This window comes from Pelagibius litoralis (assembly GCF_011683915.1).
GTDB lineage: Bacteria > Pseudomonadota > Alphaproteobacteria > Kiloniellales > Kiloniellaceae > Pelagibius > Pelagibius litoralis.
Genome location: NZ_JAAQPH010000016.1, coordinates 1 through 54600 on the forward strand (window position 1 = coordinate 1; position 54600 = coordinate 54600).

Annotated in this window: 64 protein-coding genes (1 of these 64 only partly in view); 39 read left to right on the top strand and 25 right to left on the bottom strand. The window is 62.9% G+C overall.

The genetic code is table 11. From position 1 onward, the window contains the following. The first annotated feature begins 114 nt into the window (after positions 1–114). The 18 genes from HBA54_RS19215 (at position 115) to HBA54_RS19295 (ending at position 10805) form a co-directional block, all read left to right on the top strand. Entirely contained in the window at positions 115–450 is a 336-nt protein-coding gene (locus tag HBA54_RS19215) for a hypothetical protein (protein WP_167227658.1), read from the top strand. A gap of 436 nt (positions 451–886) precedes the next feature. Continuing rightward, positions 887–1201 (top strand): hypothetical protein, encoded by a 315-nt coding sequence (locus HBA54_RS19220; RefSeq protein WP_167227659.1) that lies wholly within the window; start codon positions 887–889, stop codon positions 1199–1201. Continuing rightward, a complete protein-coding gene (locus HBA54_RS19225; RefSeq protein WP_167227660.1) occupies positions 1202–1426 on the top strand; it encodes a hypothetical protein in 225 nt (74 codons plus the stop codon). It begins immediately after the preceding gene. Then, complete coding sequence (locus HBA54_RS19230) at positions 1427–1681, top strand: hypothetical protein (protein WP_167227662.1); 255 nt, start codon at positions 1427–1429, stop codon at positions 1679–1681. A gap of 283 nt (positions 1682–1964) precedes the next feature. Beyond that, positions 1965–2102: a hypothetical protein gene (locus HBA54_RS19235; RefSeq protein ID WP_167227664.1), complete on the top strand. Its 138-nt coding sequence runs from the start codon at positions 1965–1967 to the stop codon at positions 2100–2102. Beyond that, positions 2095–2322 (top strand): hypothetical protein, encoded by a 228-nt coding sequence (locus HBA54_RS19240; RefSeq protein ID WP_167227666.1) that lies wholly within the window; start codon positions 2095–2097, stop codon positions 2320–2322. The genes HBA54_RS19235 and HBA54_RS19240 overlap by 8 nt, the downstream gene beginning before the upstream one ends. Position 2323: 1 nt before the next feature. Continuing rightward, entirely contained in the window at positions 2324–2488 is a 165-nt protein-coding gene (locus HBA54_RS29905; RefSeq protein ID WP_367575717.1) for a zinc finger domain-containing protein, read from the top strand. Beyond that, on the top strand, positions 2485–3270 hold the full coding sequence (locus HBA54_RS19245; protein WP_167227668.1) for a hypothetical protein: 786 nt from the start codon (positions 2485–2487) through the stop codon (positions 3268–3270). The genes HBA54_RS29905 and HBA54_RS19245 overlap by 4 nt, the downstream gene beginning before the upstream one ends. Beyond that, positions 3267–3905 carry a hypothetical protein gene (locus tag HBA54_RS19250; protein ID WP_167227670.1) on the top strand — a complete coding sequence of 213 codons (639 nt, stop codon included), beginning with the start codon at positions 3267–3269 and terminating at the stop codon, positions 3903–3905. Before HBA54_RS19245 ends, HBA54_RS19250 begins: the two co-directional genes overlap by 4 nt. After that, entirely contained in the window at positions 3902–4075 is a 174-nt protein-coding gene (locus tag HBA54_RS19255) for a hypothetical protein (RefSeq protein ID WP_167227672.1), read from the top strand. The genes HBA54_RS19250 and HBA54_RS19255 overlap by 4 nt, the downstream gene beginning before the upstream one ends. Then, the gene (locus tag HBA54_RS19260; RefSeq protein ID WP_167227674.1) at positions 4072–5019 is read left to right on the top strand and encodes a PD-(D/E)XK nuclease-like domain-containing protein; all 948 of its coding nucleotides are present in this window, start codon (positions 4072–4074) and stop codon (positions 5017–5019) included. Before HBA54_RS19255 ends, HBA54_RS19260 begins: the two co-directional genes overlap by 4 nt. Then, entirely contained in the window at positions 5016–6236 is a 1221-nt protein-coding gene (locus HBA54_RS19265; protein WP_205944774.1) for an AAA family ATPase, read from the top strand. Before HBA54_RS19260 ends, HBA54_RS19265 begins: the two co-directional genes overlap by 4 nt. A gap of 2 nt (positions 6237–6238) precedes the next feature. Further along, entirely contained in the window at positions 6239–6766 is a 528-nt protein-coding gene (locus tag HBA54_RS19270; protein ID WP_167227676.1) for an HNH endonuclease, read from the top strand. Position 6767: 1 nt separating this feature from the next. Further along, a complete protein-coding gene (locus HBA54_RS19275) occupies positions 6768–7658 on the top strand; it encodes a DUF5131 family protein (protein ID WP_167227677.1) in 891 nt (296 codons plus the stop codon). Next, the gene (locus HBA54_RS19280; RefSeq protein ID WP_167227679.1) at positions 7655–8884 is read left to right on the top strand and encodes a BCS1 and AAA domain-containing protein; all 1230 of its coding nucleotides are present in this window, start codon (positions 7655–7657) and stop codon (positions 8882–8884) included. Before HBA54_RS19275 ends, HBA54_RS19280 begins: the two co-directional genes overlap by 4 nt. Next, positions 8881–9054, top strand: coding sequence for a hypothetical protein (locus HBA54_RS19285; protein WP_167227681.1), 174 nt, complete (start codon positions 8881–8883; stop codon positions 9052–9054). The genes HBA54_RS19280 and HBA54_RS19285 overlap by 4 nt, the downstream gene beginning before the upstream one ends. A 4-nt stretch (positions 9055–9058) precedes the next feature. Continuing rightward, the gene (locus HBA54_RS19290; RefSeq protein ID WP_167227683.1) at positions 9059–9487 is read left to right on the top strand and encodes a hypothetical protein; all 429 of its coding nucleotides are present in this window, start codon (positions 9059–9061) and stop codon (positions 9485–9487) included. Between the two features lie 142 nt (positions 9488–9629). After that, positions 9630–10805: a tyrosine-type recombinase/integrase gene (locus HBA54_RS19295; RefSeq protein WP_167227685.1), complete on the top strand. Its 1176-nt coding sequence runs from the start codon at positions 9630–9632 to the stop codon at positions 10803–10805. Positions 10806–10990: 185 nt separating this feature from the next. Here HBA54_RS19295 and HBA54_RS19300 read toward each other — a convergent pair whose 3' ends face one another. From HBA54_RS19300 to HBA54_RS19310, 3 genes are read right to left on the bottom strand one after another with little or no spacing between them, the layout of a single operon-like run. Next, positions 10991–12151 carry a glycosyltransferase family 4 protein gene (locus tag HBA54_RS19300; protein ID WP_167227687.1) on the bottom strand — a complete coding sequence of 387 codons (1161 nt, stop codon included), beginning with the start codon at positions 12149–12151 and terminating at the stop codon, positions 10991–10993. After that, positions 12129–13463 carry an O-antigen ligase family protein gene (locus HBA54_RS29720; protein WP_167227689.1) on the bottom strand — a complete coding sequence of 445 codons (1335 nt, stop codon included), beginning with the start codon at positions 13461–13463 and terminating at the stop codon, positions 12129–12131. The genes HBA54_RS19300 and HBA54_RS29720 overlap by 23 nt, the downstream gene beginning before the upstream one ends. A gap of 14 nt (positions 13464–13477) precedes the next feature. Next, complete coding sequence (locus tag HBA54_RS19310) at positions 13478–14119, bottom strand: LysE family translocator (protein WP_322096074.1); 642 nt, start codon at positions 14117–14119, stop codon at positions 13478–13480. A gap of 145 nt (positions 14120–14264) precedes the next feature. Between HBA54_RS19310 and HBA54_RS19315 the strand changes: the two genes are divergently transcribed. The 3 genes from HBA54_RS19315 (at position 14265) to HBA54_RS19325 (ending at position 17486) form a co-directional block, all read left to right on the top strand. Continuing rightward, positions 14265–14975: a hypothetical protein gene (locus tag HBA54_RS19315; protein ID WP_167227691.1), complete on the top strand. Its 711-nt coding sequence runs from the start codon at positions 14265–14267 to the stop codon at positions 14973–14975. A 209-nt stretch (positions 14976–15184) separates the two neighbouring features. Then, positions 15185–16963, top strand: a complete 1779-nt coding sequence (locus tag HBA54_RS19320; RefSeq protein WP_167227693.1) for a monovalent cation:proton antiporter-2 (CPA2) family protein — start codon at positions 15185–15187, stop codon at positions 16961–16963. Positions 16964–17000: 37 nt separating this feature from the next. Next, the gene (locus HBA54_RS19325) at positions 17001–17486 is read left to right on the top strand and encodes a PaaI family thioesterase (RefSeq protein WP_167227696.1); all 486 of its coding nucleotides are present in this window, start codon (positions 17001–17003) and stop codon (positions 17484–17486) included. A 28-nt stretch (positions 17487–17514) separates the two neighbouring features. Here the strand turns inward: HBA54_RS19325 and HBA54_RS19330 are convergent, their stop codons facing one another. The 4 genes from HBA54_RS19330 to HBA54_RS19345 all read right to left on the bottom strand — a co-directional run bounded on the left by HBA54_RS19330 (position 17515) and on the right by HBA54_RS19345 (position 20470). Further along, complete coding sequence (locus tag HBA54_RS19330) at positions 17515–17703, bottom strand: hypothetical protein (RefSeq protein WP_167227698.1); 189 nt, start codon at positions 17701–17703, stop codon at positions 17515–17517. 42 nt (positions 17704–17745) lie between these two features. Continuing rightward, positions 17746–17886, bottom strand: coding sequence for a hypothetical protein (locus HBA54_RS19335; protein ID WP_167227701.1), 141 nt, complete (start codon positions 17884–17886; stop codon positions 17746–17748). A 196-nt stretch (positions 17887–18082) separates the two neighbouring features. Then, complete coding sequence (locus HBA54_RS19340) at positions 18083–19312, bottom strand: YeeE/YedE family protein (RefSeq protein ID WP_167227704.1); 1230 nt, start codon at positions 19310–19312, stop codon at positions 18083–18085. Positions 19313–19468: 156 nt separating this feature from the next. Beyond that, complete coding sequence (locus tag HBA54_RS19345) at positions 19469–20470, bottom strand: sulfurtransferase (RefSeq protein ID WP_167227706.1); 1002 nt, start codon at positions 20468–20470, stop codon at positions 19469–19471. Positions 20471–20864: 394 nt separating this feature from the next. Here HBA54_RS19345 and HBA54_RS19350 point away from each other — a divergent pair, with 394 nt between their 5' ends. Both HBA54_RS19350 and HBA54_RS19355 read left to right on the top strand, forming a co-directional pair. After that, the gene (locus tag HBA54_RS19350) at positions 20865–21899 is read left to right on the top strand and encodes a tetratricopeptide repeat protein (protein ID WP_167227708.1); all 1035 of its coding nucleotides are present in this window, start codon (positions 20865–20867) and stop codon (positions 21897–21899) included. A 224-nt stretch (positions 21900–22123) separates the two neighbouring features. Continuing rightward, a complete protein-coding gene (locus HBA54_RS19355) occupies positions 22124–22597 on the top strand; it encodes a BLUF domain-containing protein (RefSeq protein ID WP_167227710.1) in 474 nt (157 codons plus the stop codon). A 46-nt stretch (positions 22598–22643) separates the two neighbouring features. On the opposite strand, the gene HBA54_RS19360 is transcribed toward HBA54_RS19355, so the two are convergent. Next, positions 22644–23372, bottom strand: a complete 729-nt coding sequence (locus HBA54_RS19360) for an SOS response-associated peptidase (protein WP_167227711.1) — start codon at positions 23370–23372, stop codon at positions 22644–22646. Positions 23373–23846: 474 nt separating this feature from the next. On the opposite strand from HBA54_RS19360, the gene HBA54_RS19365 reads away from it, so the two are divergent. Continuing rightward, positions 23847–25643 (top strand): ribonucleoside-diphosphate reductase subunit alpha, encoded by a 1797-nt coding sequence (locus HBA54_RS19365; protein ID WP_437126231.1) that lies wholly within the window; start codon positions 23847–23849, stop codon positions 25641–25643. Between the two features lie 233 nt (positions 25644–25876). Beyond that, a complete protein-coding gene (locus tag HBA54_RS19370) occupies positions 25877–26836 on the top strand; it encodes a ribonucleotide-diphosphate reductase subunit beta (protein ID WP_167227715.1) in 960 nt (319 codons plus the stop codon). A 114-nt stretch (positions 26837–26950) separates the two neighbouring features. Here the strand turns inward: HBA54_RS19370 and HBA54_RS19375 are convergent, their stop codons facing one another. Genes HBA54_RS19375 through HBA54_RS19385 form a run of 3 tightly spaced genes read right to left on the bottom strand, consistent with a single transcriptional unit; the run spans position 26951 to position 28479 of the window. Further along, on the bottom strand, positions 26951–27490 hold the full coding sequence (locus tag HBA54_RS19375; protein ID WP_167227717.1) for a hypothetical protein: 540 nt from the start codon (positions 27488–27490) through the stop codon (positions 26951–26953). A 42-nt stretch (positions 27491–27532) separates the two neighbouring features. Next, complete coding sequence (locus tag HBA54_RS19380) at positions 27533–28018, bottom strand: gamma-glutamylcyclotransferase family protein (protein ID WP_167227719.1); 486 nt, start codon at positions 28016–28018, stop codon at positions 27533–27535. 11 nt (positions 28019–28029) lie between these two features. Beyond that, the gene (locus HBA54_RS19385) at positions 28030–28479 is read right to left on the bottom strand and encodes a VOC family protein (RefSeq protein WP_167227721.1); all 450 of its coding nucleotides are present in this window, start codon (positions 28477–28479) and stop codon (positions 28030–28032) included. A 206-nt stretch (positions 28480–28685) separates the two neighbouring features. On the opposite strand from HBA54_RS19385, the gene HBA54_RS19390 reads away from it, so the two are divergent. Together HBA54_RS19390 and cysQ are read left to right on the top strand one after the other, a co-directional pair. After that, the gene (locus HBA54_RS19390; RefSeq protein ID WP_167227722.1) at positions 28686–31022 is read left to right on the top strand and encodes a xanthine dehydrogenase family protein molybdopterin-binding subunit; all 2337 of its coding nucleotides are present in this window, start codon (positions 28686–28688) and stop codon (positions 31020–31022) included. 2 nt (positions 31023–31024) lie between these two features. Then, positions 31025–31876 (top strand): 3'(2'),5'-bisphosphate nucleotidase CysQ, encoded by an 852-nt coding sequence (cysQ, locus tag HBA54_RS19395; RefSeq protein ID WP_322096075.1) that lies wholly within the window; start codon positions 31025–31027, stop codon positions 31874–31876. Here the strand turns inward: cysQ and gcvA are convergent. Beyond that, the gene (gene gcvA, locus HBA54_RS19400; RefSeq protein WP_167227723.1) at positions 31846–32796 is read right to left on the bottom strand and encodes a transcriptional regulator GcvA; all 951 of its coding nucleotides are present in this window, start codon (positions 32794–32796) and stop codon (positions 31846–31848) included. The two genes, cysQ and gcvA, sit on opposite strands and share 31 nt — an antisense overlap. Positions 32797–32905: 109 nt before the next feature. Here gcvA and HBA54_RS19405 point away from each other — a divergent pair, with 109 nt between their 5' ends. Genes HBA54_RS19405 through HBA54_RS19420 form a run of 4 tightly spaced genes read left to right on the top strand, consistent with a single transcriptional unit; the run spans position 32906 to position 35444 of the window. Further along, the gene (locus tag HBA54_RS19405; RefSeq protein ID WP_167227724.1) at positions 32906–33460 is read left to right on the top strand and encodes a carboxymuconolactone decarboxylase family protein; all 555 of its coding nucleotides are present in this window, start codon (positions 32906–32908) and stop codon (positions 33458–33460) included. A 27-nt stretch (positions 33461–33487) separates the two neighbouring features. Further along, positions 33488–33904, top strand: coding sequence for a hypothetical protein (locus tag HBA54_RS19410; protein WP_167227725.1), 417 nt, complete (start codon positions 33488–33490; stop codon positions 33902–33904). Continuing rightward, positions 33901–34668 carry an SDR family NAD(P)-dependent oxidoreductase gene (locus HBA54_RS19415; RefSeq protein WP_167227726.1) on the top strand — a complete coding sequence of 256 codons (768 nt, stop codon included), beginning with the start codon at positions 33901–33903 and terminating at the stop codon, positions 34666–34668. The genes HBA54_RS19410 and HBA54_RS19415 overlap by 4 nt, the downstream gene beginning before the upstream one ends. 38 nt (positions 34669–34706) lie before the next feature. Then, positions 34707–35444, top strand: a complete 738-nt coding sequence (locus HBA54_RS19420; protein ID WP_167227727.1) for a DUF8737 domain-containing protein — start codon at positions 34707–34709, stop codon at positions 35442–35444. Here the strand turns inward: HBA54_RS19420 and parA are convergent. After that, a complete protein-coding gene (gene parA / locus HBA54_RS19425; RefSeq protein WP_167227728.1) occupies positions 35434–36069 on the bottom strand; it encodes a ParA family partition ATPase in 636 nt (211 codons plus the stop codon). The two genes, HBA54_RS19420 and parA, sit on opposite strands and share 11 nt — an antisense overlap. Before the next feature lie 390 nt (positions 36070–36459). Between parA and HBA54_RS19430 the strand changes: the two genes are divergently transcribed. Together HBA54_RS19430 and HBA54_RS19435 are read left to right on the top strand one after the other, a co-directional pair. Next, positions 36460–37428, top strand: coding sequence for an L-threonylcarbamoyladenylate synthase (locus HBA54_RS19430; protein WP_167227730.1), 969 nt, complete (start codon positions 36460–36462; stop codon positions 37426–37428). 77 nt (positions 37429–37505) lie between these two features. Beyond that, positions 37506–38948: an FAD-binding oxidoreductase gene (locus HBA54_RS19435; RefSeq protein WP_167227732.1), complete on the top strand. Its 1443-nt coding sequence runs from the start codon at positions 37506–37508 to the stop codon at positions 38946–38948. Here HBA54_RS19435 and HBA54_RS29910 read toward each other — a convergent pair. The 4 genes from HBA54_RS29910 to HBA54_RS19455 form a co-directional block, all read right to left on the bottom strand. Beyond that, on the bottom strand, positions 38917–39183 hold the full coding sequence (locus tag HBA54_RS29910; protein WP_205944781.1) for a GNAT family N-acetyltransferase: 267 nt from the start codon (positions 39181–39183) through the stop codon (positions 38917–38919). The two genes, HBA54_RS19435 and HBA54_RS29910, sit on opposite strands and share 32 nt — an antisense overlap. A gap of 176 nt (positions 39184–39359) precedes the next feature. Beyond that, entirely contained in the window at positions 39360–40307 is a 948-nt protein-coding gene (locus HBA54_RS19445) for a transporter (protein WP_167227734.1), read from the bottom strand. A 262-nt stretch (positions 40308–40569) separates the two neighbouring features. Next, complete coding sequence (locus HBA54_RS19450) at positions 40570–40743, bottom strand: DUF4169 family protein (protein WP_167227736.1); 174 nt, start codon at positions 40741–40743, stop codon at positions 40570–40572. Between the two features lie 59 nt (positions 40744–40802). Continuing rightward, complete coding sequence (locus tag HBA54_RS19455; RefSeq protein WP_167227738.1) at positions 40803–41246, bottom strand: hypothetical protein; 444 nt, start codon at positions 41244–41246, stop codon at positions 40803–40805. Between the two features lie 187 nt (positions 41247–41433). Here HBA54_RS19455 and HBA54_RS19460 point away from each other — a divergent pair, with 187 nt between their 5' ends. From HBA54_RS19460 to HBA54_RS19475, 4 genes are all read left to right on the top strand, one after another. Continuing rightward, entirely contained in the window at positions 41434–43215 is a 1782-nt protein-coding gene (locus HBA54_RS19460) for an acyl-CoA dehydrogenase (protein WP_167227740.1), read from the top strand. 398 nt (positions 43216–43613) lie between these two features. Beyond that, positions 43614–45107: a glycerol kinase GlpK gene (gene glpK, locus HBA54_RS19465; RefSeq protein WP_167227743.1), complete on the top strand. Its 1494-nt coding sequence runs from the start codon at positions 43614–43616 to the stop codon at positions 45105–45107. 93 nt (positions 45108–45200) lie between these two features. After that, positions 45201–45461 (top strand): ParB N-terminal domain-containing protein, encoded by a 261-nt coding sequence (locus tag HBA54_RS19470; RefSeq protein ID WP_205944775.1) that lies wholly within the window; start codon positions 45201–45203, stop codon positions 45459–45461. Between the two features lie 231 nt (positions 45462–45692). Then, positions 45693–47000, top strand: a complete 1308-nt coding sequence (locus tag HBA54_RS19475; protein WP_167227745.1) for a polyhydroxyalkanoate depolymerase — start codon at positions 45693–45695, stop codon at positions 46998–47000. Positions 47001–47024: 24 nt separating this feature from the next. Here HBA54_RS19475 and HBA54_RS19480 read toward each other — a convergent pair whose 3' ends face one another. The 5 genes from HBA54_RS19480 to HBA54_RS19500 form a co-directional block, all read right to left on the bottom strand. Next, positions 47025–47741, bottom strand: a complete 717-nt coding sequence (locus HBA54_RS19480) for a HoxN/HupN/NixA family nickel/cobalt transporter (RefSeq protein WP_167227748.1) — start codon at positions 47739–47741, stop codon at positions 47025–47027. A 157-nt stretch (positions 47742–47898) separates the two neighbouring features. Beyond that, positions 47899–48396 (bottom strand): permease, encoded by a 498-nt coding sequence (locus HBA54_RS19485; RefSeq protein WP_167227751.1) that lies wholly within the window; start codon positions 48394–48396, stop codon positions 47899–47901. Beyond that, positions 48393–48962: a permease gene (locus HBA54_RS19490; RefSeq protein ID WP_167227754.1), complete on the bottom strand. Its 570-nt coding sequence runs from the start codon at positions 48960–48962 to the stop codon at positions 48393–48395. Before HBA54_RS19490 ends, HBA54_RS19485 begins: the two co-directional genes overlap by 4 nt. A gap of 91 nt (positions 48963–49053) precedes the next feature. Then, complete coding sequence (locus tag HBA54_RS19495) at positions 49054–50136, bottom strand: enolase C-terminal domain-like protein (protein ID WP_167227757.1); 1083 nt, start codon at positions 50134–50136, stop codon at positions 49054–49056. Between the two features lie 106 nt (positions 50137–50242). Beyond that, positions 50243–50812, bottom strand: a complete 570-nt coding sequence (locus HBA54_RS19500) for a thioesterase family protein (protein ID WP_167227759.1) — start codon at positions 50810–50812, stop codon at positions 50243–50245. Positions 50813–51037: 225 nt separating this feature from the next. Between HBA54_RS19500 and HBA54_RS19505 the strand changes: the two genes are divergently transcribed. Beyond that, a complete protein-coding gene (locus HBA54_RS19505) occupies positions 51038–51664 on the top strand; it encodes a GNAT family N-acetyltransferase (protein WP_167227761.1) in 627 nt (208 codons plus the stop codon). On the opposite strand, the gene HBA54_RS19510 is transcribed toward HBA54_RS19505, so the two are convergent. After that, complete coding sequence (locus tag HBA54_RS19510; protein WP_167227763.1) at positions 51625–52014, bottom strand: DUF4168 domain-containing protein; 390 nt, start codon at positions 52012–52014, stop codon at positions 51625–51627. The two genes, HBA54_RS19505 and HBA54_RS19510, sit on opposite strands and share 40 nt — an antisense overlap. A gap of 363 nt (positions 52015–52377) precedes the next feature. Here HBA54_RS19510 and HBA54_RS19515 point away from each other — a divergent pair, with 363 nt between their 5' ends. After that, positions 52378–53208 carry an amino acid ABC transporter substrate-binding protein gene (locus tag HBA54_RS19515; protein ID WP_205944776.1) on the top strand — a complete coding sequence of 277 codons (831 nt, stop codon included), beginning with the start codon at positions 52378–52380 and terminating at the stop codon, positions 53206–53208. Between the two features lie 12 nt (positions 53209–53220). Here HBA54_RS19515 and HBA54_RS19520 read toward each other — a convergent pair whose 3' ends face one another. Both HBA54_RS19520 and HBA54_RS19525 read right to left on the bottom strand, forming a co-directional pair. Continuing rightward, positions 53221–53910, bottom strand: a complete 690-nt coding sequence (locus tag HBA54_RS19520) for an SDR family NAD(P)-dependent oxidoreductase (RefSeq protein WP_167227766.1) — start codon at positions 53908–53910, stop codon at positions 53221–53223. 137 nt (positions 53911–54047) lie between these two features. Then, positions 54048–54600: the 3' portion of a sensor histidine kinase gene (locus HBA54_RS19525; RefSeq protein WP_167227768.1), read on the bottom strand. 1067 nt of this gene lie beyond the right edge of the window; 553 of the gene's 1620 nt are visible here — the last part of the coding sequence; its start codon lies beyond the right edge, outside the window — the gene reads right to left on this strand; the stop codon is at positions 54048–54050.

Consider the following 54600-nt stretch of genomic DNA (forward strand, 5'->3'; position numbering starts at 1 on the left):
GGCACCGGATTTGTTGGCGGCCTGTAAGGCGGCGCTTGTCGTGATGGAAGCAGAGGGCGCTGTGGTAACGAGCGAACTCCTTCAAGCCGCAATCTCTAGGGCTGAGCCTAACCCATGACCAAAGCAATGACACTCCATGACGAAATGCTGGAAGCGCTGAAAACCATTTCCCGGTGGTCAGGGGTTATCCAGGTGAACGTCAGGTTTGAAAGCGAACACAAACAAAACGGCGTTCTTGCCGCGCTTGATGAAGTCGACAAAGCCATATCCCGCGCCCAGGCAGAGAAGGCAGCAGAGCCTACCCTGCGTGAAGCGCTGGAAGGACTGCACAAGGCGGGGAAGGAAGTGAGCGACAGAGGCGCAACGCCAGGGCCGCATTTTACGCGCTTAACCATGGCGTTGCTCAAAGCCAATTCCGCACTTAGTAAAGCCGCCCCGACAGAGGACTGAGCCATGCCCACTTGTAAAACAGATTTGGAAGTCAGGCTGTTTCAAGCCCTCAAGCGTATCACGAAATACACGCCGCCAGACAACCTTCGCCGTCATGCCGAGGACGCATACGGATTGGAGGCAGACGAGGCCATTGAGATGGCATACGAGAACGTTCTGTCCGAGGCCAAGAGTGCTGTCAAAGGCGTTCGCGCAAGGTCTGCTCTCTCTCCTGCGGGAGAGAAGCCGTGACTAAGAAGTGCTTCGACTGCGGAAAAGCCCTGACGTGGGTTGGCTCTGGCCCAGACTGGATGAACAGCGACCAGTGGGATGCGGTGAAGGCAGGCGACTGGTTTGCAGAGTGTGACAAAGCCAGCCATCCGAATGGCCGGTGCTATTTCCGTGAAACGCGCGGTGTCCCGACACTAAAGCCAAAAGCTCCTGCGGGAGAGAAGCAATGAAGGACGACATCAACACAGTTCGTCGCGCTCTGGCCGATGCAAAACAAACCGCAGTCGTTCGAGAGGACGGGCTTATAGCAGCCGACTCTACAGGTGCCGGTGTCTACGACTTCGATAGGAAACGCGGCGTCATCCAAGGCGATATCATCAACGGCGGCGCAGCCATCAGGGCTTTTGAGCGGCTTGTTGAACGTCTAAACGCCCTCCCGCCAATGCCGGAAGAAGAGCCCCAACACGAATGCATGTGCCACCTGATGCGCGGCGAAACCTGCGCTTATTGCAATGAGCAGCTTGCACAGGAGGGAGAGTAGATGCGGACTGAGAAGCTTCGCGCCGTCACTGTCTCAATGGGCGAAACCTACAACGAGCACTTTGAGGTTGGCCTAGGTGACGTTACGTCCATCGAATGGGGCACGATTAACGGCCACATGGCACACCTCGACACTGTGCGGGTTTTTGTGAACGGCAAGCTGAGTTCAGAGCATCCGTTCTGTAACTGCCTGAGTGTGTTCTTCGTCCCACAGGAGGGAGAGTAGATGAACCAGACCCCGCGCGAAATCGCCAAAGAACTATCACAGATGATGCAATGCAACTGCGACTTGGACAATTGGGAGCCAGAACAAGACACCGGGCATTCCTGGGTCTGCGGCATTCACAACGCAACCCTGCTACGCCTCGGAAAGAATGCTCCACGACCGGATTCAATCGAAGTGTCAAAACGGCGCTTTCGAGAGCGGCAGGAATGGGCAAAGAAGTTTGCGCCGCCAAACGCGCAAAAGTGTCCGTCATGACCTTAGCCAGCATTCCTAAATGGGGTGACGCCTGCACGCGCGAACGCTGTGCCGCCTGCCATCAGCCAAGCCCGGTTGGATTCCATGTCCCGAATGACGTGTGGGAAGCGGTTGTCCATCCGTCTCTGCGAAACTCAATTCTCTGCCTGCCGTGCTTCGTATCCCGGGCCGACGAGAAGTTCATTGCCTGGGATGAAGTTATCGGGCTCTACCCAGTGAGCCTACGCACTGTGTTGGACAGGCGCGTTGCCCTCACTACCCAGCAGGCCGGGGAGAAAGGGTGATGGGTACTAGCCTTTTCTGGTTCAGCTTTCTCATCACGACCGCTGTCTACGGAATCGGGGTTGCCATGGGCTGGTGGGCCCGTGGAAGAGCAGAAAAGAACATGCGCCAGCATCAACAGGAGCGCCCCAATGAGTGAGAAGCATACGCCAGAGCCTTGGGACGTAGTTCGTGCCTCCCTACGCTTCACTGCTGGCTATTCCACAAAAGCCCTTGAAGGCACGACGCTGGATGAGGTGGTGAGGGCATTCCGGCGGCTTCACGGCGAAGTCACCTTAAATGATTCAGCCTATGGCGGAACCGATGCCTATTACGCAAATGCCGCCCTCCTCGCAAAGCTCACCAAGGAGAGTGAGTGACATGACCTATGAGGACAGCCATTGGCTCGAAGACGAGGATGAGGACATTAGCTGTCCGACCTGCAAGGGCAGCGGTTACGTCAACCCGCTCACAGCGCCAAAGGGGTTCTTCTGCGTCAGTACGACGGAATGCCCGCACTGTGACGGAACGGGGGAAACCCAATGACCACCACTTCACAGCTTGAGCCCTGCCCGTTTTGCAGGGCTGACTTGGGCCTGGAGGCCGTTCCTGAGAACCATTGGAAGCACCCCTATAACGGCTGCGTCTTAGAAGGCCATAGCGTCACGTATGACGAGGAGACAGCCTGGAACACCCGCTCCAACTCCACCAGCGACGCTGCTGTCCCCCGCCAGCCCGCCACGCCAGGAATATCCGGTGCCTCACAACAAGCTGCTGTTGATTCAGGGAAGCTGCGAGGCTCCATGGACCTCCAGCCCGCAGACAGCAGCGGCTTTGCGGCAACGCCGGAACAAGCAGAAGCCATGGCCGATGCTATCTGGCAATTACTGGACGACATGCAATTTCAGGATATCGGCGGTTACGTCTGCGGCGGGGCAATCCAGCAGGCCAAGGAGGCAATAGAGCCCTTTGCAGACAATCTAGAGCTTGAACCTCACGAAAGAGCAAAACCCTACGGCGGCTATGCGGCTGGGGTGGCTAAGTGCGTGGAGGAAATCAAAGAGCAATTGGCCAAACAGAGGGCGTTTAGAACGTCAAAGCACGCGCAAGGTAATGCCGGTAAGGTCCACACAGCGACCGTCGCAATACTGACGCTAGAAGAACTACTCGAAAACCTCTTAATCCTCTCCCCCGCCCCACAGCCCGATACGGGACTGGTGGAAGCTGTCGAGAAGGCTCTCAAACATGCCGATGGCAATGGAATGCAGGGGTGGCCGGTTTTCGTCGCCCTGCGCAAGGCCCTCCAAGCCCAGGAGAAGCAGCCATGAGAATCAAGCCCATTCTCTTCTCCGAGCCGATGGTGCGGGCGATCCTTGACAGCAGGAAGTCGCAGACAAGGCGGGTGCTGAAAACGCAGCCGGAGTCTCACCTGCGGTTCTCGGTTCTGCACGACGACGTTGCCATCTTTCGCACGCACGGCGGGATGCGCCAGGACGTGAAGGTTCCCTACGCCCCCGGCGACCGGCTCTGGGTCCGGGAGACGCACAGCATTGTACCCAAGACGGCTTATTGGCACGACGGATCGATCCCCCATCAGGAGAACGGCGACAACTGGGCCGTCTACCGCGAGGGCTGGGAGAGATCGGCCCCGACCTGGAAACCCTCCATCCACATGACCCGCTGGGCGTCTCGGCTCACCCTGGAAGTGACCGCCGTCAAGGTCGAGCGCGTGCAGGATATCAACGAAGCGGATGGAAGGGCGGAGGGTGTCGAGCACTTCGGTATTGGCTGGCGGGCATTCAAAGGTGAGCCACCCGTTTTGCACGCCCGGTACGCATTCCAAGACTTGTGGAACTCCCTCAACGCCAAGCGCGGCTATGGCTGGGACGTAAACCCCTGGGTAGTTGCTATCACCTTCAAGGCCCATCACTGCAACATCGATGCAATGGAGCCCCAGCCATGACCCACCCCCGCCTTATCGTGAACAACGATGAGCCCGCGGCCGAGCAGCAGAAAGACGCGCAGCGCCAGGCTGAGGCCAAGCCCGATCCTGTCTTCTCGTTCATAGGAAAGCTTGTGGTCGTGGCCTTCTTCTACATCGTCTGCATTGCAGCAATAGGATTGAGCGAGTGACCATCATCGACCGCGCCGGCCTGTTCGATATCTCAGAAGCGACTTATCACGCCGATCCTGTGAAGGTGCCATCGCTCTCCAGTTCCATCGGCAAGAAGCTCATCAACCAGTCGCCGCGACATGCCTTCGACGCCCACCCCAGGCTAAACCCTGACCACCAGGTCGAGAACCGTACCATCTACGACCTGGGCAGCGCCGCTCATAAGATCATGCTGGGTAAGGGCGCTGAGTTGGTGGTGATCGACGCCGCCGACTACAAGACGAAGGCCGCCAAGGAAGCCCGAGACGACGCCTATGCCGCCGGCAACACGCCGTTGTTGCCTCACCAGTACGAGAACGCATTAGCCATGGTGAAGGTCGGCCGACAGCAGCTAGACGCCCACGAAGACGCCTCCGTCGCATTCACCGATGGCAAACCGGAAGTTATGATGGTTTGGCAGGAGGGTGATGTTTGGTGCCGCGCTTTGCTCGATTGGCTGCCCAACACGGGCCGCGTCTTCCACGATTACAAAACTACAGCCATGAGCGCGAACCCAGAAACGTATGGCCGCACGCTGTTCAATCTCGGCTTCGACTTCCAAAGCGCGTTCTATCGCCGCGGCATTCGCGCCGTGATGGGGATAGCCGATCCAATCTTCGAATTTGTCGTCCAGGAGAATACGGCGCCCCATGCGCTCTCTGTCGTCGGGTTGCCTCCCGCCGCCCTGGACGAAGCGGAAATCGACGTGCAGCGCGCCATTGACCTCTGGAACACCTGTCTATCCAACGACTGTTGGCCCGGCTATTCCCGCCGAACCTATTACGTCGACCCGCCCGGCTATCTCATGGCGCAACGCCTTGACCGCGAGGCCCGCGACAGCCTGCAGACCGTCGAGCCCGGCAAGGAAATGCTTGGGACCATGATGGACTGGCAGCGACCACTTGCAAAAGGAGACGCAGCTTGAGCTATACATTTCGCCCCGCTGTCCGAGAACAGTGTCACACGTTGACCGGCTTCGCTGGCCCATCCGGATCCGGCAAGACCTACTCGGCGCTCCTCTTTTCGCAGGGTTTGGCTGAGGGCCGGCCCATTGCCATGATCGATACCGAGGGCGGGCGCGGCCTGCACTACGCCGATCAGTTCGACTATCTCTACTCCGAACTGAACGCACCCTTTACGCCGCTGCGATACCTTGAGGCCATCAAGGCCGCCGCTGATGCCGGCGCAGGCGTGATCATTGTCGACAGCACCAGTCACGAACATGAGGGCCCCGGTGGCGTGCTGGAAATGCACGAAACCGAGCTGGACCGAATGGCCGGTGACGACTGGCGCAAGCGCGAGGCGTGCAACTTCGGGGCTTGGAAGAAACCGAAGGCCGAACACAACCGCTTCGTCAACGAAGTGCTGCAGATCAAGGCGCATCTGGTGTTCTGCTTCCGGGCCCGCGAAAAGCTGAAGCTGGTGAAGAACGCGAGGGGAAAGATGGAGCCTGTACCTCAGGGCTGGCAGCCGATCTGCACAAGCTCATTCGAGTACGAAATGACAGCGCTCCTGATGCTCCCGCCCAACAGCATGGGCAAACCCGATTTCCAGGAGGGCGCCACCAAGCTCCAGGAGCAGCATCGACCGATCTTCAATACCGGCGGCGCGATCACAGCCGATATGGGCAAGCGCCTGGCCATGTGGGCTGCCGGCGCTCAGCAGACCAGCAAGGACCGGCAAGGCATTCCCAACGAGGACTCCGCCAAGCTCCTATCAGACGCCCGGGAAGTAGCCACGCTGGGCCGAGACGCCATGAACAAGCACTGGCAGTCACTCGACAAGGCTGAAAGGTCAGTCGTCGTGTCCATCCTGGATGAGCTGAAAGAAACCGCCAGAAAGGCGGATGAAACCGGCAGCGAGGATGCTGTTCAGAACGACGACCTCTTCGCAGATGACGAAGCGCCCGCCGACGCCCCGGCGACAGAGGAACCGCCCACCGCGGACGAACGCAGCGAAGCCGAATCCTTGGTCTCAAACATGACCGCAGCATTGAAGCGCTGCGACTCGGTTATGGCCGTGGACAAGCTTTGGAAGAACTACGCCGACCAGATCAAAGCCCTTCCCGAGGATCAGCGTAAGGAGCTGCAGGATGTCCGCTCGAAGCGCGACGAAGAACTGATGCCCAGGAAGGCCGGATAACAATGCCTGACCTTCCCCGCACCCCCAAGGCGTTCGCGAAGCGCTGGCCAGCGTTCAAGGGCTGGCTTCAGGCACGGGGCTCTGAGGTTCGCACACCGACGAACCAGTACGAGCTGGCCCGCTTCACAACACCGGAGGGTGTCGGAGTGGTGTACCGCAACGGAAGAGAAGTCATATCCGCCTGGAAGGGTGGCGCTGATGACGCTTTCTCCGCGTTCCTGGACGCCAAGCCGTGGCGCGTTGGCGTGAAGACGAAGACGCCCGGCAAGTCAAAGAGAGATCGGCGGATCAACGATATCATGGACCGCGACGGCAACGCCTGTTGCTACTGCGGCGGGCTCTTTGCGCCTCGTGGTGAGTTTGCCAGCCCCGGCAAGAAGATGACGATTGAACACTTCGTTCCGCGCACCAACGGCGGGCCGGACAATCTGGCCAACTCCGCCCTCGCACATCAGGACTGCAACAACCGGGCAGGCAATCTGTCGGTCGCCGAGAAAATGCGGCTTCGAGATGAAATGAGGGAGGGCTGAAATGGGCGAGACTACCAAGATCGGCTGGGTGCGGAACACAGACGGCTCAAAGGGCGCGACCATCAACTTTTGGATCGGCTGTACCGAAGTCAGCGACGAATGCGACAACTGCTATGCTCGCGAACTGTCCGAGCGCTATGGCTGGGCAGAGTGGGGGGCCGGCCAGCCGAGATACAAGACCAAGGGCGCGGTCAAGAACGTCCGGGCGCTGGCGCGCAAGGCCGCGGCCCGCGCCGCGAAGGAGCCTGGCTACCGGACCCGCGCCTTCACCAACAGCCTCAGCGACTTTTTTGATACCGAGATCGATCGGGCCTGGCGCGAGGAAGCACTGGACGAAATCGATGCCGCGCCCTTCGTAGACCTCCTGATTCTCACCAAGCGCCCGAAAGTAGCGCAGCAGGTCATGCAGGAGCGCTACGGCAACCAAGCGCCCAAGAACATCTGGATCGGCACCACTGCGGGCACTCAGAAGATGTGGGACCTCCGAATTCCCATCCTCGGCAAAACGCCCGCCGCCGTGCGCTTTGTCAGCGTTGAGCCCATGCTCGAGGGGATCGACCCGGGTAATGCGTTCGATCCGCCCATCAGCGATGACGGCTTCCAGCCCGTTGGCTGGGTTATCTGCGGTGGGGAAAGTGGAACCATGGCGCGGACCTTCGATGTGGCCAATGCCCGCGCTCTCCGGGACCAGTGCAGATGGTCTGGAGTTCCCTTCTTCATGAAGCAGCTTGGCGCCCGCGCGGTGGATGAGATCAACGGTATTGCTGGCCGCAGCCTGAAAGTGGATCCGGATGTCGAAGCGATAATCAGGCGCCTCAAAAACCCTGCTGGCGCCGATCCCACCGAATGGCCCGCCGATCTGCGGGTACAGCAATTCCCGGAGGCAGCATGATCGATACAGTCTATCTCTGGCTGCAGCACCAGATCACCCAAAACGATGTCTTCGCCGGGCTGCTTGGCGGGTCGGTGGTCGCTTCGGTTCTTTTCGGACTAAGGTCCGTTCCCGGCCGCCTTTGGCAAATCTACCTTTATCAGTTCACCGTCGAACTGGTTGTCCGAGACGTAGACGACTCATTTATGTGGATCAACGAGTGGCTTTCAAAGCAGTCCTACTCCAAGCGGAGCCGGCGCCTGTCTATCAGAACCATGCATGACCGTGACGGTGACCATTGGACTGTCTCAGCGGGTTTTGGGCGGCACTACTTTTGGCACCAGGGCCGTCTCCTTTGCGTCGAACGGTCGCTCACCGACGCGCCGGCCAGCACGGGCCAACAGAGGGAAAGCTTCAACCTACGCATGGCGACGCGGGATCAATCGAGAATGCGGGCACTCATTCAAGAAGCCCGTAGCCAGCGCGACGAGATCGACCGAACCGACGTTTGGACCTTTGAAGACTACTGGTCGAGAACAGCGCGCCGGATTCCACGTCCCATTGATTCCGTGATCCTGCCAGATGACCAGATGTCCCGCATTACTGAGCGGGTTGACTGGTTCGAGAAAGCCCAACCCTGGCACGTCGACCGCGGCATTCCATACCGCTTTGGCATCCTGCTCAGCGGACCGCCCGGCTGCGGCAAGACATCAATCGCGGCCGCGCTGGCAGCCTATCTGCGCCGCCCCATCTATGCGCTCAATCTCGGGTCGCTTGATGATGACAATGCCCTGGTGAAGGCAATGATTTCGGTTCCGTCTAACGCCGTATTGCTTCTTGAAGACATCGACGCGGCAAGGTCGTCCGGTAGCCGCACAGCAGAAACCGAAGGCAAGGACGAGCCCAAGGGGATCACGCTCAGCGCATTGTTGAATTCTCTGGACGGGGTGATAGCAACGGAGGGCCGTATCCTGGTCATGACGACGAATTTCCCCGACAAGCTGGACGCCGCCCTGATCAGGCCCGGCCGGGTTGATCTTTCTGAGCACATAGGGCCGCTTGGGGCCAATGAGGCGCGACGGCTCTTCCTGCGCTTCTTCCCCGAAGCCGAGACGATGGCCAGCATGCTGACCGAGGCGAGCTATGAGCCCCGCCCTGCTGCGGTCCTGCAAGGCCAACTGATGAGGCTGTCAGACCAACCTCTGCAAGCGTTGGAAGCGATCACCATCAGAGCGGAGGCAGCATGACCCCCAAAGCATCCGTCGCCGCCGCTGCCCTTGAACTGATCAAGGCCGTGATCCTGTCCGGCAAGGACGGGGCCGAAATGGAGATTGGCCCGGTCCACCAGGTCGGGGTTCAGATCCATGGGAAATGGCGGGTTACTGTCGAGAGGGTGGAGGAGATAGAAAATGGCTAACTCAGTGTTTGATGTGGTCCGCATAGGGGGCGTTGAGTGCATCGGCCTTGCCTGCGGCACTTGCGGCGTCCACTTTGCGATGCCACTAGTCCAATACGAAACGCACCGCAAAGAGGGCGGATATCACACCTGTCCCAACGGCCATAGTCGCGGCTGGAGCGACCGCAATTGCGAAACTGCCGTCGACAAGATTCGCCGCGAACGGGACCGCCTGCAGCAGCGACAAGCCCAGCTTCAAGACCAGATAGAGGGTGAACGCCGCCGCACTGCCGCTGCCAAAGGTCAGGTAACAAAGCTCAAGAACCGCGCCGCCGCCGGTGTCTGCCCCTGCTGCAACCGGTCTTTCGTCAACCTGCAGCGCCACATGAAGACCAAACATCCGGATTTCGCGGAGGGCCAGAAGCCGGACTTGAAAGTCGTCGGGAAGGCCTGATGGGCGAAGCAACAACCATGGCTGACGATATGCGCGTTGACAGGGTTTGTGAGCGTCTGGGCAAATCAAAGTCCTGGCTCGACGACTGGTTGTCTCGCCACCCCGATCATCACTATCATGACTTCCTGGGGAGGGATCGAGTATGGACGGAAAGTCAGTTTCAGCAGCTTCGAGGGGCGATCAAAACCGAGTCAGCGGCCTCCAAGTCAAGACCGAGGGAAAGAAACTCTGGCTCAAAGGGACGGTCCGCGCCGGCAAGAAATCGCGACGAATCCGCGAAAGTACTGGCCTTGATTGCCGAACGAGAGGCGCGCGCCAGCTCGCAGAATCGCTCAGGATCACCAGGGAAAAGGAAGTCCTCGACGAGCTCGTCCACGGGTCGGTCCCGGCGGTCACCTTCTCCACGGCTGCGGCCGGTTACCTGAAGACGGTTCCAAACCTTGGAAAGACAGACCACGACAACGTCAAGGCGTTGATCAAGCGATTTGGAGGGGTGGTCGTTTCAGCCCTAAGTGCCGAGGATATCAACGCTTTCTATGATGACCGGTATCCCAAACACGCCGCGAGTACGATCCAGCGCCATCAGACCAGCCTCCGTTCAATTCTAAGCCACGCCCAAGAGCAAGGCTGGCTGGCACTCCCGCCGCCTTATGCCCGGCCAAAGACAACGATTAAGAAGGGCAAGCACGCCAACAAGATGTTCCTGCCCGGCGAAGGTGAGCGGATCGTTGACGCAGCCGATATCCGCGGCCAGGCCATCCTGGCAACGCTCTTCGTGACCGGCGCCCGGGTGGCCCAAGCGCTCTATCTACCCAAGGAAAGTTTCATTCTGGCACCAGGCCGGAGTCGGATTTTCTTCCCAGACAGTAAAAACGACAACGCCTACGACCGGGCATTGCACGACTACGCCCGCCAGAAGATCGAGGCGTGGCTGGAGGAACGAGGCGACGACGACGAGCCTGCCCTCTTCCTGACCGACAAGGGCCTGCCCTACGCCCCCCGCAGAGCCTCCGGCGGCCAGATCCGCAAACTGTTCAACAGCGCCCGCGACAAGGCTGTCGCCTCGCTCAAGGCGGCTGGTGAGCGAGATAGGGCCCGTTTCCTATCGTCGGCGACCCCACACTGGATGCGCCACAACTTCGCCAACCAGGTTCGCGCGGCCGGCGGCGACGTCAAGGACGTGATGGACGCCGGTATGTGGGAAGACGAGCGGATCGTTATCCGTCACTACTTCGGTGACGCGCCAAAGCGGGTGGAAGCAATGACGCGCGGCCTCGGCTTCGGCAGTTTTGTGACAGGATCGAAAAAGAAGGCGTGAACACCTGTGCAGAAACAACAGGATAAGAGCCGCGATTTCTCCCTTCACACGGGAGAGGTCACTGGTTCAATCCCAGTATCGCCCACCATTTCTTGGAATCTGGCGAAAGCGGAAAACACAGCTGCCCGCTGTCGGCTCCAATCGCCACCACCAATGCGCAGCCGACCGCCTTTAAGCGGAAGAACCTAAGCCCGCACCCACATACCTTGGTAGGCTTCGACGAGCTTCTCCCCTTCCCGTTGCCAATTGAACCGTTCGATCACTGCCTGCCGCCCCCGGCGCCCCATTTCAGCCGCCTCCTCCGGGTTCTCCAGGATTTGTTCGATCGCACCGGCGATTGCCGGCACGTCAAGCGGATCCACAAGAATACCGCAACGATAGTGCTCGACAATTTCGCGCCAATGCGGGAAGTCGGAAGCAATAACGGGGAGCCCTGCGGCCATGTACTCATAGAGTTTGTTGGGGCGGATTTTCAGGTAATTGTTCGTGGGATGGAGCAGAACGAGCCCAGCCCTTGCATTATCCAGTTCTTTGGCAAGCGCCGGTCCATCGAGCCAGCCGAGATAGCGCGATCTGCCGGAACCGTTCAGCCGCTGCACCCGCTCGGCATCATTTGACGTGAGGCTCCCGGCCAGATGCAAGGAGATACTGGTGGAATCATCCAGCATTGCCATTGCCTCAACCATTGAAAACAGGCCGCGCTGCTGGGTCAGGTCGCCATGGTAGAACACTCTTGCCGGGCGCTCCGACATCGCCGTCGCTTCGGCCAGGCTATAGTCCGGTACGATCGGGTAGTTCTTGACGACAACAGTTTGACCGGTTTCGAACTGGTCCTTCAGAACGTCATGAGCAACGACGGTCAGATTGGCGCGGCCCGCCGAGAAGGCCTCGCAGCGCCGCCATATTATCGACAGTAGCGGCCTTAGCAGCCGGGGAATCCAATCACGGTCGAGGATGACCATTGGATAGGACTCGTGGGCATCGTAGACCACGCGCCTGCCGAGAAGCTTCAAAATGAGCCCCAGCAGGATCAGTTCCGGGTCATGTAGATGATAAACGTCATAGCGTTGGCGAGCGCAAAACCAAGCCAGCCAGGGGAGACGGAAAAGGAACCGCCATGCCCGGGAACAAGGCTCACCATGCTCGATATATCCAAGGTCCGGATTTAGTTCGGCACCCGTCGCCCGGCAAAGGGCCAGAACCGTGACCCGATACCCGCGGCCAGCCAAGCTCGTCGCCTCTTTCTTTGAAATGCGTCCATCAGACACGCGATGGGCGGACGAAACATGAAGGACGCTTTTTCCACCACTGTTGCCGCTTTTACTAATGCTGCAGCGAACGCTCATCAGGCCTGTTTAGCCCTCTCTGTTGCGCCGCGTGTTCCCCCAGTCGATGGCTGGTGACGGTCGAGAGGGCCAAAACAAGAAACGTCCAAAAGGGACGATTATCGTTAATGTCTCCGCTGACGAATGCACAAACCAGCCAATACACTAAACCAGCAAGCACAATACAAAATGAAAGACCACCGCGGCGAGATGTTCTTTTATAGCTGGATAACAATACCCAACAAACGAGACAAGCGAAAAAGATGCCCCCCAACCAACCCGCCTCAACAGATATCTCCAATAGGATGTTGTGCGGATACAGGACCAAAGTCTCGCTGCCATGAAACACTTGAATAGTCTCGCTGAACCTTCCCCAACCGAGCCCGAAGGGGTGGTCGGCAATTGCCGCGACGGACTCTTTCCATACAGCCAGACGCGTTGCCTCGGAATCGCCCCACTCACCGGTCAGAAACCGGACCATACGTCGCCCGCCGCTGATGCCTATGTCGGAGAGCCAAGTCAGGCAGGCGGCAACACCACCCCCCGCCACCACAAGCGTCCACAGGGCACGGCGTCCCGGCGTCGAACCGAACTTGGGGGCCAAAGCAACAAAGCACACCGTAAAGATTGCGGCGACCAACGGACCTCTGGAGCCTGACAACACCAAACCCAACAAGGCAATGACAATTGGAATGACCACCTGCCAAACAGACAGCCGACCATACCAATAGAGGATCAAGAAGCAGACCACGGCAAAACCGCTTGCACGGGCCACCAGGATCGGATTGACGTTCCAGACCGAAGCCCTGTAGATGACTCCGTAGACTGCCATATCGAGCAAGGCAAAGGCCGCCATAAGTGTGCCCAGGCAAGCGACGGCAACCATGAAGACCAGCTTCTCGCGGTCTGTCTTGATCAGCACAAGCGAGGCAAAGACTGCCAAGGCCGTGAGGCTGAAAAGCCTCAGAGTTTTCTGGGTCGGATAATCGGCGAAGGCGCCTGGCCAGCGCAGACCGACAAGAAAAACGACAAACAATCCGGCCATCAAAACGCTGCCTGCCGGAAGGCGGCGTTCTTTGAAGACGGTCCAAAGGCACAACAGCACCGTCAGCACCGCAAATAAAAGCGTGATGTCCACTGGTACCGGCTCGAACACATCCGATGCTTTGTAGTATCCCGCGAAAACAAAAAGGAACAGGGTCAGGGGCCGTAGATAGGACGCGTTCAAACTCATGGTCCAGTGCTGCTGTGTTGTTGTCCCGGAACGACGATCAGAATGGGATATCCGATTGAAAAGCTGTAAACGGGCCAAACCAGCCAAAGGATTGACCACCAGGGCATCCCTGTCTACAGCCGCAGCAGGGCGAGTTTCGCGCCGAAGGCCAGGAAGACGGTACCGGTGAGGGCCTTGATAAGGCGCCGGAAGGCGCCGCTGCGCAGCCCCGACGACAGCCTGGCAAAGAGCAGAACCATAATGCCGAACCACATGGCGTTGATCAGGGTGTGCAGGAAGACCAGGAAGAATGCCGCCGTAACCGCCCCCTCGCCCGCGGGAATAAACTGGGGGAAAGCGGCCAGATAGAACATCGAGACCTTGGGGTTCAGGGCGTTGGTGAAAAACCCCTCGCCGAAGGCCTTCAACCAGCCACGCCGCCGGCTGGCCAGCGTCGGCTGCTGCGGCAAGGGCGATGATCCTTTCCAGGCCTCCCACAGCGCCTTGCAGCCAAGCCAGACCAGATAGGCCGCACCCAGAAGCTTGACCAACAGGAACAGCTCCGCCGACTGGACCAGGATCAGCGACAGCCCGAAGATCGACAGCGCGCCGTGAAGGTAGAAGGAGGTCACGAAGCCGGCGATGTTGGCGAAGCCGCCCTGGCGGCCGGAGGCGGGCACCGTTTTGGCAATCAACACGCCGTTCGGACCCGGCGACATCACCAGCAAGGCGGCCACCACGACAAAGGCAATTATTTCGGTCAGTCCCAGGGGCACCGCGTTTCCTTCCAAAAACTCTAAAGGCGGGTTCTTGCGAACGGGGTGCAGTCTACAGGTGCGGATGTGGGTTTGGCCACAGACCGGTGAGACCGACCGGCGCAGAGTGCGCCTGCCGCTATGAACCGCGCCGGGAGACGAGGCCATGGCAAGTGACCGTACCGACGACTACGTGCTGGGACGTTTAGTTCTGGATTACATCAGGGCCTTCATGTGGCCGCTGGTCGCCATGGTTGTGGTGCTGGTCTATCAGAGCGACGTCCGCACCCTCATCTTCGAGCGTGAGATCGACGTTTTCGGCGTCAGGATCGGCGCCAAGGTCGAACAGATCGAATCCCAGACCCTGGCGGAAATCGCCGATGTCCGGGTGCTGCTGGAGGCCCAGCAGGCCGGCGTCGACGGCGACGAGGCCAGCCCGCAGATCGCCGAGGACATCGACGCCAAGCTGAGCAGCCTGGAGCGCAACCTGACCCGTGAAATCGCCGAGGTCCAAAGCGCCCAGCAGGCGCGGCGCACGGCACCTCCCCAGAATGTCAACCCGGCCACAGCCCCACCGCCGGCCGCCGACAACCGCAGCACCCGCGCCGCGGCCGCTGAGCGGCGCGGTTTCGAAGCCCTGATCGACCACGATCTCACGGCTGCCTTAAAGGCCTTCGACGAAGCGCGCAGCATCTGGCCGGATTATCACAATGTTGCGGAGATCGGACAGGCGCTGCGCAAATTCCAGAGCCGTCTCAGCGATCCCGAAAGCCCGATGTGGCCGCAGCTCTACCGCGAGATCCTCACCCGCTATTCCTGGGGCCTGCCGGAGGACCTGCGGGCGGCCATTCGAAAGGGTGCCAAGAAGGCCTATTGACAAAAAGGCTGGCTAAACCGGGCCCGGCCTGAAATGGGCCCGGTTTAGCCGCCTGAAGCGATCCTGAACCGGCACCGTAGCGGGCCCTGCCGCCACCCAGGCCCCGCTCGCCATGTGACGAAGACGCGCCAGCACTCTATGATCCTCTCCGAACTGCCCACGATGTCACCGGGTCATGATGACATCCAACAGATCGCGTGGAGAACTCCTTGGCCATTCTTCCCCAAGCAGCCATTTTTCTGGGCGCCGCCGTGGTGGCGGTGCCGTTGTCGAAACGCCTCGGCTTCGGGGCGATCCTCGGCTACCTCGCCGCCGGCCTGGCCATCGGGCCCGGCGGCTTCGGCTTGATCTCCGAGGTCGATGCGATCCTGCATTTCGCCGAGTTCGGCGTCGTGCTGCTGCTCTTCGTCATCGGGCTGGAGCTGCAGCCGAGCCGGCTCTGGGCGATGCGTAAATCGGTCTTCGGCCTGGGCCTTGCACAAGTGCTTGTCACGGCGGTCCCTCTCGCCCTGGCCGCCCTGCTCTATGGCCTGACGGTCGAAACAGCCGTGATCGTCGGCCTCAGCCTCGCGCTCTCTTCGACCGCCTTTGCGCTGCAAAGCCTTGCCGAGAAAAATGAACTGACGACACGCCACGGCAGATCGGCGTTCTCGATCCTGCTGTTCCAGGACCTGGCGGTCATCCCGCTGCTGGCCCTGATCCCCCTGCTCGCGCCCGGCAGCGGCGACAGCGGCGCCTCCGGCGGTTGGATCGAGGCGGCAAAGGTGTTGGCGGTGCTGGCGGCGGTGATTGTCGGCGGGCGCTATCTGCTGCGCTATGTCCTGCGGATCGTTGCCATCACCAAGGTGCGGGAGATCTTCACCGCCATGGCCCTGCTGACGGTGACCGGTACGGCGTTGATCATGGAATCAATCGGCCTCTCCATGGCGTTGGGCGCCTTTCTGGCCGGCGTGCTGCTGGCCGACTCCGAATACCGTCATGCGCTGGAAGCGGACATCGAACCCTTCAAAGGCCTGCTTCTCGGCCTGTTCTTCATCGCCGTCGGCATGTCGCTGAACATCTCTCTGATCTTCGAGAGCCCGCTGGAGATTCTCGGCTGGGTGGCCTTCCTGATGGCGACCAAAGGCTTGGTGCTGGTTGCCATCGCCCGCACCGCGGGGCTGACCTGGGCCTCATCGCGCAATCTGGCGGCAGCCATCTCACAGGGCGGCGAGTTCGCTTTCGTGATCTTCGGGATCGCCGTCGCATCGCAGCTGATGGACGGCGGCCTGGCGGAACTTCTGATCGTCGTGGTGACCCTCTCCATGGCAGCGACGCCCCTGGTCGCGGCCGCCAATACCTGGCTGCTCGCACGACGCAGCGGCCCCGCCGAGGAACCGGCAAAGCCTATCGTGCCGGAAGAAAACCAGGTCATCATCGCCGGCTTCGGACGCTTCGGGCAGATCGTCGCGCGCATCCTGAGGGCGCGGAAGATCGGCTTCACCGCGCTGGACGTCAGCGCCGAGCAGGTCGACTTCGTGAAGCGCTTCGGCAACAAGATCTATTATGGCGACGCCTCACGCCTGGATCTGCTGCGCGCCGCCCAGGCAGACAAGGCGGTGATCTTCGTTCTCGCCATCGACGATGTGGAAGCGTCGTTGCAAACGGCGGCCACGGTGAGCGAGAACTTTCCCAACCTGACCATCTATGCCCGGGCGAGAAACCGCAAACACGCCCATCGGCTTATGGATCTGGGGGTGACGATCATCCGCCGCGAGACGTTGAATGCCAGCCTTGATCTTTCACGCGCCGTCCTGACCGGGCTCGGCCTGCCCGCGTCGGAGGCAGAGCGGACGGTGAAGACTTTCCAAGACCATGACGAGCAGCGTCTTATGGCGCAGCACGCCGAGCACAACGACGAGGAAAAGATGATCTACATGGCCAAAGAAGCCGCCGAGGAGTTGGAAGAGCTGTTCGAACAGGATGCAAAAGCGGAGGCAGCCGAGTGACGGGCAGGCAAGGCGACAGAGTTTCGGGAAACCGACCATGAGCCCGGACAGCGGCGATAGGGTGACAAGCGGCCTGATCCCGGTCGAAACAGTCCGGGCGCTGAGCGGCCTGGCCCTTCTTCAGGGCATGGTCGAGGGGCGCTTCCCCCCGCCGCCGATGGCCGAACTGCTGGGCTTCATGCTTGACTCCGTGGCGGCGGGAGAAGCCATCTTTCGCGGCGTGCCGGACCGCCGGCATTACAACCCCCTCGGCACCGTTCATGGCGGCTATGCCGCCACGCTGCTGGATTCAGCCATGGGCTGTGCCGTGCACAGCACTCTGCAGATAGGCGAAGGCTACACGACCATGGAGTTCAAGGTGCACCTGGTGCGCGCCATGACCGAGGGGGTCGGCGATGTTCTTGCCAAGGGAGCGGTTATTCATCGGGGACGGCGCTCGGCAACCGCCGAGGCAAAGCTGGTGGACGCGGACGGCAAGCTCTACGCCCACGGCACGACCACCTGTATGATCCTGGCCCTATAAAGGTAGTCTGGAGAAAACAGCGAAAGGGTCAGACCGAACGGATGCCCAGCCGCCGGGTCGCTGGCGCGTTGTTGTTGTCTGCCATCAGCTTGTCTTCGCCAATCCGGCCATAGCCGGATCTTTTGCCGGCCTCCACGACACGGCGCTCGCGCAGCACTTCGTCGAGGCTGCGCAACGGCTTTGTGAGATAGGGGCTGAGCTGTTGCTTTGTGTTCATATCCCTACCTACGGCGGATTGAACGAAATCGCTTCACGCGACTCAGCCCTCGCGCCAGGCGGCGGTGGACTTGCAGCGCTTGCAGATACGCTCGCCAGGCCAAGTGCTTTCGAAGTGATCGCGGCACTTCAGGCAGCTTCGGATGACCGCATCCTGCGGGTGGGTAACTTCTGGCTTTTTCAAAGATGTCTGGCTCATAAGGGGTATTTGGGGATGGTTTCAACCATTTCAAGGAGTTATGATGAAAATCCCAGTTAAAAAGCCCCATACCAGCTAGATAGTCGAGCAGTTTTAGGATATTGTTCCTTATATCCCGGCTACAATCCTCATCGAAAGCGATGGGGCAGCGGCCCCACCCTTACTAGGCCGTTTTGAGTTACTAGGCCGCTTGAGGGACCGCGCGCCTGGAGAACCCGCCCTGGAGGCCGAAATAGGGCCTGAGGACATTGCCCAGATAGCTGCCGCCCAAGGCCGCGGCGAACCAGAGCCAGCCGTGCAGGCTGCCGGAGGCGACGCCGCTGAAGTAGGCCCCGACATTGCAGCCGTAGGCCAGCCGCGCACCGTAGCCCATCAACAGACCGCCGATCGCGGCGGCCAGGACTTTGCGCCAAGGCAGGCGCCAGGCGGGGTTGAACCGGCCGGCAAGGCCCGCGGCCAGAAGCGCCCCGATGATGACCCCGAAGTTCATGACCGAGGTGCTGTTTTCGAACACCGAACCCGCCAGGGCCCGGCTGGGAAAGGGCCAGGTCCAGAAGGCCCAGGCCGAGAGATCGATCCCAGCGGCGCTCGCCAGCTTGCCGCCCCACAGCGTGTAGCCGAAGCTGATGGTCCAGGGATGACCGGCATAAACAAGGGTCACCGCATTGAGGACCGCCAAGGCGACGGCCCCCCAGAGCAGCGGCCAAGGCCCGGACACGAAACGGCGCCAGCCTGGGCTTTCCCCACGGCGTTCTGTCGCCTCTCCGGTCTCCGCCGGGCGCAGACGACGTTCGACCCAGAGAGTGAAAGCGGCAATGGCCGCCAGCAGCGCCAGTTGTGCCGCCAGGGCCTGAAACAGGCCCCATTCGCGCAGAATGGATATGCTGCCCCAGCTCGCGGTTTCGATCCACCAGGGCATATGTGCCGTCCCGATGACGGAACCGATCATGAAAAAGATGAGGGTGAAGACCATGTGGGTCGACCCGCCGCCCACCGTATAGAGGGTACCCGACGCACAGCCGCCGGCCAGCTGCATACCGACCCCGAAGATGGCGGCGCCGACGGCAACGGAAACGCCAAGGGGCGCGACCGCACCGCCGCCGACCGGCTGACCGAAAAAGGAGCCCTGATCGATCAGCGGGAAGAACAGCAGGCTGGCCAGCCCCAGCATGACCATCTGCGCGCGCAGACCCTCGCCGCGTCCCTCGGCGATGAAGACCCGCCAGGCGGAGGCGAACCCGAAGGCGGCGTGATAGAGGACGAGGCCCAAAGCGGCCCCCAGGAGGTAGAGCCAGGCCATCCGGCCGCTGGCGCCGTCGGCGATATAGAGGGCCCCTGCCGCCAGCAGCAGCAGCGCCGGTGCGGTGACGCGCCAGTCCGACCGGCGATCTATGCGGGCAGAGTTTGCCATGGCATCCAGATTACTTCTCCATAGCGGCCAGTACCGCCTTCAGATGATACGTTGCCTTAACGCCCGCGCCGCAGCCTGTCGAGACGGCCGCACGGCATTGTGAGCAGAGATGACTGTTGAACCGAAGCGAAGGAAACCGGCGAACGCCGTGCCGACTCACTGGGTCTTGGCAACCTCCACTTCGATGGGCAGATCGGTCTGGGCAGTCCAGTCGACCATCGATCCGTCGTAGAGGCGGACGTTCTTGCGCCCCAGGATCTCGCTCTGGGCGAACCAGCCGAGTGACGCCCAATGGCCGGTATTGCAGAAGGTGATGGCCTCCTCGTCGCCGGCACCGACCCCGGCAGCCTCCAGCAGCGCCGCCACCCGCGTGCTGCTGACGAAGCGCCCCTTGGCATCGGTCAACTGGCTTTCCGGCACCGAAACCGCGCCGGGAATGGTGCCCGGACGCTGCGCTGCCGGATGGCTGCTCTGACCGAGATACTGGGCCGTCGGCCGGTTGTCGATCAGAGTGCCGCCGGACTGCATCGCCGCCGCGACATCATCACGGTCGGCGACCATCTCAGGCCGGAACTGAGCCGCGAAGATCACCGCCTCCGGCAGGGACCGGCCGGTCGCGACCGGATTGGCCTGATCGGCGGTATAAGCCCGGTAACCGCCATCGAGGATCGAGACCGCATCGTGGCCGAGCACCTTGAAGGTCCAATAGACCCGGGTCGCGCTGCCCATCTCCAGCGCGCTGGCGCCGGCGGCCACAATAACCACGTGGTGATCGTTGCCGATGCCCAGACCGCCGATCAAGGCTTCCAGGCTGGCAACGGAGGGAAGCTGCCCGGGCACGCCCTCGCGCTTGGTCCGCCAACCATCCTGCAGGTAGTCGCTGTAGACCGATCCGGGGATGTGGCCCTGGGCGAAAACCGCCGCCGACCCGCCGCCGATCTTGTTACGGATGTCGAGCAGCCGAACCGCGTCGTTTGCCGCATTGGCCTTCACCCAGGCGACGTCGACAAGCGGGCCAGGCGCCTCAACAGCCTCAGCGCCAGCGGCCCCTGCCCCGGCTTGCGGTTGCAGAACAAATCCGACAAGCAGCAGTACGGCCAGAGCCGCAACGCGGCCCGCCGGAAAGCCGGTCGCCTCTTGAGACGTTGATTGCAGCATGATCCACCTTTTTTCACTGTCACAGGAATGAATTTCATCGTGTCATGATGTAGATTAAGAATAAATAACAAAAATTTATCGTTATTTATGCCGCTATTTTGCCCCTTGCGGTTTCGCGCAGCAGTCGATTGAACAGAGAAATTAGGCATCACGAGCCACCATCAATTTGGTATCAAATGGGGGTTATGTTTTCTGCCGCCCTGGCACCCGGCTTGGCGTTGGCTGATGTCGGTGTAACTTCGGTTGGGCAGAACCCAATCCAGGCACCGCTCGGTTGCGCGCCTCCGGCTGCCGCCGGACGCGCATCGGAACCGGTGCTGCAAGGATTCGAAAAGATTAAGGCCGCAGCACTGCGGCCCGGCTGGGAGAGCCGTTTATCTGAAGGGATATCTCAATGATCAGCAGTCATTACCCCAGGCGAGGCCTGAAAAGCATCGCCGTGCTTGCCTCGCTCAGCCTCACGATCGCTGCCTGTACCGAGGTCAAGGACACTCTGGACGGCGCCAACGAAGGGATGTCAGGCGCCCTCGGCGATGACGGAACGCCGGCGGCCAGCGGTGAGCAGAATGCCCTTGTCGACAGCGCCGTCCTGGACGCCCTTTACGACGAAGGCCTGAACCTGCGCCAGACCGGTTCGGAGGAGGAAGCCTTTTTGCGGTTCCAGGAAGCCGCAGAGCGCGGCCATGGACCGGCCGCCTTCGAACTGGGCGAGGCCTACAACGAGGGCCGTGGCGTCGAACAGGATCTGAATGCCGGCGCCAAATGGATCAATGCCGCTGCCGGGCGCGGCGAGCCGCGCGCGCAATACCTCGTGGGCGCCGCCTACTATGCCGGTGACGATGTGGAGCAGGACTTTGTCCGCGCCGTAAGCTACCTGGACGATGCGGCAGGCCAGGGTCATGCGCCGGCCCAGTTTCTGCTGGCGGAGTGCTACGCCAATGGACGCGGCGTAACCAAGAACCTGTCCTGGGCGGCCCGTTGGTACGGCAAAGCCGCCGAACAGGGCCATGCCGACGGCGCCTTTTCCTACGGCGTCGTTCAGGCCGCCGGCCTTGGTCTGCCGACCAATCTTCCTCGGGGCTACGCCTGGCTCTCGGTCGCCGACGGACTGGGTCATGCGACCGCCAAGGACATCCGCGCCGCCATCGCCAATAACATGTCGCCGGCCGAGTTGGAACGCGGCAAGGCCCGGGCCGCCGCCTTCAAGCCGCAGAGTGAGACGACCTTCGCCGACAAGCCGACCATCATGTTCGTCCAGCACAGCCTGAACCAGTTGGGCTTCAATGCCGGAACCGTCGACGGCCTGTCGGGACCGCGCACCCGCGGCGCCATCGGCGCCTACCTGAAGAGCGTCGGTGACGAGAGCGAGGCAGCCATCACGCCGGAGCTTCTGCAGCGCCTCCTCGAAGGCCAGCAGAACACAGCCTGATGCCCGGAACCTGAAACTCCTTTCACAGAGTTTCAGATTCGAAGAGCTACGCCGCACTTGTAAGATGGCAACCGATCTGGCCGGGCCCTTCGGGGTCTGGCCGGATTCGGAATCAGCTTGGCTTTACTGTCCGGTTTGCCTATCTGAAAATAGGCTGTACAATTGCACACAGACTAATTGGTAAACACCAAATAACCGGCAAAAGCAGCTCGAGGCGATCATCCGTGGACAAAACCTTGAGTGAACAGGCGGCTTTGCCGGTCTACAGGCTCATGTATCTGAGCGCCGCCAAGCATGAGATGGGCGCTGAAGAACTGGAGACCATTCTCTCCACTGCCCGCAACGCGAATGCCGCCAAAGGCATCACCGGCATGCTGCTCTATGTCGAACGCCAGTTCCTGCAGTACCTGGAAGGGGAGCAGGAAGCGGTCGAGACGCTTTACCGAAACATCGAAAAGGACCCCAGGCATTCCGGCGTCATCCGGCTGTTCGCCGGCCCTTGTGCGCGGCGGGTCTTCGCCGATTGGTCGATGGGCTACCACCACTGCAATGCAAAAGAGCAGGAAGCCGCCATCGGGATCATCGATCTTTGCAGGCGTTCGGTGCGTGACGTCCTTCCCGCGGAAACGCCTGAGGAAATCGTCGCCTTCATGGAGAGCTTCTACCGCAACAGCCACAGCCGGCGCCGCTTCAGCTGACCCAAAGCGGCTGCTTGCATCCCCCCTGTTGACGTAGAAGCTGGTGTCAGAACAACTTCAGTTGAGAGGGCGCCTCGGGCAGCCGCTCTTCCTCCAGCAGCCCGGCATCGTCGTGCTTTACCGCATTGACCCGCTTTGAAACCGGGGTCAGCGACAGATCGGTACCGGGCAAGGGGCGCAGCAGGTGTTGCAGCTTGTCGGGGCGGCTTGCGGGGTCGAGCCAGGTCCCGACATCATCGGGCGACAGAATAACCGGCATGCGGTGATGGATCGCCGCCATCTCGCCCTCGGCGTCGGTAGTGATCAGCGCGCAGCTGTCCTGCCCGGCCTCCGTGGCGCCGCTCCGCGCAGCGGCAGGTTCCCATAGTGCCGCGAAGGCAAAGGGGCCGTTGTCCGCCAGCCGGATGCAATAGGGCTGGCGATTGCCGTCCTGCCGCCATTCGTAAAACCCGTCTGCCAGAACAACGCAGCGCCGCGACCGGTATGCATTCCGGAAGGTCGGCTTCTCGGCAACGGTTTCCGCCCGGGCATGGATCTGCGGCGCCATGGGCCGCCCCCGGCCTTCCTTTGAATGCCGGCTTTCCATCGACCACGAAGGCACGAGGCCCCACTGCAGCCAGGCGAAATGGCGCTGCAGGCCGGCATCCAGGCGCATGGCGGCCACCGCCTGACCGGGCGCGACATTGAAACGCACGGTCAGATTCGGCAATTCCGCGAAACCGAAAAGCTGCCGAAGGGCGTCCACCGGCGTGGTCAGGAGGAAGCGGCCGCACATCCCGTCTAGATCTTTCCTGTGAGTAATCGAGGCAATGGCCTTGCAGGAATACCCCTAAGCGCTACTATGATTAATGTTCTTATTTTGTTCACGATGACAGAATCAAGACATCTGGATAGATTTGGGCCACATTTGGTGCATGGGGGTAGGAATCAACCCCAGATATTGTACACAGGTTCCACATTTAAGTCTTCCACATGCTGTGGACTGAGGGGAATAAACATGGATGGATCGGGGATTTTCGGGCGCAACCGGACGGTCGAAGCAGAGCCGGATTTTGTGGATAACGAAGCGCAAACTGAAAAGCAAGCCGATCAATCCGCGGCGCCGACGCGACAGGATGGACCAGCCGGCGAGACCGCCGCAAACGGGGCACCCGAGTCGTTCCCGTCCGATTCGCCGGATCAGGAAGATCTGCTGGGCAACGGTCAGATTCGCGACGAGTTCCAGAACGAGCGCGGCATCAAGGTGCACATGGACCGCTCCCGCGATGATCTGCTGACGATCTTCGGCAAGGCGACCCTGACCGACCGCTACCTGATGCCGGGCGAGAGCTTCCAAGACCTCTTCGCCCGGGTCTCAGCGCATTATGCCGACGACTCTGCCCATGCCCAGCGTCTCTACGACTATATCTCGCGCCTCTGGCTGATGCCCTCCACGCCGGTGCTGTCCAACGGCGGCACGTCGCGCGGCCTGCCGATTTCCTGTTTCCTCAACGAGGCCGGCGACAGCCTGGATGGCATCCTTGGCCTGTGGAACGAAAACGTCTGGCTGGCGGCGCGCGGCGGCGGCATCGGCAGCTACTGGGGCAACCTGCGTTCCATCGGCGAAAAGGTCGGCCAAAACGGCAAGACTTCCGGCATCATCCCCTTCATCCGGGTGATGGATTCGCTCACCCTGGCGATCAGCCAGGGCTCCCTGCGGCGCGGCTCCGCCGCCTGTTACCTTCCCGTCTCCCACCCGGAGATCGAGGAATTCATCGAGATGCGCCGGCCGACCGGTGGCGATCCGAACCGCAAGGCGCTGAACCTGCACCACGGCGTGGTGATCAGCGACGCCTTCATGCGTGCCGTCGAAAAGGATGAAGACTGGGGGCTTTTGAGCCCCAAGGACAGCGCCGTGATCCGCAAGGTGAAGGCCCGCGATCTTTGGATCCGCATCCTCACCGCCCGCATCGAGACCGGCGAGCCCTACATCATCTACGGCGACCATGTGAACCGGAACATTCCCGAGCATCACAAGCTGGCCGGCCTGACGGTGAAGATGTCGAACCTCTGCAGCGAGATCACCCTGCCGACCGGCATCGACCAGCACGGCGTCGACCGCACCGCGGTCTGCTGCCTGGCCTCGCTCAATCTGGAAAAATATTTTGAGTGGCAGGACAACGAGGTTCTGGTCGAAGACGTCATGCGGTTCCTCGACAATGTGCTGCAGGACTTCATCGACAATGCACCGGACTCCATGGCCCGGGCGAAATACTCGGCGGCCCGCGAGCGTTCCGTCGGCCTCGGCGTCATGGGCTTTCACTCTTTCCTTCAGGCCAACAGCATCCCCATGGAGGGGGTCATGGCCAAGGTCTGGAACAAGCGCATCTTCGCCAGCGTCCGCAAGGACGCCGACGCCGCCTCACGCAAGCTGGCGGAAGAGCGCGGCGCCTGTCCGGATGCCGAGGAGTTCGGCATGATGGAGCGCTTCTCCAACAAGCTGGCCGTCGCGCCGACCGCCTCGATCTCCATCATCTGCGGCGGCGCTTCCCCGGGCATCGAGCCGATCGCCGCCAACAGCTATACCCACAAGACGCTGTCCGGTTCCTTCAACGTGCGCAACAAGCACCTCGCGGCGCTGCTTGAGGAAAAGGGCGAGAATACCGAGGAAGTCTGGACCTCGATCACCCTCAACGAGGGTTCCGTCCAACACCTCGATTTCCTCAGCGATGATGAGAAGGATATCTTCAAGACCGCCTTCGAACTGGATCAGCGCTGGTTGATGGAGCATGCCGGCGACCGCTCGGAGTTCATCTGCCAGGGTCAGTCGCTCAACATCTTCGTGCCGGCTGATGTGCATAAGCGCGACCTTCACCAGATCCACTATCAGGCCTGGAAAAAGGGCGTGAAGAGCCTCTACTACTGCCGCTCGAAATCGATCCAGCGTGCCGAGTCTTCGGACTTTGCCGGCGCCGCGGCCACGGTGCCGCACCTGGGCAAGATTTCCTCGAAGGAAACGCCGGTGGCCAACGCCACGGACTATGAGGAGTGTCTCGCCTGTCAGTAAGAACGACTTGAACACTGCTATCGCGGCCCTCAAAGGCCGCAAGCGTTAGCCTTCGAAGAACCAGAGTTTATTGGGGATGCTTCGGGGGTTCAGAGGCCGGCGGTTCGGGGGGACCGCCGGCCTCACCTGCCAAAGGCCCAAGGCTAACGTTACGTTAGCGGAATAAGCGGCCATAGACATTGAACGGCAGCCCGTCATCGAAGACCGGGCGCCACCTTTGGAGAAGAGACGCCATGTCCCTGCTTGACGCCAGCCCGGTTTACAAACCCTTCCGCTACCCCTGGGCCTACGACGCCTGGCTGATGCAGCAGCGCATTCACTGGCTGCCGGAAGAGGTACCGCTGGCCGATGACGTGAAGGACTGGAACCGCAACCTGACCGCTGCGGAGAAGAACCTGCTCAGCCAGATCTTCCGCTTCTTCACCCAGTCCGACGTGGAAGTGAACAACTGCTACATGAAGCACTACAGCCGGGTGTTTCAGCCGACCGAGGTGCAGATGATGCTGGCCGCCTTCTCCAACATGGAGACGGTGCACATCGCCGCCTACTCCCACCTGCTCGACACCATCGGCATGCCGGAGTCCGAGTACTCGGCCTTCCTTCATTACAAGGCGATGAAGGACAAGTATGACTACATGCACGAGTTCGGCTGCGACACCAAGGAGGAGATCGCCAAGACCCTGGCCGTCTTCGGCGCCTTCACCGAGGGCCTGCAGCTCTTCGCCAGCTTCGCAATCCTGCTGAACTTCCCGCGCTTCAACAAGATGAAGGGCATGGGCCAGATCGTCACCTGGTCGGTGCGCGACGAGACGCTGCACACCCAGTCGGCGATCCGCCTGTTCAAGACCTTCATCGAGGAGAACCCGGAGGTCTGGACGGAGAAATTCGAGCGCGACCTCTATAAGGCCTGCGAGACCATCGTCACCCACGAGGACGCCTTCATCGACCTGGCCTTCGAGCAGGGCGGCATCGAAGGATTGAATGCCGAGGAGGTGAAGGCCTACATCCGCTACATCGCCGACCGCCGCCTCACCCAGCTCGGCCTGCAGCCGATCTACCGCACCGACAAGAACCCCCTGCCCTGGCTGGACGCCATCCTGAACGGCGTCGAGCACGTGAACTTCTTCGAAAACCGCGCGACCGAATATTCCAAGGCCGCCACCCAGGGCAAGTGGGAAGAGGCTTTCGACTAGATCGGATCATGTTTTGTCGGAACCACTTTGTGGTTTGGACAAAACATGTGAATCCGATCGACATCAAATGGTTAGAGCAGATTCACCTTTCGAAACTGCTGTTTGCGGTAACCATCAACGGGTGTCGGCAAGCGGGCCGTCGTGCGGTACGTAGGCGCCGAAGGCTCGGCGGAAGAAGGCCACACACTGGGTGAGCTGCAGTTCCGCCTCAGATGTTTTTTCCACGTAGGGATTGAGTTCCAGGACCACCTCGACCCGCTCACTCTCGCCACGTCGCAAGGCTTCGATCTGCTGAAAAAGCGCTCGTTTTTCCGCGATCCTTTCGGCCGCATCTGGCTTCGTGGGGTTGGTCCAGAACATGCGCGCCTTGATTGCCGTACAACCGGACGCCGTCACATTTTTTGGCAAGGCTGAGGGCGTCAGATAGATCTCGAACATGCCGCCTTCGCCAAAGCGGTAGCCCAGGTCAGGATCAATGACCCGGCCGGTTTCGACCAACGTGTTCTTTGTCAGTTCCAGCGCCAGGTGATAGTAGGCCCGCTCGCCGAAGATATTGGTCTTCACCTCGCCGGCGAGAACCTTCGGCGTGGCAAAGAGCGACAGCAAGGCGGTAACGGCCAACACTGCCGAGCCGGCCGCGCGACATAGTCTCATCTCCACAATCCTCTTGCGACGCGTTCTCGGTTGTTCGCAATTTCAGGTCAACGCGGCGATCATCGACCGGCGCAGGCTATAGATGTTGGCAAGACCTGCAAAGGCGCCATCGCGCTCCAGGGGCACCAGCAAACGCTGCATCTCCTCGCCCTCGAAAGCATCGAGGCGGGCCCAGGCGGCGGCCAGCCTGACACTGACCAGCAGCTTCACCGGCATCGGCGCTGCCGCCGGATCGAGGCACAGGCCCGGCAGGCCCTGGTGGATGCCCTGGGGAACCTGACCCAGGGTTCCGCGCAGGGCGGTGTCGGCCCAGTTTCCGCCAAGGTCGGCGATGTGGTGATGGTTGACCTTGCCCGGCGCCAGGGTGCCGTAGACGGCCAGCTTTTCCGACGGTCTGAAAAGCGCCTCAAGGGTCTCTTCGGCGGCGGCCAGGCCCGCCGTTTCCCAGGTATCGGGCAGGCTGAGACGGCCGCGGTTCAGCCTGGCCAGAACAGCTTGCAGGCCGTCGCCGCTTTCGAGCTGTAACACCTTTGCGATTCCTATCCGTCCTTCTTCCCCAGGGTGACGCTGCCATCGTCATTCAACGTCCAGAAGGGGTTGAAGGCAACCTCCCAGGGGTGGCCGTCGGGATCGGCGAAGTAGCCGGAGTAGCCGCCCCAGAACACCTTTTCCGCCGGCTTCAGGATGGTGGCGCCCGCCGCCTCGGCCTCCGCCAGGGCGGCATCCACCGCCGCCTCGTCGCGTACGTTATAGGCCAGGGTGATTCCGCCCAGGGTCTTGCCCGGCTCCAAGGGCGCGAGCCGCAGCTTCGCATCCTTGGCCAGCGCCTCCAGGTTATAGAGACCGAGCAGCATGCCGCCGAGCTGATAAAAAGCGACCTGCCCCTCGACACCCTCGCCCAAGGTCCAACCCAGGCCCTGCTCGTAAAAGGCCTGCGCCCGCGCCAGATCCCGCACCCCCAGGGTCACCATCGTCAAACGCTGTTCCATCCCTCACCGATCCTTTTGTTGATTGAGGCGGGAGACTAGCCCAGGCATCAGCAGACAATCTCCTGCCAAATCAGACGCAGACCAACAATCCCGCCCTGCGCCGGTCTCATGGAACCGTCACGACTTTCTCCTTGGTGGGCGGCGGGTCTGTCGACTATCATCAGAGCTTATCCACACATTCTTTCTTCACGAGGAACTCTGCATCCATGGGGCGATTTGGCGTTGGCCAGGGCCTGCGCCGGGTGGAAGACGTGCGCTTCCTGACCGGGCAAGGCCGCTACAGTGACGATATCAAGTTGGACGGACAGGCTTACGGCGTGCTGCTGCGCAGTCCTTACGCGCATGCCGAGATCCGCGCCATCGACCTGGAGGAGGCCCGGGCTCTGCCGGGCGTCCTCGGCATCTTCACCGCCGAGGACCTGAGCGCCGACGGTGTCGGCGACATTCCCTGCCTGGCGCCCATGCCCGGGAAAGGCGGCGGCAAGACCGTGATGCCGCCGCATCCGGCGCTGGCCCGGGGGCGGGTCCGCCATGTCGGCGATCCGGTCGTCTTCGTGGTGGCCGAAACCCAGGCCCAGGCGCGCGACGCCGCCGATCTGGTGATGATCGACTACGACGACCTGCCGGCGGTCATCGATACGGGCAGCGCCAAGGAAGCCGGCCAACCGCAGATCTGGGCCGAGGCACCCGACAATACCTGTCTGGTCTGGGAGATGGGCAACGAAGCCGGTACCAAAGCCGCCTTCGACAAAGCCCATCACGTCACCAGCCTGGAGTTCGTCAACAACCGGGTGGTGGTCAATGCCATGGAGCCGCGCGGCACCATCGGCGACTACGACGCGGCGACCGAGACCTTTACCCTCTATACCGGCAACCAGGGCTCGCACCGCATGCTCGGGCCGCTCAGCCGCGTTTTCAACACGCCGCAGGAAAAGCTGCGCGTGATTTCGCCGGATGTCGGCGGCGGCTTCGGCATGAAAATCTTCGTCTATCCGGAGACGGTGCTGGTGCTCTTCGCCGCCCGGCGCCTGGGCCGGCCGGTGCGCTGGATTTCCGAGCGCAGCGAGGGTTTCCTCAGCGACACCCAGGGCCGCGACCACGTGACCCTGGCGGAACTCGCGCTGGACGAAAACGCCAAGGCGCTGGGCCTGCGGGTCACCACGACAGCCAACATGGGGGCCTATCTCTCGGCCTTCGCGCCCTACATTCCGACCGGCTGTTACGGGCCGATGCTGAGCGGGCTCTACAGCATCCCCGTCGGCTACACCGAGGTCATCTGTGTCTTCACCAACACGGTGCCGGTGGATGCCTACCGCGGCGCCGGGCGCCCGGAAGCCGCTTACATGATCGAACGGCTGATGGACGCGGCGGCCCGCGACCTCGGCCTCGCCCCAGAGGAACTGCGCCGCCGCAACTTCATCGCAGCCGATGCCCTGCCCTTCACCACCGCCTTCGGTGAGACCTACGACAGCGGCAACTTCGGGCTGATCATGGAAAAGGGATTGGAGGCGATCGATGCCGCCGGTTTCGCGGGCCGCCGGGCCGAAGCCGCGGCGAGAGGCAAGCTGCGCGGCCTTAGCTTTGCCAGCTACGGCGAGGTCTGCGGCTCCAACGGCGAGGAGACCGCGCAGCTGAAACTGCGCGAGGACGGCGGCGTCACCCTGTGGATCGGCACCCAGTCCAACGGCCAGGGCCACTATACCGCCTATACCCAGCTGCTGGCCGACAAGCTGGGCCTTGAGCCGGAGCAGATAGAGATTCACCAGGGCGATTCCTGGGACCTGCCCCAGGGCGGCGGTACCGGCGGATCGCGGTCGCTGCTGATGGGCGGCCGGGCCCTGGACGGCGCCGCCGACAAGGTGATCGAGCGCAGCCGCCGGGTCGCCGGCCATCTGCTGGAAGCTGCCGAGGCGGACATCGAATTCGCCGAGGGGATCTTTACTGTCGCCGGCACCGACCGCCGCGTCACCCTGGCCGAGGTCGCCAAGGCAGCCGGCGGCGGCAACCTGCCGGAGGAAATCCAGGAACCGCTGGAGGATCAGCACCACGTCGTTGCCGAGGCCCAGACCTATCCCAACGGCTGCCATCTCTGTGAGCTGGAGGTCGACCCGGAAACCGGCGTTACCAGCATTCTGCGCTATGTCGTGATCGACGACTTCGGCACCCTGGTCAATCCCATGATGGTGGCGGGCCAGGTGCACGGCGGCACCGCCCAGGGCATCGGCCAGGCGCTGCTGGAACACACGGTCTACGACGAGAACGGACAGCTCCTGAGCGGCTCCTTCATGGACTACTGCATGCCGCGGGCCGACGACATGCCGTCGATCGAGCTGACCATGATCGAGGACATGCCCTGCGCGACCAACCCGATGGGGGTGAAGGGCGCCGGGGAAGCCGGGGCCATCGGTGCCTGCCCGGCCGTCATAAATGCCCTGGTTGACGCACTTTCGCCCCTCGGCATCCGGCACATTGACATGCCGGCGACACCTGAGAAGGTGTGGCGGGCGATACAGGACGCACACGAACAAAGAGCGGCGGAGTAAGCGTGAACACGAACGAAAGCATTGCCGAAGAAGCAGTCGAGGAACTGGGCGCCGAGGACATTATCGCGACCCTCAAGCTGATCGCCGAGCGGGCCGGTAAGATCATCCTCGCCTACTACGTCGAAGGCGAAGAGATCGCCGTGCGCGAGAAGGACGATACCTCCCCTGTGACCGAAGCGGACGAAGCAGCGGAGACTTTCATTCTCGGTGCGCTAAACACGCTTACCCCCGACATTCCGGTTGTGGCCGAAGAAGCCATGGCCGCCGGCGAAGCGCCGGTGATCGAAGGCAACCGTTTCTGGCTGGTCGATCCCCTGGACGGTACCAAGGAATTCATCAGCCGGAACGGCGAGTTCACGGTGAACATCGCCCTCATCGAGGACGGCCAACCGGTCGCCGGGGTGGTGCACGCGCCGGCCATGGCAATGACCTGGGCCGGCGTCTGCGGCGAGACCGAGGACGGCGACAAGGGCAGCGGCCAGGCGGTCTTTGCCGAAACCGATAAACCCGTCATGGACATCCGGGTGCGCAAGATTCCCTCGGAAGGCGCCGTGGTCGTGGCCAGCCGTCGTCATGGCGCGGGCAAGGAACTGGACGACTTCCTCAGCCGTTACACCGTCGCCGAAAAAGTGAGTGCCGGAAGTTCACTGAAATTCTGCCTCGTCGCCTCCGGCCGCGCCGATGTCTACCCGCGCTTCGGGCGCACCATGGAGTGGGATACCGCCGCCGGCCACGCCGTGCTGCTGGCCGCGGGCGGACAGGTCTATACCCTGGACGACGAGCCCCTGGACTACGGCAAGCCGGACTTCGAAAACCCGCATTTCTATGCCTTGGGCGATGCCTCGCCGGATTGAGCGGCGACAGCCGGACCCGCGTTGAGCGGTGCGACCTCGCGCAACAGCCAGTCCTTGAAGCGGAGGATTCGCGGGTCCTCCGCCGCGGCCTGCGGATAGACCAGGAAGAAGCTGGACCCCAGGGGCAGGACAAGATCGAAAGGCGCAACCAGACGCCCGGCCGCCAGATCATCACTGGCCAGCCTCAAACGCCCGAGAACGATTCCCAGCCCGTCTGCTGCCGCTTGCAGCGCCAGGTCTGGGTGGCTGAAGCGCGGACCGCGTTCCGCATCGACGGCCGCGAGGCCCGCCGCCGACAGCCAGGATGCCCAGGTCGGCGCCGCCGGGTCGTAGAGCATCGAATCGTCGTGCAGTAATCTCAGGCCGGCGAGCTCGCCCGGACCGACCTCGCCCCCGCAGAGGCGCGGGCTGCACAGCGGCGTCACCTCTTCATCAAAGAGCTTCACGCCTTCCAGACCCTTGTAGTCCCCCTTGCCGAGGCGGATGGCGGCATCGAAAGTCGAGCTGCGGAAGTCGACCAGATCGAGCCCGGCGGAGAGCCGCAGGTCGAGGCCGGCGCAGGCCGTCTCCAGGCGCTCCAGACGCGGCACCAGCCACTTGCTGGCAAAGGCCGGCGCCACCGAGATATTCAGCGGCGCCAGGTCGGCGCTGCTGCGTGCCCGCTCCACGGCACGGTCCAGGCCGTCAAAGGCGGTATCCAGATCACGGGCGAAGCGCTGCCCCGCATCGGTCAACAGCAGGCCGCGTGACTGCCGCCGGAACAGCGGCTTTCCCAGATAGCCCTCCAGCGCCTTCACCTGATGACTGATGGCCGCCGGCGTGACGTGCAGTTCCCGGCCCGCACCGACATAGCTGAGGTGCCTGGCCGCGGCCTCGAAAGCGCGCAGGGCGTTCAGCGGATAGCGGTTCCGGTCTGCCATATGACTTAATAAATCTTGGCCTTAGGCTCAGTATTGATCGTTTGTCGCGCAACCAGCGTTAGCATACCTCAAAGATATCAAAGAAAGAAACGACGACCTGGAGATAGATATGCCTTATCTCAGCTATGCCGAGACGTTCCAAGGCGTTGCCGACGTTTTTCTCCGCGACCCCGGGCGCTACCGCCCCCTGCTGATGTTCATCGAGACGGTGATGACCGGGGAATCCGAGATCGGTAAGGCCGAGCGCGAGGTTCTGGCGGGCTATGTCTCACGCTTGAACGGCTGCGATTTCTGCGTCGGCGCCCACCGCGCCACACTGTCGGCCATGGGCGCCGCGCCGGATGCGATCGCCGCCATCGATCAGGCGCCGCATCTGGCGGTGGTGGACGCCAAGCTGCGCGCCCTGCTGGAACTGGCAGACCGCCTCACCCTCAATCCCGCCGCCGTCACCGCCGAGGATATCGCCAAGGTCACCCAAGCCGGCTGGTCGGAACAGGCGGTCGAGGATTCCATCAACGTGATCTCACTCTTTGCCTATGTGAACCGGCTGGTCGACGGCCTGGGTATCGAAGGCAATGCCGCCTACTTCGCCTACGTCGGCAAGGCCCTGGCCGAGCAGGGCTACGGCCCGCTGCTGGCCGCGGCGGAGAGCAAGACAGGTTAAAGCCACGGATTGAGAACGGAGGAAACGATGACGGAAACACTGCAGTGGACCGAGCCCGGCAAGACCTTCAGCGACGGCAGCAAGCTGTCGGACTGGATCAAGACCGAAGACAGCGGCATCTGGCATTGGCAATACGACACCCACGAGATGACCTTTTCCATCTACGAGCACGACGGCCAGTACTGGAAACTCTACCTGGCGCGCTGGGTTCCCGAAGGCGCCAGTGATTATGAATACGGTTACGGCGGGCAGGCCTGCCGGATGGTTCTGGTTTCCTACCGCGACAAGGGGCGTTCGCCTCACTCCAGCCGGCTGATGGCCGCCGGCGACGTGGAGTGGATCCGGACCTATGAATTCGACGCCAAGCGCCACAGGCTGGTCAAAGCCGGCGAGGAGAACGCCAAGTACGGCCCCGCCTACGGGCCCAAGAAATCGGCGGCATGAACAAGATCGAGGGAAAGGCGGAGGGGCCGGAGCAGCCCCTCTGCCTCGTCGTCGGCGTAGGCGACGCCACAGGAGCGGCGCTGGTCCGTCGCTTCGCCGACGGCGGCTACCGCGTTGCGATGATCGCGCGCAACGCCCAACGGCTGGAGGCACTGGCGCGAAAGACCGTCAGCGCCCGGGCCTATCCCTGCGACGTCGCCGACTATCCTGCCCTGACGGAAACACTGGCGAAGATTCGCCGTGACCTGGGGGAGCCTGCGGTGCTGGTCTACAACGCGGTCTCGGCCACCTTCCGGCGTTTCGAAGAAACCACGGTCGACGAGTTGGAAGCGAACTTCCGGGTGAACACCGCCGCCCTTCTGGTTCTGGTGCAGCAGCTGGCCCCGGCCATGCGCCGCGCCGGCCGGGGCGCCATCCTGGTGACCGGCAACACCGCGGCCCTGCGCGGCGTACCGAACTATGCGGTCTTTGCGCCGACCAAGGCGGCACAGCGCATTCTCGCGCAGTCCCTGGCCCGCGACCTCGGCCCCGACGGCATCCATGTCGCCTACATCACCGTCGATGCCGCCATCGACGTGACCTGGTACGGACCGGAAGATCAAAAACCCGCCTGGCTGAAACCGCCCGATGACTGGCCGCACCGGCGCGAAGACTTCTTCGCCAAGCCGGAAGCCATCGCCGAGGAAGTCTTTCACATCGGCCGGCAGGACCGCTCCACCTGGTCCTTCGACCACGTCATCCGCCCCTTTGCCGAGCACTGGTGATCGCCGCCAAACAGCGCGCCAGAGAAAAGCGAGTTCCCATGCAGCTTTCCCTCACCCCAATCCTCCTGGCCGCCGAGCTGGGCTTTCTCTTCGCTTTGGCCTGGCGCTGCCTCCAGGCCGCACCCCAACCCGGTTCCACCGCCGCCGTACATGCTCACCTGATCTGGATCGCCGGCTACGCCATCCTCACCAGCCTTATGGGCGCCCGCGGTATGTTCATCGCCGACGATCTGATGCCCTGGCTGCCCGGTCTCTGGCTGCAGGTGATCACGGTCGCGGTCTGCGTCGGCCCGGTTGTTCTCTTCGCGCCGCTGCGCTACGGCCTGCGCTCGGTGTTCGATGCCACGCCCTGGCGCTGGCTGGCCTACTTCCACGGCCTGCGCATCCTGGCGCTGGGCACCCTCTACAAAACGCAGAGCGGTGAGTTTCCGGGTTACTTCGCCTACCTGGTCGGCGTCCCGGACCTGCTCTTCGGCCTCTCGGCATTCTGGATCGCGGTGCGGGCAAGACGCGGCGACCTGACCGCCCAGGGTTTTATGATCTGGAACCTCATCGGCGCGCTCATCATCGTCCCCTCGGCACCGATCCTGTTGCAGCTCGGCCTGCCCGGCCCGCTGCAGGTCTTCACCAGCCAGCCCGATGCCCGGGCCGTCTTCACCTATCCGATGTCGATTGCCCCGATAATCGGCGTGCCACTGTTTGTGCTGGTCAATCTCTGGGCGGCCTGGCGCCTCTGGGAACGCCGCAACGCGAAAGCCCGGAGCCTCAGCCGGTGAGGCGCAGAACTTCCTTGGACAGGGCCCGGATTTCCTGGGCGGCGCGGCCCCGGTTCTGAAACTCGGTGACGCCGAGGCCTTTCAGCATGGCACCGGCGAAACCAACCCGGTTGCCGATCTGCGACCTGGCGATCTTCGCGCCGTAATCGCGAATCTCGAACATCATCTCCTCGGTCAGGTTGGCGCGGGGCGGTACCCGGTTCAGCACCAGCAGCGCCGGCACCTTTTCCTGCAGTGCCAGATCCAGGATCGCTTCGGTCGCCCAGACGTCCATCGGCGAGGGCTGCACGGGAACGATCACCAGTTCCGCCTGGCGCACGGCGATTTTCGAATCCGTCTCCGCATGGGGCGGTGAATCGATAATCACCACGTCGTGGTCCCGCTTCAGGCGGTCGATCTCGACCGCCAGCTTCCAACCGGCGACGGTGCTGACCGTCGGCCCCGAATCCTCGCCCTGCAGTTCCTGGCGCAGTGCGTGCCACATGGTGAAGGACCGCTGCGGGTCGATATCCGCCACCGCGACACGCTTTTTTGCCTGCAGGTAGGCAACGGCCAGATTGACGGCCAAAGTCGTCTTGCCGGCGCCGCCTTTTTGCTGCGCCACGGTAAGAATCTTTGCGGCCATGCTGTCCACCCGCGCTTTTGTTGAGGTGGGCGCAGTTTGCACATGCAAAAACACGAAGGCAAGCAGCAGAATTCTGCCATTTTTCTCACAATTGGAGTCTTGACCAGACCAGTTGAAGAGTCGCATTCTAACGACACGTGGTCGGTAAACCGGCGACGATTTAGCCGCCGCAATGCCTGTGCGGTGACTCGGCAGGAGGTTCCCGTAAACCGCGGTAGGAGCCGATCCTGGATCGACGAGAGCAAAAGGAACCGGGGCTCCAGGCCCCGGTTTCGTTATGTTTACCCGGCTGCTGTCGCGGCTGATCCCGCCCCGATGCGAACCCAGGTGCGAACCCGGGTCCCCAAGGGCGTCTTTTCTTTGCCGTGCGCATGACTAGACTGCGCCGCCATGCAGACCCTTGGCACCACCATACGACCCGCGAACGACGAGAGTTTTCGAGAAGCCGCAGAGATCCTGCGCGACGGCGGCCTGGTCGCCTTTCCGACCGAGACCGTCTACGGCCTGGGTGCCGACGCCACCTCGGACAACGCCACGGCCGGCATCTTCGCCGCCAAGGACCGGCCGCGCTTCAACCCGCTGATCGTTCATTTCACCGACTCCGCCGCCGCCGCGCGTGAAGTGGTTTTCGATACCAGGGCCAGGGAAATCGCCGCGCGCTTCTGGCCCGGCCCCCTCACCCTGGTCCTGCCGCGCCGCGCCGACAGCCGCCTCTCCCTGCTCTGCAGCGCCGGGCTAGACACCCAGGCGGTCCGGGTTCCCGCCCACCCGGTGGCCCAACGGCTGCTGGCGGAGGCCGGCCTGCCCCTGGCAGCACCCAGCGCCAACGCCTCGGGCCGTATCAGCCCGACCCAGGCGGCGCACGTGGCCCGGTCGCTCGACGGCCGGATCCCCCTGATCCTGGACGGCGGCGCCTGCAGCGTCGGCCTGGAATCGACCGTGCTGGATCTCTCGACGCCAAAGCCCACGATACTGCGCCCCGGCGCGGTAACGGCGGAGGACTTGAGCGGCTTTCTCGATCTGACACCCCCGCCCGCAAACGACGGGACACTGAAAGCACCGGGTATGCTGAGCAGCCATTACGCGCCTGCCAAACCTTTGCGGCTTGAAGCGACCTCCGTCGCTGCGGACGAGGCCCTGCTGGCTTTCGGCCCGCAGGCCCCAAGCGGCGCAGCCGTGACCCTGAACCTCAGCCCTGCGGGCGATCTCGCCGAAGCGGCGACCAGGCTCTTTGCCTGTCTGCGTGAACTGGATGAAAGCGACGCGGGCGCCATTGCGGCGATGCCGATCCCCGAGAGCGGCCTGGGCGCCGCCATCAACGACCGGCTGCGCCGCGCCGCCGCGCCGCGGGAAGGCTGAGCCGGCCAAGCTGGTCCCGGACAAGCGCGCCAGGGACAGACTCGCCAGGACCGGTCGCGCGCATTAAAGTCCTGATCATGGATACCTTGAGCCCGAAAACCGCCGACTACGATGCCCTGCGCAGGAAACTCACCGCCTTGCTGGGTGAAAAGGGCGTGGTCGGCGATGCGCAGACCCTGGCACCCTTCCTGAAGGAACAGCGGGGCCGCTACGAGGGCCATACACCCTTCATGATCCGCCCGGCAGACACGCAGGAAGTCTCGCGTGCTGTCGCGCTCTGCGCCGAAGCCGGGGTGCCTCTGGTGCCCCAGGGCGGCAACACCGGTCTGGTGGCTGGCGCGGTGCCCTTCGAACAGGACGGCGCGCTGCTCATCAACCTCGGGCGCATGAACCGGGTGAGGAACGTCGATCCAACCGACTACAGCATCACCGTCGAAGCGGGCTGCATCCTGCAGAGCGTGCAGCAGGCGGCAGAAGCAGCAGACCGGCTGTTTCCGTTGAGCCTGGGCGCCGAAGGCTCCTGCCAGATCGGCGGCAACCTCTCAACCAACGCCGGCGGCATCCACGTGCTGCGCTACGGCAACACCCGCGACCTGGTACTGGGCCTGGAAGTGGTGCTGGCGGACGGGCGCATCTGGGAGGGGCTGAGCGCGCTGCGCAAGGACAACACGGGCTACGACCTGAAGCACCTTTTCGTCGGCGCGGAAGGTACCCTGGGGATCATCACCGCAGCGACCCTGAAGCTCTTTCCCCGGCCGCGGGAAACCGCCGTCGCCTTCATTGCGGTGACCAGCCCTGAGGCCGCCGTGGAACTGCTGGCCCGCAGCCGGGCTGCTTCCGGCGACCGAGTCGCGGCCTTCGAACTGATCCCCCGCATCGGTCTCGACTTTGCCCTGCGCCACGTCAGCGGCATCGAAGACCCGCTCGGCGAAGCCCACGACTGGTACGTGCTGACCGAACTGGCCTCCGGACAAGCCGACGGCAGCCTGCGCGACGTCCTGGAAAACCTGCTCGCCACCGCCTGCGAAGACGGCCTGGTGATCGACGCAGCCCTGGCCGCCAACGAACGCCAAGCCGCCGCCTTCTGGCGCATCCGCGAAGGCCTGGTGGAGGGGCAGAAGTTCGAGGGCGGCTCCATCAAGCACGATGTCTCGGTGCCGGTTTCCAAGGTACCGCTTTTCCTGGAGCGCGCCCTGGCCCTGGTGAAAGAAATGGTCCCCGGTATTCGCCCGGTGTCTTTTGGCCATCTCGGCGACGGCAACATCCATTTCAATCTTTCCCAGCCGGAAGGCGCCGACAAGGCCGACTATCTCGCCCGCTGGGACGAGGTCAACCATGCAGTCCACAGCCTGGTGGTGGAACTGGACGGATCGATCTCCGCCGAGCACGGCATCGGCCACATGAAGGTGACGGAAAACGCCCACTTCAAATCGCCCCTGGAAATCGAGATGATGCAGCGGGTGAAAGCCGCCCTCGACCCGCAGAACCTCATGAACCCGGGGAAAGTGGTCCCGCGCTGAGGCGGTAGGACTTCGCCAAAGCACCGTCAAGGTATCGCTCTTCGGCGAACACAAGACCGAGCTTCTCGGCGACCCGTATGGAAGCGGCGTTCAAGGGATCGATGTCGGCGACCACGGCATCCAGGCCAAGGCCCTGCAGGGCGTGCGCCAGAACCGGCGCCGCAGCCTCGGTCGCATAGCCCCTTCCCCAGCAATGAACTGCGTCACAAGGGGGTCGCGGTCCATGGCGAGGCAGTCTTCCAGGTCCGCAATCGAACGCGGGCGAAGCAGAAGTCTCTCGGTCTCGAACGTCGGCAGCATTGGCGGTCCCTTTTACCGCCGCTGTCTTGGCATGAGGTTCTCACGGACGGCCATGGCGGGCGCAGCAGGGAACCAGGCAGCCTGTGCCCTCCCGCAGCGCCCGCCCGGTTCTCAGAGCGAAAGAACGAGATCGAAGTAAACGCGGTAATCGAAGATGCTGTCGTCCTTGTCGGTGATCGGGGTTTCGCCGCCAAGGCCGATCTGCACATTGTCGTTGAATTGATAGCGAAAGCCGCCGCCGACGGTGATCGTGGTGTCGCGGTCATCGCTGCCGAAGTTCAGTACGTCCACGCCGTCCAGATCCCCCAGCGCGCCGGTCAGGCGATTGCCGTGATCGATGGGCGTAAATCCATTGACCTCGATCAGGGGAAAGAACCCGGGAAGAACCTCGTAGTCCGCATGCGCCGAATAGTGGACGATCGAGGTATCGGCATCGCCGTCGAGAGCGATGTTGGCGCCGAAACTGGCCTGGAGACCAAGATCGCCAAAGGTCGTCGCGCCGGTCACGAAGGGGTTGAGGAAGCCGTCCCCGTCGCCCTGCAGTTCGATACCGCCGGTTTCTAGGTCGTTGATCGGTATCTCGTAGCGCAGGCCCACCGTCAGAAGTGTTTCATCTTCCGGAATGGAAATGACCGCGTACTTGAAGCCGAAGGCGATGTTGGCGAAGCCGCTTTCATCTTCCAGGACGTCATCGAACTGGAAATCCGCGTAGCCGTCCTTGGTGGCGATGAAGCCCAGGCGTTCGGTCAGCGCCAGGCGAAGCTGCAGGGCCACGAGATTGACGTGGCCGCCGCCGGTCACGAAATCATTGGGAAGCTCATGATAGAAGTAGATCGCCCGGGCTTCTGTCGTGATGTAAGGCGTTTCGTTGAAGATAGGATTGGTCAGCGGCGGGACATAGCGGCTGTGTCCACCTTCGCCCAGAGAGCCTTCCAGGTTCAGGCCAAAGGGCCTGAAGGGTTCTTCGGCCGCCGCGGCCTGGTCAGATATCACGGCGGTAAGAAACAGGGCCGACAATGCGGTCGTGCAGATCGCGTTGCCAAGAATCCCTTTCATCATGTCGTCTCCTTATCATCCACTTTCGAGGTTCAGGACGCGCCGCGCCCTCCCCCCGGCTCTGTGGTCTACAGAAGCGTTCCAGCGCTGCGCACAGCGCGGAACGTGATCACAAGTTCGAAAAGGAAAGACGCCAACGATGTGGGTGAAGGAGATCAGCTCCGGCGATCCGCCGCATTGATCTACGGCAAATGAAAAACGGTTACAGGCCTGTTTCGCTTATCTGAACAGCGGCTGTGCGACGATAGGCCGCGCACCCCGGCGTTCAGTCCAGCTTCTTGCCGTCAAGGTCGCGCAGCGCTTTGTCGCGCTCGTCATCGGTCTTCTTGCGCTCGCTCTTGCTGCGGCCGAAGCGCGCGCGATTGTCCGCCGCCTTCGCCAACTTCTCGTCGCGCGCCTTGCGCTTCTTCGCCTGCCGCAGATTGATGATCTCAGCCATGAAGTAAGTCTAGGCGCTCAGGATCGTCACGTCAGCGACCAATTTTTCGACAGCATCGGCTAAGCAGAACGATCATCTTCCGGCGGTGCCGGCCTTGTCCGGAATCCAAAGCCGACGAGCCAGCCGATCAATCCGGCTGCCGCGGCGGAGCCGGCTGCTGCAATGAGCTTCCAATCCGGCACAAGCTGTCCGGCGCCGTCGCGCTTCAGGAAAGCCAGCGTCAGCGCAAGGTCATCAGGGGGGAAAAGAATACTGCTGCCCGCCAGCAGCAGGACCGGCGCCAGAAGGACGACCCACCAGATCCGCAGTTGCCCGATCCAGATCAACAGCAGGACCACCGGCAGAAAGACGAAAACACCGCAGACGGCGGCAATGGCCGCCCCCACGACAAAGGCAAAAGCACCGGCCATGGGGCCGACCATGACGGCGATCACCAGAACGGCAAGGCCGGCCCCGGCCGCATAGCCGAGCATCGCGCGCTGCAGTTGGAAAATAGCCGTCATGGCGTCTTCTTTGCCTTACCTGCCGTGTGAGACCCAGATTGGACCTCTTCGTCGGGTCCAAGGCGGCGAAAGGTTCAACGCCGCCCCCTCCATTGCCAAGACGGCTGTGCTGCTCCATCTTTCTCTGTGGGAAAACAACGCGACGCTGGCCCGCGTCCGACAAATCTCTGCCTGGGAGATGCCTGCCATGACCTATACCGCGCCGATCACCGAGATGCGCTTTGCGTTGGACGCCATCGCCGATATGCCGGGTATCGCCGGCCTGCCGGGCTATGAGGAAGCGACGCCGGATCTGGTGGACGCCATCCTGGAGGAGGCCGGCAAGCTGGGCGCCGCGGTGCTGGCCCCCCTGAACCACCCGGGCGACCGTGAAGGCTCGGTCTACGAAAACGGCGTGGTGCGCACCCCCAAGGGTTTCCAGGAGGCTTATAACCAGTTCGTTGAAGGCGGCTGGAACTCCCTGCCCTTCGATCCGGACTACGGCGGTCAGGGCATGCCCTGGACCCTGGCCACGGCGGTGCAGGAGATCTGGCAGGCGGCGAACCTGAGTTTCGGGCTCTGCCCGCTGCTGACCGCCGGCGCGGTGGAACTGCTTCAGGAACACGGCAGCGAAGACCAGAAGCAGACCTACCTGCCCAGGATGATTTCCGGCGAGTGGACCGGCACCATGAACCTGACCGAGCCGCAGGCGGGCTCCGACGTCGGGGCGGTGAAGACAAAGGCGGAGCCTAACGGCGATCACTATCTGATCACCGGCCAGAAGATCTACATCACCTTCGGCGAACACGACCTGACCGAAAACATCGTCCATATGGTTCTGGCGCGCCTGCCCGATGCGCCCGCGGGCACCAAGGGGATCAGCCTGTTCCTGGTGCCCAAGTTCCTGGTGAATGAGGACGGCACGCTGGGCCCGCGCAACGACCTGCGCTGCGTTTCCATCGAACACAAGCTGGGCATCAAGGCGTCGCCCACCGCGGTCATGGCCTATGGCGATTCCGGCGGCGCGATCGGTTATCTGGTCGGCGGGGAAAACCGCGGCATGGCCTGCATGTTTACGATGATGAACAACGCCCGCCTTGCCGTTGGCATCCAGGGCGTGGCGATTGCCGAGCGCGCCTATCAACAAGCCCGCGCCTATGCCTTCGACCGCACCCAGAGCCGCGCGCTTGACGGCAATGCCGCCACCGTCGCCATTATCCGGCACCCCGACGTGCGCCGCATGCTGGCGACCATGAAGGCCAAGACCGAGGCGGCCAGGGCCATGACCTATTGGGCGGCTGCCGCGCTGGACCGTTCCAAGCGGGAGCCGGATGAAGAGGCACGCAGGGGACAGCAGGCCCTGCTGGACCTGTTGATCCCGGTGACCAAGTCCTGGTGCACCGACATCGGCTGCGAGGTTGCCTCGCTGGGAATCCAGATCCACGGCGGCATGGGCTTCGTCGAAGAAACCGGCGCCGCGCAGCACTACCGCGACGCCCGCATCCTGCCGATCTACGAAGGCACCAACGGCATCCAGGCGCTCGACCTCTTTACGCGCAAGCTGCTGCGCGACGAGGGGGCAGCCATGACCCGCCTGTTGATGGAGATGCGCGCCGGGCTGCCCAAAGCGGAGGCCGACAGCGCGCTTGCCGCCCTTCGCGAACCGCTGGCCGAAAGCCTGGAGGCCCTCGACCGGGCAACGGCCTGGATGCTGGAACAGGGTGGTGAAGATCTGCTACGCGGCGCCGCTTCGGCGACCCCCTACCAGAACCTCTTCGGCGTGGTCCTCGGCGGCTGGCTGCTGGCGCAGGCGGCCATCGAAGCAGCCCGCAGGGCAGAAGACGGCAGTGGCGACCAAAGTTATCTCGACGGCAAGCTGAAGACCGCGCGCTTCTATGCCGACAACCTGCTGGGCGAGGCTGCGGGGCTTGCCGCCGCAGTGACAAAGGGCGCCGAATCGACCCTGGCCCTCGCCGACGAACAGTTCTAGCGCCGTTTCAGACAGATCGGAGAAACAAAAAAATGCCCGGTGCCGGGAGTGTTCGGCACCGGGCAGACGTTTGGGACATAGCCTCGAAATTACTTCCGAGATGCCCGCAACCGGTCCAACTGGGCTAAGACCGGGTCCGCAGACTGGAAGGCCAAGAGTTATGGTGGGGACCACCTTCCAGCACACAGCGGATGCTATAAATCTAGAGGTCTGGGATCGCGGTCGCCTTGACGCAGATCAATCGGCCAGAATTCCCGCCGGGCAAGTAAAGCCACCTTATCCACGGGACATGGGAAGACTTGATCTTCCCGGGCCGGAGCGACACCATGCGCCCTCCGGTTCGCCAGGCCGGAGGCGGCAAAACCAAAAACAAACTGATCAACGGGGGAAGCGGTGCGATGGCCGAAGGCAGCAGCATTCTTGCAATCGACCAGGGAACAACCAGCACGCGGGCGATTCTGTTCTCTGCAGAGGGCCAAAGGCTGGGCCTGGCCCAGAAAGAGCTTCCGCAGCACTTTCCCCAGTCCGGCTGGGTCGAGCACGATGTCGAGGATATCTGGCGCGATACGCTGGCGGTCTGCAAGGACGCGGTGGCCGATGCCGGCAAGACCATGGGCGACGTTGCCGTCATCGGCATCACCAACCAGCGCGAAACCACCGTCATCTGGGACCGGGCGACCGGCGAAGCGATCCACAAGGCCATCGTCTGGCAGGACCGCAGGACATCGGAATTCTGCCAGGATCTGCGCGCAACCGGCGCCGAGGCACTGGTGCGGGAGCGGACCGGCCTGCTGCTGGACCCCTACTTCTCCGGCACCAAGATTTCCTGGCTGCTGGACAAGGTACCTGGCGCGCGCGAACGGGCCGAGCGCGGCGAGCTTGCCTTCGGCACCATCGACTGCTTCCTGCTGTGGCGGCTGACCGGGGGGCGGGTCCACGCCACCGACGCGACCAACGCGGCGCGCACCCTGATTTTCGATATCAAGCGCCAGGTCTGGGACAAGGAACTGCTGGAGCTGCTGCGCATTCCCGAAAGCCTGCTGCCGGAGGTCCGCGACAGCGATGCGGAGTTCGGCACCACCGAAACCGCGCTGCTGGGCGCCGCCCTGCCCGTCGGCGGCATCGCCGGCGACCAGCAGGCCGCGACGGTGGGCCAGGCCTGCTTCGAGGCGGGCATGATGAAGTCCACTTACGGCACCGGTTGCTTTGCGCTGTTCAACACCGGCAGCGATCTTGTGTACTCACAGAACCGGCTGCTCTCCACCGTGGCCTATCGCCTGGGCGGCAAGACCACCTACGCGCTGGAGGGCAGCATCTTCGTGGCCGGCGCCGCCGTGCAATGGCTGCGCGACGGCCTGGGTGTCATCGGTTCGGCTGAAGAAACCGAAGCCCTGGCAAAGCAGGCCGATACCGGCCAGCGCATCTATCTGGTGCCGGCCTTTACCGGCCTCGGCGCGCCCTACTGGGACGCCGATGCCCGCGGCGCGATCTTCGGGCTGACCCGGGCCAGCGGACCGGCGGAACTGGCCCGCGCGACCCTGGAGGCGGTCTGCTACCAGACCCGCGACCTGCTGGAAGCCATGCGCGCCGACGGCGCCAGCGGGCTGGAGACGCTGAGGGTCGACGGCGGCATGGTGGCCAACGACTGGATGCTGCAGATGCTGGCCGACATCCTGGGTGTTGCGGTGGAGCGCCCGCAGGTGGCCGAGACCACGGCCCTGGGTGCGGCCTATCTGGCAGGCCTCAATCGTGGTCTCTTCCAGAATCTGGAGGCTGTCGCCGCGCAATGGCAGTGCAACGCCCGTTTCGAACCGCAGATGGCCGAGGCGGACCGCGAGGAGCGTTACAGCGGCTGGCGCGACGCCGTCGGCCGGGTCAGCTCTTCCGCATAGCGCCCAGGCTGGATTCTCTTAACGCCCTCTGCGTAGAATTCAGGATCCGGAGGCGGCGCAGCCCGCGCGGCACCGGGTTAACAGGAGAAGCATTTGGTAGAGCGGACGATGGAAAGCGTAGAGATCCCGATCGCCGAGATCTATGTACCGGCGAAGCGCAAGCGTACCCTGAAGCCGGCGCAGGTTGACGAGCTGGCCGAGAGCATCATGGAAGAAGGCTTGAAGCTGCCGATTTCGGTGCGCCAGGGCAACGGACGCTTCGTGCTGATCGAAGGTCTGCACCGCCTGGAGGCCTGCCGCGCCCTGGGCGAAGAAACCATCAAGAGCATCATCGTCCGCGCCCGCCAGCACTAAGGCTTTCGTTCCCCGCACAGCCCCCACCGGGCCATGGGAAGGACGTTTTTGTCCTTCTGCGCGTCTTGAAAAAGAGGCGAAAATCCTAGCCTTTTTGCCTAGTTCTCGCCCCATTAAGCCATAATCAAGCTGTTTGGCCCTAGGCTCCGCGCTGCCGCAATCCCGACCAATAGCCCGGCTGCGACGATTGCACGGCCCGGCGCAGCAGCCCGGCGAGGGAGACGTCAGTCCATGCTCTACTATCTGCACGAGATGTCGCGCCTTTCCATGGCGCCGGCGCGGGCCATGAGCGACGGCCTGAGGATGATGCTCAACCACCCGATGAATCCGATGACCAACACGCCGATGGTGCGCTCGATCGAGTCGGCGGCGGACATCTTCGAGCATCTGACGCGGAGTTACGGCAAACCGAACTGGGGGCTCGACAGCACCACCATCGGCGACGTCGAAGTCGCGGTCGAACAAGAGGTGGTGATCAAGCGGACCTACTGTGACCTTCTGCATTTCAAGCGGGCGCGCGAGCGCCCGGACGATCCCAAGCTGCTGATCGTCGCGCCGCTGTCGGGCCACTATGCGACCCTGGTGCGCGGCACCGTCGAGACTATGCTGCCGGACCACGATGTCTTCGTCACTGACTGGCGGGACTGCCGGATGATTCCGGTAACCGACGACAGGTTCAATCTGAACGACTACATCGACTACCTGATCGACTTCCTGCACGTGCTCGGCCCCAACACCCACATCATCGCGGTGTGCCAGCCGTCGGTTCCGGCGCTCGCCGCCGTCTCGGTGATGTCGGCCTGGGGCGACAACTGCCTGCCGGCCACGCTGACCATGATCGGCGGGCCGATCGATACCCGCGAGTCGCCCACCCAGGTCAACAAACTGGCCAAGGAAAACTCGATCGAGTGGTTCGAGAACAACGTCGTCGTCCAGGTACCGCCGCCCTATCCCGGCGTCTTCCGCAAGGTCTATCCGGGCTTCATCCAGCTCACCAACTTCATCGCCATGAACTACGACCGCCATCTCGCCTCCTACGGCGAACTGTTCGACCATCTGGTGCGCGGCGACGACGAGGCGGCAGACAAGAAGCGCGTCTTTTACGAGGAATACCGCGCGGTGATGGATCTGCCGGCGGAGTTTTACCTGCAGACGGTCAAGACCGTCTTCCAGGAACACGAGTTGCCCCAGGGCAAGATGATCGCCCGCTGGCATCCGGTATTACCCGAACACATCACCCGCACCGCCTTGCTGTGCATCGAAGGCGAGCTCGACGACATCTCCGGCATCGGCCAGACCAAGGCGGCGCTCGAGATCACGCCCAACCTGCCCGACGAGATGAAAGCCTACCACCTGGCGCGGGACGTCGGGCACTATGGGCTGTTCAATGGCGGCAAGTGGCGCGAGCGGATCGCGCCCTGCGTCAAGCAGTTCATCCGCACCCACGACCACAGGATCGGCAGCAATCCCGGACGCAAGTCTGCCGCCGTCGGCACCTGGCAGGGCGCCGAGCGGCGCGGCCCTCGTGGCGACCGGTAACAGCTCAGGCCCTGTCTGTCCCGTCTAGATGAGCCCCCAGTCGGTGACGGTGATGCCGTAGACGATCGTGCCGCCGACCCCCACGGTGACGACACCGACCGCACCCTGCAGGGCCCGGTTGGCCCAGGTGAAGAGCCCGGCGGTGTAGCCCAGGGGCACGGCAATGACGGCGGAAAGCAGCGCCATGCCGACGATCGAGCCGATGCCGAAAACCACGATGTAGCCGAGCGCCAGCGGCGTCGAGGTGACCGAGGCCAGCGCCAGCAGAATGAGCGCGGCCGAACCCGCCATCCCATGCATCATACCGACCGCGAGGCTGCGCAGCGGCAAGCCGGCGGGATGTTCGTGTTCGTGACGGCTGGCATCGTGGCGGCCCTCTTCGGCCTCATGCTTGTGGGCGTGCATATGGGTGACGCCGTCGGCGTGGCGATGGATATGAAAGTGAACCTTCTCGCGCCACAGGCGGCGCAGAACGGCCAGACCGAGAACCACAAGCATCACACCCACCAGCAGTTCAAGGCCCTGGGCCCAGATCTCGGGGATCGCTTCCCCCGCCAGCACCACCATCCCGCCCAGCAGCAAAAGGGTGAGCGTGTGGCCGAGACCCCAGACCGCGCCATGACGCAGCGCCCTGCCAAGCTTGCGCTCTCCGGAGACGATGCTGGCAACGGCGGCCACGTGATCCGCCTCCAGCGCATGCTGCAAACCGATCAGGAAGCCCAGGAAAAGTGCGGAGATCATTAAAACAACCCACCCAGTGAAAAACGGAAAATCACAAACAAACAAAGCGGTTAGCGGCTCATCGGAGTCGCTTTGCCAGTATAGGCCGCTGCGGCCGCCGGCCAAGCGCGCAATTGACTCTCTCTGCCTTAATCGCGACGGCCCGCCGATCCAGTCGTCAGAGAAGACCGAGCTGTCCGACCGCCAGCCCGATGAGAACCGGCAGCGGCAACGCGATGGCGAAGCGCTGAAGGGTCGAGCGGTGTCCCATGATGGGAAACTCCCAGACCAGCATGCGGTTAAAATTAAAGAGCGACCAGGCGGAGACAAAGGCCATCATCTGCGGCGCCCCGGCACCGACTTCCATGGCGGCGCCACCGACCGCAAAGGCCAGCATCGGTCCGCCGGGCGTCAGCGCGCCGATCAGGCTGGCCAGAAGCAGGCCGGCGAAACCGGTGTCCCGGCCGACGAAGGCCGCGACCCATTCCGGCGGCACCAGGGCGGCGATGAAGCCGGCGCCGATGACCGCGAGGATAATGCGCGGCGTCACCGATAAGGCCTGGTCCCAGGAAATTCTCAGGGCTTCCGGCACCGCATCGCCGCCGCGGCGCAGCACCAGGCCGCCAAGCACCAGCACGGCCCCATAAAGCAGCACAGAGGCGATCACGATGCTCATTCGGCGCCCCCTTCCTGCCGTTCGGCCAGCGCCTTCACGCGCCCGAAGCACTGCCGGGCGAGCCAGCCGAGCAGAATCGGCAGCAGCAGGCTGAGGCCATAGCGCAGCAGCACGAAATCGTTGTCGAAGAACGACATCTCCCAGACCAGGGTGCGGCTGACGTTAAGCAACGCCCAGCCGGCGATGAAAGCCGTTGCCGTGCCGATGTCGGCACCGGCGGCGCCCAGCGCCACCGCCAGGGGAAAGGTCATCATCGGTCCGCCGGGCAAAAGGGCGCCGGCCAGCGCGGCCAGGGTCAGGCCCTTGAGGCCGGAGCGCGAACCCATCCAGCGTGCCACCTGTTCGCGCGGCAGCAGCACCGTCAAGAGCCCGGCCAGCAGCACGCCGGCCAGCACCTTGGGGGCAATGGCCAGCAACAGCCAGAGGTCGTCGCCGAGGACGCTCCAGAAAACCGCCGGCCCCTTCAGGGCATAACAGAGGCCCCCGGCAAGCAGGGCAACAGCGAGGACGATCAGCAGTCCGGCGTCGACTTTACGGCGCGGCCGGGCCGGCGCGGGATTCGGCAAGTTCCTGGATCCGAACGGTCAGTTTGGCAGGTGAAACAGCAGGATAGCATCGCCGCCCCCGTTCCCGCCAGCCGCTTACAGGGAACAAACGTTAATCGGCGGCGTAACGGCTGACGGCGGCCTCGTCCCAGGCGACGCCGCTGCCGGGCTCGTCGCGGATGACCACCTTGCCGCCCTGCACCTGTGCCGGTTGCTGAAGGACCGGCGCCGCGAGATCCAGGTACTCCAACAGATGCGCACCGGGCGTCACGGCCAGCAGGTGGGCGCTCACCTCCGGCCAGAGATGGCTGGAGACCGGCAGGCCGGCGCCCTCCGCCAAAGCGGCGGCCTTCATCCATCCAGTCACGCCGCCGATCTTCATGACATCGATCATCGCCAGGTCCGAGGCGCCGGCGGCAATGGCCTTTTGCATATCCGGCAGGCCCCACCAGTTCTCGCCGAGCTGGACCGCCGTCCTGGCCGCATCGGCGATCTTTGCGTGACCGGCAAAGTCTTCGGCGATGGTCGGCTCCTCGATCCAGGCCAACCCCTCGTCATCGAGAATGCGGGCGCGCGCCATTGCCTCCGGCACCGAAAGGGATTGGTTGTAGTCGACCATGATTGCCATATCCGGGCCGGCGGCATCCCGGGTCGCGCGGATCACCGCCAGATCCTCGGCGATGCCGGGGTGGCCGATTTTCACTTTGATGGCGCCGAAACCCTTGGCGTGCGACTCAGCCGCCGCCGCGGCGGCCTGATCGGCCGCCAGCATGGAATGGCTGTCATAAACCGGCACGGCGCAGACCGTGCCGCCGAGCAGGCTTACCAGCGGCAGACCCGCCGCCTTGGCCAGAGCATCCCAGGCCGCCATGTCGAAGCCCGCCATGGCCATCCCGACGAGACCCTGAACCCCCAGCAGCCGGAAGCGGGCGCGCAGCAGGCGGTCGAGATCCTGGGGCGCCACGGCGGCACCCTTCACCAGATCCCCGATGTTGCGCAGGGTCTCGGCGATCGGGCCCATGACCACCGGGCTGTAGCAAAAGACATAGGCGCAACCGGTCACGCCTTCTTCTGTCTTCAGGTCGATCAGCACCAGCGGGGCGGCGGCCACCACGCCGCTGGCCGTCGTCAGCGGCGGGTCCAGCGGAACCAACACGGCCCGGGCCACGAGAGAATGAATGGTCAGTTTTTCCATCGGCGCGCTCTCCTCTTTAAGGGCGCCAAACCGGCCTTTTTTTCATTCCATTTCAGTAGCTTGACGCCAAAGACGCTATCACACGACGACAGCCAGGGGAAGCCGGCTAACCTTCGTCGGGCGTCTCGCCTTGCGCCAGGGCTTCGCGTTGGCGCACATCGGCGGAGCTGGTTTCGCGGTGCCAGTCCTCGACCGCCGTCCAGGCCTTGATACCCGAGGGCATCGACGGCGAGCGGCGGTGGACGCCGATGGCTTCCAGGACGTCGGCGGAGTGCAGCTTTCGGCCCTCTTCAACAAAAGCCGCCCGCACCAAGGCCAGGGCGGCGATGCGTCCCTCCGCCATGAAGGTCTGCTCCATGTAGACGAAATCCTCATCCCAGCAGACCACACGGGTATGCAGTTCAAATTCCTGCAGCGGCCTAAGGGAGCGGCGGAAAGTGATGGTCTGGGCGGCAACCACAGGCATCCAGCGGCGTTGGCGAAAGGTCTTCAGCGATCCGTTGCGCGCCATCAGGTCGATCCGGCCAAGGTCCATGATCGTCAGGTAGCGCCCGTTGTTCATGTGAAGGTTGAAGTCGAGATCGTTCGGCCAGACCCGCAGGCGGATGACCGAGACATCCAAAACCCCGAGTGCCGTGCCAAACCGCGCCGACAGCAGAACCTTGATAAGACGCAAGATCAGATTCATCGCCAAGAGGGCCCGCGGCCCCACCCTTTCCCGCCAACGATATTCGCCGATCACGACTGCCCGGCTGGCAGCCGGAGCCTGCGCTGACCGGTCAACTTGCCAAGAGAGGCGCAAAAGCGTCAAACTTTCAATCGAAACAAATGCGGCCGCTGAAAAGTCGGCTACTGCAGAACAGCCGATTGGCAGAGAAACCGATTGAACGTGGGGAAAGCCTTGTCCGCAAGCATCGCCGTAACAGCCGACAACCGCACCAACTATCTCGTGCGGCCGCTGCGCCGTGAAGACCGGCAGTTGATCGAGCGGGCCCTGAAACTGCTTTCGGCGGAAACGCTCTACGCCCGCTTCCACAGCCGTGGCATTCGCCTCAGCGCCCGGGACCTCGACTACCTGACCAATACCGATGCAAGGGACCATGTCTCCTGGCTGGTCATCGATCCTTCGGAAAAATCACAGGACGGTGCTATCGCGCTGGGCCGCTATGTGCGGGAAGCAGAGGCGTCCTCCCGGGCCGAGGTTGCCCTGACGATCTGCGACCGCCATCAGGGCCAGGGCGTATCAAAGGTGCTTTTGGGGGCACTCGGCGCCTCGGCCATGGCGGCAGGCATCGAGCGTTTCCACGGCAGCCTGCTGTCGGAGAACCAGGCCATGCGCCGTCTGGTGCAAAGCCTGGGGGCCGAGATCAGCATTCAGGACGGCGCGGTCGTCGCCGAGGCGGCCGCCAACCCGTGGTCTTTGCCCGATACAGCGGCGGCCCAAAGGGTGCGCCGCGTGGCAACACAGGTCGGCGCAGCGCTTGCCGCTCAGCGAAGCTCAGCCAGCAGCGTCAGAATGCGCTCATAAAGTCCGTCGTCACTCTCCGCGGCCTGGGTGATGGAGTTGTATTCCTCGACGCTGAGACCCTGAGCCTGAACCTCGGCGATCATCTCTTCCGTTGCCTCACGGGTCATTTCAGCCGCTTCGCCCGAAGTCTGGGCACCTTCAATGCGCGGCTGCCAGGACTTGTCGATCTCCTGAATTTTCACAACAGCGGCGACATAGGCCTCCAGCTGGCCTTCACTGAAATCTGCACCAGCCGCCTGCACCTGGTGCAAAAGCCCCTGTGACGCAGCACCCGCGTCGCGGGCCGGCAGCAGGCCGGCCAGCAGGGAAAATGAAATGGCGACGACCGCAAGCGGCAGGATTCTCAACATCGAAAGACCCTCTCTGTTTCGAGACCCGGGCCCGCTCACGCCCCGTTCACGCAGAGTGACGGGAACCCGATCTCATTCCTCATTGCTAAACAAGACGGCTGGGAACGCGCACTATTCCCAAGGATGAGGATCGAGGTTCGGGTTCGGGGCACCAGACCTTGCCGTACCTGCGGGCCGCAGGGAGCGTAAGCTTCAGCCTGAAGCCAACGGCCATGGCCAGAATTTGTCACGCGGCCAGAGTTGTCACAGCATCCGGCCTGTGGTCCCCTTCCGGCTGAGCGGGCCAAACAAGACACAACGCTGGGGAGCATGGCGATGGGTGGAGCGGAATCAGGGTATCTGAGGCGCGCTGCCTCTCGAGGCGTGGCGTTTTTTTTGGCGGTCGGCCTTTCCTTTGCCACTGCAAGCCAGGCGGCAACCCTTGACAAGGTTCGCGAAACCAGCGGCCTCAAGCTCGGCTTTCGCGACGACGCCGCGCCATTTTCCTTTGCAGACGAAAACGGGCGGGCCGCCGGTTACAGCGTCGCGCTTTGTGCGGCCATCGGCGGTGCCGTGCAGGCAAGCCTGGAACTGGATCAGCTTGCGGTCGAATTCGTTCCGGTGACGGCTGAGAACCGTTTTGCCGCGCTGGCAGACGGCCGCATCGATCTGCTCTGCGGCGCGACCACCGTTACCCTGCAACGACGGGCCGAGGTCGACTTCAGCCTGCAGACCTTCGTCACCGGTGCCAGCGTTCTCTATCGAAGCGGCGGGCCGGCCAGCTTCACCGAGTTGAACGGCCGGAAAGTCGGCGTGCGCGCCGGCACCACCACCGACGACGGCCTGCGGCGCGCACTCTCGGAGGCCGGGATCACCGCCGAGGTGGTAGCCATTTCCAGCCATGAAGCAGGACGCGACGCCCTGGAGGCCGAAGAGATCGCCGCCTACTTCGCCGACCGCGCCATATTGATCATGCTTGCGCGCCAGGCCAAAAATCCGGAGCGGCTGGTCCTTTCACAGAGGTTCTTTTCCTTCGAGCCCTATGCGCTGGCCCTGCGCCGGGGCGACAGCGACTTCCGGCTGCTGGTCGACCGCGCGCTGGTCCGCCTCTACCGCAGCAAGGCCATCGGCAAGATTTATGAAGCCAGTTTCGGTAAGGCGCGGATGAGCGATCTGTTGCGCGCCATGTACACGCTGCAGAGTTTTCCGGATTGAGCGTCTGCCGGACTAGAAATTCTCGGTCCAGGGTCTCAGTTCGACGGAACTCGACCAGGCACTCGGGTGCTGGGCGTGGGTCTGATAGTAGGTCTCGGCGATCGCGGTGGGGTCCAGCCTGGCATTCGTCTCATCACTGCCAATGGCACCGTCGATGACGAAGTGCGCGACATGAATCCCTTCCGGCTGCAACGCCCGGGCCATGGATTCCGCCAGCGCGCGCAGGCCGTACTTGGCAACGGCAAAGCCGGCCGAAAGCGGGAAAGCTTTTACACTGGCAGTGGCGCCGGTGAAGAGGATCGTTCCGGCGTTGCGCGGCTGCATGCGCCGCGCCGCTTCCCGGCCGACCAGGAAGCCGCCGAAACAGCCGCGCATCCAGGCATCGATGAATTCCTGCGCCTCGATCTCCGCGATCGGCTTGCGGACACGCCCGGAAGCATTGAAAACCGCGACCCCGATAGGACCCAGGTCTTTCTCCGCCGCGTCGAAAAGAGCGGTTACCTCGGTCTCGTCCGTCGCGTCGGCACGATAGGCCCTGGCACTGCCGCCCGCCGCCGCGATCTCCGCCACCAGCGGAGCCAGCCGATCCGGATTGCGCGAGGCCAGGGCCACGGCGTAGCCGGCCGCCGCGAAACGGCGCGCAACAGCGGCGCCCAGGCCCGGTCCGACACCGACGATCACACAGCATTGCTGGTCTGCCATTGCTTCCGCTCCTTCTCGCTACGTTCAAGCGGCGCCGATACCGCCGCGCCCCGATCTTAAAGCAGTAAGCGGGCGCCTGTATGCTGCATTGTCCCCTGCTGCGTTGTCTCGTGCTGCGTTGTCCGCGATCCTCTGCGTCAGCAGGAGGCGGCCGGCAGGCGCAGCAGGATAATCGTGCCCTCTCCGGGTTTGCTCATCACCGTGAGCGTCCCGCCGTGCAGCTTGACCAGCGCCTGGATTACGGCAAGGCCGAGGTCGGCGTCCCGGGCGCCATCCGGCGACAGGCCGGCGAAGGGATGAAGCATCACCGAAATCCGATCCTTTGCCATCCCGTCCCCCTGGTCGGCTACGGCGATCTCGATCCAGTCCCCACCAACTCTCGCGGTTCGGACGGTCACCTGGCCATCTTCAGGCGTTTCCTTTATGGCGTCGGTGATCAGCTCGAGAATAATATGTTTCAAGGTCATGGGATCGGCGAGGACGGCCAGGTCCGCTGCGCATTCCTCGATCTTCAGGGCGACTTCCCGGCGGCGAAATCGAAAAGCCATCATCGACTCGACATCTTTCAGCAGTCCCGCGACAGGTACCACCGTGATAATGGGCTTGTAGTCGCGCTTTCCCAGACTGGAGAGATCGAGAACCGTCGAGACGGTATCGACGAGCTGACGCGCCGCCAGCACTACGTCGGTC

Bases quoted from the DNA above. Each gene is read 5' to 3' on its own strand.
- HBA54_RS19215 (WP_167227658.1), top strand. From the start codon at position 115: ATGACCAAAGCAATGACACTCCATGACGAAATGCTGGAAGCGCTGAAA.
- HBA54_RS19220 (WP_167227659.1), top strand. From the start codon at position 887: ATGAAGGACGACATCAACACAGTTCGTCGCGCTCTGGCCGATGCAAAA.
- HBA54_RS19225 (WP_167227660.1), top strand. From the start codon at position 1,202: ATGCGGACTGAGAAGCTTCGCGCCGTCACTGTCTCAATGGGCGAAACC.
- HBA54_RS19230 (WP_167227662.1), top strand. From the start codon at position 1,427: ATGAACCAGACCCCGCGCGAAATCGCCAAAGAACTATCACAGATGATG.
- HBA54_RS19235 (WP_167227664.1), top strand. From the start codon at position 1,965: ATGGGTACTAGCCTTTTCTGGTTCAGCTTTCTCATCACGACCGCTGTC.
- HBA54_RS19240 (WP_167227666.1), top strand. From the start codon at position 2,095: ATGAGTGAGAAGCATACGCCAGAGCCTTGGGACGTAGTTCGTGCCTCC.
- HBA54_RS29905 (WP_367575717.1), top strand. From the start codon at position 2,324: ATGACCTATGAGGACAGCCATTGGCTCGAAGACGAGGATGAGGACATT.
- HBA54_RS19245 (WP_167227668.1), top strand. From the start codon at position 2,485: ATGACCACCACTTCACAGCTTGAGCCCTGCCCGTTTTGCAGGGCTGAC.
- HBA54_RS19250 (WP_167227670.1), top strand. From the start codon at position 3,267: ATGAGAATCAAGCCCATTCTCTTCTCCGAGCCGATGGTGCGGGCGATC.
- HBA54_RS19255 (WP_167227672.1), top strand. From the start codon at position 3,902: ATGACCCACCCCCGCCTTATCGTGAACAACGATGAGCCCGCGGCCGAG.
- HBA54_RS19270 (WP_167227676.1), top strand. From the start codon at position 6,239: ATGCCTGACCTTCCCCGCACCCCCAAGGCGTTCGCGAAGCGCTGGCCA.
- HBA54_RS19275 (WP_167227677.1), top strand. From the start codon at position 6,768: ATGGGCGAGACTACCAAGATCGGCTGGGTGCGGAACACAGACGGCTCA.
- HBA54_RS19280 (WP_167227679.1), top strand. From the start codon at position 7,655: ATGATCGATACAGTCTATCTCTGGCTGCAGCACCAGATCACCCAAAAC.
- HBA54_RS19285 (WP_167227681.1), top strand. From the start codon at position 8,881: ATGACCCCCAAAGCATCCGTCGCCGCCGCTGCCCTTGAACTGATCAAG.
- HBA54_RS19295 (WP_167227685.1), top strand. From the start codon at position 9,630: ATGGACGGAAAGTCAGTTTCAGCAGCTTCGAGGGGCGATCAAAACCGA.
- HBA54_RS19300 (WP_167227687.1), bottom strand. From the start codon at position 12,151: ATGAGCGTTCGCTGCAGCATTAGTAAAAGCGGCAACAGTGGTGGAAAA.
- HBA54_RS19315 (WP_167227691.1), top strand. From the start codon at position 14,265: ATGGCAAGTGACCGTACCGACGACTACGTGCTGGGACGTTTAGTTCTG.
- HBA54_RS19325 (WP_167227696.1), top strand. From the start codon at position 17,001: ATGAGCCCGGACAGCGGCGATAGGGTGACAAGCGGCCTGATCCCGGTC.
- HBA54_RS19330 (WP_167227698.1), bottom strand. From the start codon at position 17,703: ATGAACACAAAGCAACAGCTCAGCCCCTATCTCACAAAGCCGTTGCGC.
- HBA54_RS19340 (WP_167227704.1), bottom strand. From the start codon at position 19,312: ATGGCAAACTCTGCCCGCATAGATCGCCGGTCGGACTGGCGCGTCACC.
- HBA54_RS19345 (WP_167227706.1), bottom strand. From the start codon at position 20,470: ATGCTGCAATCAACGTCTCAAGAGGCGACCGGCTTTCCGGCGGGCCGC.
- HBA54_RS19350 (WP_167227708.1), top strand. From the start codon at position 20,865: ATGATCAGCAGTCATTACCCCAGGCGAGGCCTGAAAAGCATCGCCGTG.
- HBA54_RS19360 (WP_167227711.1), bottom strand. From the start codon at position 23,372: ATGTGCGGCCGCTTCCTCCTGACCACGCCGGTGGACGCCCTTCGGCAG.
- HBA54_RS19365 (WP_437126231.1), top strand. From the start codon at position 23,847: ATGGACCGCTCCCGCGATGATCTGCTGACGATCTTCGGCAAGGCGACC.
- HBA54_RS19370 (WP_167227715.1), top strand. From the start codon at position 25,877: ATGTCCCTGCTTGACGCCAGCCCGGTTTACAAACCCTTCCGCTACCCC.
- HBA54_RS19375 (WP_167227717.1), bottom strand. From the start codon at position 27,490: ATGAGACTATGTCGCGCGGCCGGCTCGGCAGTGTTGGCCGTTACCGCC.
- HBA54_RS19385 (WP_167227721.1), bottom strand. From the start codon at position 28,479: ATGGAACAGCGTTTGACGATGGTGACCCTGGGGGTGCGGGATCTGGCG.
- HBA54_RS19390 (WP_167227722.1), top strand. From the start codon at position 28,686: ATGGGGCGATTTGGCGTTGGCCAGGGCCTGCGCCGGGTGGAAGACGTG.
- gcvA (WP_167227723.1), bottom strand. From the start codon at position 32,796: ATGGCAGACCGGAACCGCTATCCGCTGAACGCCCTGCGCGCTTTCGAG.
- HBA54_RS19405 (WP_167227724.1), top strand. From the start codon at position 32,906: ATGCCTTATCTCAGCTATGCCGAGACGTTCCAAGGCGTTGCCGACGTT.
- HBA54_RS19410 (WP_167227725.1), top strand. From the start codon at position 33,488: ATGACGGAAACACTGCAGTGGACCGAGCCCGGCAAGACCTTCAGCGAC.
- HBA54_RS19415 (WP_167227726.1), top strand. From the start codon at position 33,901: ATGAACAAGATCGAGGGAAAGGCGGAGGGGCCGGAGCAGCCCCTCTGC.
- HBA54_RS19420 (WP_167227727.1), top strand. From the start codon at position 34,707: ATGCAGCTTTCCCTCACCCCAATCCTCCTGGCCGCCGAGCTGGGCTTT.
- parA (WP_167227728.1), bottom strand. From the start codon at position 36,069: ATGGCCGCAAAGATTCTTACCGTGGCGCAGCAAAAAGGCGGCGCCGGC.
- HBA54_RS19430 (WP_167227730.1), top strand. From the start codon at position 36,460: ATGCAGACCCTTGGCACCACCATACGACCCGCGAACGACGAGAGTTTT.
- HBA54_RS19435 (WP_167227732.1), top strand. From the start codon at position 37,506: ATGGATACCTTGAGCCCGAAAACCGCCGACTACGATGCCCTGCGCAGG.
- HBA54_RS19445 (WP_167227734.1), bottom strand. From the start codon at position 40,307: ATGATGAAAGGGATTCTTGGCAACGCGATCTGCACGACCGCATTGTCG.
- HBA54_RS19450 (WP_167227736.1), bottom strand. From the start codon at position 40,743: ATGGCTGAGATCATCAATCTGCGGCAGGCGAAGAAGCGCAAGGCGCGC.
- HBA54_RS19455 (WP_167227738.1), bottom strand. From the start codon at position 41,246: ATGACGGCTATTTTCCAACTGCAGCGCGCGATGCTCGGCTATGCGGCC.
- HBA54_RS19460 (WP_167227740.1), top strand. From the start codon at position 41,434: ATGACCTATACCGCGCCGATCACCGAGATGCGCTTTGCGTTGGACGCC.
- glpK (WP_167227743.1), top strand. From the start codon at position 43,614: ATGGCCGAAGGCAGCAGCATTCTTGCAATCGACCAGGGAACAACCAGC.
- HBA54_RS19475 (WP_167227745.1), top strand. From the start codon at position 45,693: ATGCTCTACTATCTGCACGAGATGTCGCGCCTTTCCATGGCGCCGGCG.
- HBA54_RS19480 (WP_167227748.1), bottom strand. From the start codon at position 47,741: ATGATCTCCGCACTTTTCCTGGGCTTCCTGATCGGTTTGCAGCATGCG.
- HBA54_RS19485 (WP_167227751.1), bottom strand. From the start codon at position 48,396: ATGAGCATCGTGATCGCCTCTGTGCTGCTTTATGGGGCCGTGCTGGTG.
- HBA54_RS19495 (WP_167227757.1), bottom strand. From the start codon at position 50,136: ATGGAAAAACTGACCATTCATTCTCTCGTGGCCCGGGCCGTGTTGGTT.
- HBA54_RS19510 (WP_167227763.1), bottom strand. From the start codon at position 52,014: ATGTTGAGAATCCTGCCGCTTGCGGTCGTCGCCATTTCATTTTCCCTG.
- HBA54_RS19520 (WP_167227766.1), bottom strand. From the start codon at position 53,910: ATGGCAGACCAGCAATGCTGTGTGATCGTCGGTGTCGGACCGGGCCTG.